Annotated in this window: 36 protein-coding genes (1 of these 36 only partly in view); 19 read left to right on the top strand and 17 right to left on the bottom strand. The window is 67.1% G+C overall.

Going from position 1 to position 57,671, the window contains the following annotated elements; all coding sequences use genetic code 11:
• Positions 1 to 21 precede the first annotated feature (21 nt).
• The 3 genes from A7W11_RS18130 to A7W11_RS18120 all read left to right on the top strand — a co-directional run bounded on the left by A7W11_RS18130 (position 22) and on the right by A7W11_RS18120 (position 14,197).
• Positions 22 to 12,642 carry a filamentous haemagglutinin family protein gene (locus A7W11_RS18130; protein WP_066416562.1) on the top strand — a complete coding sequence of 4,207 codons (12,621 nt, stop codon included), beginning with the start codon at positions 22 to 24 and terminating at the stop codon, positions 12,640 to 12,642.
• A 143-nt stretch (positions 12,643 to 12,785) separates the two neighbouring features.
• Complete coding sequence (locus A7W11_RS18125) at positions 12,786 to 13,439, top strand: RNA polymerase sigma factor (RefSeq protein ID WP_066416559.1); 654 nt, start codon at positions 12,786 to 12,788, stop codon at positions 13,437 to 13,439.
• A gap of 134 nt (positions 13,440 to 13,573) precedes the next feature.
• Complete coding sequence (locus A7W11_RS18120; RefSeq protein ID WP_066416556.1) at positions 13,574 to 14,197, top strand: transposase; 624 nt, start codon at positions 13,574 to 13,576, stop codon at positions 14,195 to 14,197.
• A 53-nt stretch (positions 14,198 to 14,250) separates the two neighbouring features.
• On the opposite strand, the gene A7W11_RS29005 is transcribed toward A7W11_RS18120, so the two are convergent.
• Complete coding sequence (locus A7W11_RS29005; RefSeq protein WP_268874737.1) at positions 14,251 to 14,376, bottom strand: hypothetical protein; 126 nt, start codon at positions 14,374 to 14,376, stop codon at positions 14,251 to 14,253.
• Positions 14,377 to 14,621: 245 nt separating this feature from the next.
• Between A7W11_RS29005 and A7W11_RS18115 the strand changes: the two genes are divergently transcribed.
• The 7 genes from A7W11_RS18115 to A7W11_RS18085 all read left to right on the top strand — a co-directional run bounded on the left by A7W11_RS18115 (position 14,622) and on the right by A7W11_RS18085 (position 33,134).
• The gene (locus tag A7W11_RS18115) at positions 14,622 to 15,644 is read left to right on the top strand and encodes a hypothetical protein (protein WP_066416551.1); all 1,023 of its coding nucleotides are present in this window, start codon (positions 14,622 to 14,624) and stop codon (positions 15,642 to 15,644) included.
• Complete coding sequence (locus tag A7W11_RS18110) at positions 15,641 to 16,768, top strand: glycosyltransferase family 4 protein (RefSeq protein ID WP_066416548.1); 1,128 nt, start codon at positions 15,641 to 15,643, stop codon at positions 16,766 to 16,768. The genes A7W11_RS18115 and A7W11_RS18110 overlap by 4 nt, the downstream gene beginning before the upstream one ends.
• A 211-nt stretch (positions 16,769 to 16,979) precedes the next feature.
• On the top strand, positions 16,980 to 17,729 hold the full coding sequence (locus tag A7W11_RS18105; protein WP_082887334.1) for a TonB C-terminal domain-containing protein: 750 nt from the start codon (positions 16,980 to 16,982) through the stop codon (positions 17,727 to 17,729).
• Positions 17,726 to 18,232, top strand: coding sequence for an RNA polymerase sigma factor (locus A7W11_RS18100; protein ID WP_066419163.1), 507 nt, complete (start codon positions 17,726 to 17,728; stop codon positions 18,230 to 18,232). Before A7W11_RS18105 ends, A7W11_RS18100 begins: the two co-directional genes overlap by 4 nt.
• 85 nt (positions 18,233 to 18,317) lie before the next feature.
• Complete coding sequence (locus A7W11_RS18095; protein WP_066416540.1) at positions 18,318 to 19,301, top strand: FecR family protein; 984 nt, start codon at positions 18,318 to 18,320, stop codon at positions 19,299 to 19,301.
• 283 nt (positions 19,302 to 19,584) lie between these two features.
• Positions 19,585 to 32,427 (top strand): filamentous haemagglutinin family protein, encoded by a 12,843-nt coding sequence (locus A7W11_RS18090; RefSeq protein WP_082887331.1) that lies wholly within the window; start codon positions 19,585 to 19,587, stop codon positions 32,425 to 32,427.
• A gap of 104 nt (positions 32,428 to 32,531) precedes the next feature.
• Positions 32,532 to 33,134: an RNA polymerase sigma factor gene (locus A7W11_RS18085; protein WP_066416535.1), complete on the top strand. Its 603-nt coding sequence runs from the start codon at positions 32,532 to 32,534 to the stop codon at positions 33,132 to 33,134.
• Positions 33,135 to 33,176: 42 nt separating this feature from the next.
• Here the strand turns inward: A7W11_RS18085 and A7W11_RS18080 are convergent, their stop codons facing one another.
• Entirely contained in the window at positions 33,177 to 34,208 is a 1,032-nt protein-coding gene (locus A7W11_RS18080) for an endonuclease/exonuclease/phosphatase family protein (RefSeq protein ID WP_066416532.1), read from the bottom strand.
• 216 nt (positions 34,209 to 34,424) lie between these two features.
• Here A7W11_RS18080 and A7W11_RS18075 point away from each other — a divergent pair, with 216 nt between their 5' ends.
• Both A7W11_RS18075 and A7W11_RS18070 read left to right on the top strand, forming a co-directional pair.
• Positions 34,425 to 35,465: a uroporphyrinogen decarboxylase family protein gene (locus A7W11_RS18075; protein WP_066416529.1), complete on the top strand. Its 1,041-nt coding sequence runs from the start codon at positions 34,425 to 34,427 to the stop codon at positions 35,463 to 35,465.
• A 2-nt stretch (positions 35,466 to 35,467) separates the two neighbouring features.
• A complete protein-coding gene (locus A7W11_RS18070) occupies positions 35,468 to 36,424 on the top strand; it encodes a Bug family tripartite tricarboxylate transporter substrate binding protein (RefSeq protein WP_066416527.1) in 957 nt (318 codons plus the stop codon).
• Positions 36,425 to 36,690: 266 nt separating this feature from the next.
• On the opposite strand, the gene A7W11_RS18065 is transcribed toward A7W11_RS18070, so the two are convergent.
• The 9 genes from A7W11_RS18065 to A7W11_RS18025 all read right to left on the bottom strand — a co-directional run bounded on the left by A7W11_RS18065 (position 36,691) and on the right by A7W11_RS18025 (position 46,237).
• Positions 36,691 to 37,764 carry a protein-glutamate methylesterase/protein-glutamine glutaminase gene (locus tag A7W11_RS18065; protein WP_156523139.1) on the bottom strand — a complete coding sequence of 358 codons (1,074 nt, stop codon included), beginning with the start codon at positions 37,762 to 37,764 and terminating at the stop codon, positions 36,691 to 36,693.
• Positions 37,761 to 38,570 carry a CheR family methyltransferase gene (locus A7W11_RS18060; RefSeq protein ID WP_066416522.1) on the bottom strand — a complete coding sequence of 270 codons (810 nt, stop codon included), beginning with the start codon at positions 38,568 to 38,570 and terminating at the stop codon, positions 37,761 to 37,763. The genes A7W11_RS18065 and A7W11_RS18060 overlap by 4 nt, the downstream gene beginning before the upstream one ends.
• 15 nt (positions 38,571 to 38,585) lie before the next feature.
• Positions 38,586 to 39,848, bottom strand: a complete 1,263-nt coding sequence (locus A7W11_RS18055) for an EAL domain-containing response regulator (RefSeq protein WP_066416519.1) — start codon at positions 39,846 to 39,848, stop codon at positions 38,586 to 38,588.
• A gap of 16 nt (positions 39,849 to 39,864) precedes the next feature.
• A complete protein-coding gene (locus A7W11_RS18050; protein WP_066416514.1) occupies positions 39,865 to 40,401 on the bottom strand; it encodes a chemotaxis protein CheW in 537 nt (178 codons plus the stop codon).
• Between the two features lie 14 nt (positions 40,402 to 40,415).
• Positions 40,416 to 42,062 carry a methyl-accepting chemotaxis protein gene (locus tag A7W11_RS18045; RefSeq protein WP_066416510.1) on the bottom strand — a complete coding sequence of 549 codons (1,647 nt, stop codon included), beginning with the start codon at positions 42,060 to 42,062 and terminating at the stop codon, positions 40,416 to 40,418.
• Between the two features lie 65 nt (positions 42,063 to 42,127).
• On the bottom strand, positions 42,128 to 44,296 hold the full coding sequence (locus A7W11_RS18040) for a chemotaxis protein CheA (protein WP_066416508.1): 2,169 nt from the start codon (positions 44,294 to 44,296) through the stop codon (positions 42,128 to 42,130).
• 23 nt (positions 44,297 to 44,319) lie between these two features.
• Complete coding sequence (locus tag A7W11_RS18035) at positions 44,320 to 44,661, bottom strand: STAS domain-containing protein (RefSeq protein ID WP_066416506.1); 342 nt, start codon at positions 44,659 to 44,661, stop codon at positions 44,320 to 44,322.
• A 55-nt stretch (positions 44,662 to 44,716) separates the two neighbouring features.
• Positions 44,717 to 45,088, bottom strand: a complete 372-nt coding sequence (locus A7W11_RS18030) for a response regulator (protein ID WP_066416503.1) — start codon at positions 45,086 to 45,088, stop codon at positions 44,717 to 44,719.
• A gap of 9 nt (positions 45,089 to 45,097) precedes the next feature.
• The gene (locus tag A7W11_RS18025; protein ID WP_066416499.1) at positions 45,098 to 46,237 is read right to left on the bottom strand and encodes a methyl-accepting chemotaxis protein; all 1,140 of its coding nucleotides are present in this window, start codon (positions 46,235 to 46,237) and stop codon (positions 45,098 to 45,100) included.
• Positions 46,238 to 46,471: 234 nt separating this feature from the next.
• On the opposite strand from A7W11_RS18025, the gene A7W11_RS18020 reads away from it, so the two are divergent.
• Positions 46,472 to 47,611 carry an AraC family transcriptional regulator gene (locus tag A7W11_RS18020; RefSeq protein ID WP_066416495.1) on the top strand — a complete coding sequence of 380 codons (1,140 nt, stop codon included), beginning with the start codon at positions 46,472 to 46,474 and terminating at the stop codon, positions 47,609 to 47,611.
• On the opposite strand, the gene A7W11_RS18015 is transcribed toward A7W11_RS18020, so the two are convergent.
• Together A7W11_RS18015 and A7W11_RS18010 are read right to left on the bottom strand one after the other, a co-directional pair.
• Positions 47,585 to 48,205, bottom strand: a complete 621-nt coding sequence (locus tag A7W11_RS18015; RefSeq protein WP_066419160.1) for a flavin reductase family protein — start codon at positions 48,203 to 48,205, stop codon at positions 47,585 to 47,587. The two genes, A7W11_RS18020 and A7W11_RS18015, sit on opposite strands and share 27 nt — an antisense overlap.
• Before the next feature lie 136 nt (positions 48,206 to 48,341).
• Positions 48,342 to 48,578 (bottom strand): hypothetical protein, encoded by a 237-nt coding sequence (locus tag A7W11_RS18010; protein WP_235816912.1) that lies wholly within the window; start codon positions 48,576 to 48,578, stop codon positions 48,342 to 48,344.
• Positions 48,579 to 48,731: 153 nt separating this feature from the next.
• Here A7W11_RS18010 and A7W11_RS18005 point away from each other — a divergent pair, with 153 nt between their 5' ends.
• The 3 genes from A7W11_RS18005 to A7W11_RS17995 all read left to right on the top strand — a co-directional run bounded on the left by A7W11_RS18005 (position 48,732) and on the right by A7W11_RS17995 (position 51,758).
• Positions 48,732 to 49,691, top strand: coding sequence for an NUDIX hydrolase (locus tag A7W11_RS18005; RefSeq protein WP_066416492.1), 960 nt, complete (start codon positions 48,732 to 48,734; stop codon positions 49,689 to 49,691).
• 130 nt (positions 49,692 to 49,821) lie between these two features.
• Positions 49,822 to 50,700: a carboxylating nicotinate-nucleotide diphosphorylase gene (gene nadC, locus A7W11_RS18000; protein WP_066416488.1), complete on the top strand. Its 879-nt coding sequence runs from the start codon at positions 49,822 to 49,824 to the stop codon at positions 50,698 to 50,700.
• Positions 50,701 to 50,768: 68 nt separating this feature from the next.
• A complete protein-coding gene (locus A7W11_RS17995; RefSeq protein WP_066416485.1) occupies positions 50,769 to 51,758 on the top strand; it encodes a tripartite tricarboxylate transporter substrate binding protein in 990 nt (329 codons plus the stop codon).
• A 3-nt stretch (positions 51,759 to 51,761) separates the two neighbouring features.
• Here the strand turns inward: A7W11_RS17995 and A7W11_RS17990 are convergent, their stop codons facing one another.
• Positions 51,762 to 52,562, bottom strand: coding sequence for a tellurite resistance TerB family protein (locus A7W11_RS17990; protein ID WP_066416482.1), 801 nt, complete (start codon positions 52,560 to 52,562; stop codon positions 51,762 to 51,764).
• A gap of 147 nt (positions 52,563 to 52,709) precedes the next feature.
• On the opposite strand from A7W11_RS17990, the gene A7W11_RS17985 reads away from it, so the two are divergent.
• Positions 52,710 to 53,105: an OsmC family protein gene (locus A7W11_RS17985; protein WP_066416476.1), complete on the top strand. Its 396-nt coding sequence runs from the start codon at positions 52,710 to 52,712 to the stop codon at positions 53,103 to 53,105.
• Between the two features lie 117 nt (positions 53,106 to 53,222).
• On the opposite strand, the gene fabI is transcribed toward A7W11_RS17985, so the two are convergent.
• The 3 genes from fabI to gloB all read right to left on the bottom strand — a co-directional run bounded on the left by fabI (position 53,223) and on the right by gloB (position 56,416).
• Positions 53,223 to 54,005 (bottom strand): enoyl-ACP reductase FabI, encoded by a 783-nt coding sequence (fabI, locus tag A7W11_RS17980; protein WP_066416473.1) that lies wholly within the window; start codon positions 54,003 to 54,005, stop codon positions 53,223 to 53,225.
• 172 nt (positions 54,006 to 54,177) lie between these two features.
• Positions 54,178 to 55,593, bottom strand: a complete 1,416-nt coding sequence (locus A7W11_RS17975; RefSeq protein ID WP_066416470.1) for a LysM peptidoglycan-binding domain-containing protein — start codon at positions 55,591 to 55,593, stop codon at positions 54,178 to 54,180.
• Positions 55,594 to 55,597: 4 nt separating this feature from the next.
• Entirely contained in the window at positions 55,598 to 56,416 is an 819-nt protein-coding gene (gene gloB / locus A7W11_RS17970) for a hydroxyacylglutathione hydrolase (protein WP_066419142.1), read from the bottom strand.
• Positions 56,417 to 56,439: 23 nt separating this feature from the next.
• Here gloB and A7W11_RS17965 point away from each other — a divergent pair, with 23 nt between their 5' ends.
• Positions 56,440 to 57,210, top strand: a complete 771-nt coding sequence (locus A7W11_RS17965) for a class I SAM-dependent methyltransferase (protein WP_066416467.1) — start codon at positions 56,440 to 56,442, stop codon at positions 57,208 to 57,210.
• Between the two features lie 103 nt (positions 57,211 to 57,313).
• Positions 57,314 to 57,671 carry the 5' portion of a ribonuclease HI gene (gene rnhA, locus A7W11_RS17960; protein WP_066416463.1) on the top strand. 104 nt of this gene lie beyond the right edge of the window, so only the first 358 of its 462 coding nucleotides appear in the window; the start codon lies at positions 57,314 to 57,316; the stop codon falls past the right edge of the window.

Here is a 57,671-nt window from a genome sequence, read left to right as displayed (position 1 = left end):
CAAGTTCTGTGGGAACGGCACATGATCACGCGCGTGAACAGCGGCAAGCAAAACCAATTCAAGATCCTGACGGATGAACGTATTTTCCGGCCGGCGCCGTTGTCGGCGGCCATCGCGTTGGCCCTGGCAATAGGTGGCCTGGGCTTGCATGCGCCAGCCGATGCGGCCAATGGAGCTTGGTTCGCCCGTTCCGGAGCGGGCAAGGAAGGCGCCAGCAACGGCGCATTCCGTCCCGTCACAGGCATTCCTGGCCGCAGCACGCAACAGCAACAGCAGCAGTCGCGTCAGCAGCTACAGCGTTCGCTGGACACGCTTGGCCGCACGGCGTCGGCCATTGCCGCCCAACAGGCGGCCCAGCAGGCCGCGCGCGCCGCCGCCCAGGGCGAGTCCTCTGCACCCGATGGCTATGTGCCCGGCGGATTGTGGGACAAGGATGCCGCGGGGAATGCCCTGGCTTGGTCTGGCGCCGATCGGCCCCAGGAGATCCGGGAGGCCGGCAAAACGACGGTCGCAATCAACCAGACGTCTGACAAGGCCATCCTGAATTGGGACACCTTCAACGTTGGACGCGACACCACGGTGCAGTTCCAGCAGCAGGCGGACTGGTCCGTGTTGAACCGTGTGACCGATCCTCAACAACGTCCCAGCCAGATCCAGGGTCAGGTCCGCGGCGATGGCACCGTCATGGTGGTCAACCGCAATGGCATCGTGTTCAGCGGTTCCAGCCAAGTAAACGTGCGCAATCTGGTGGCGGCCGCGGTCGACATGACGGATGCGCAGTTCGGCAAAGGCATCTACAGCGACGCATCAGGCAGTTCGGGCTCGCGCACTTTCACGCCCAGCTTCGGCAACGACCTGACATCCGCAGGGCGAGCCAGCAACGCCACGGGCGACGTCACTGTGGCATCGGGAGCGCAGATATCCACCAACATGGCCGATACCAGCACCCGAGGTGGCGGGTACGTGCTGATGCTTGGCCGCGAGGTCCGCAACGCCGGACAGATCGAGACGCCCAATGGCCAGGCGTTGCTGGCGGCGGGTGACAGTTTCATCATCCGCCGCGGCTATGGCAGCGAGGAAAACCAGTTGTCCACGACGCGAGGCAACGAGGTCGCGGGCCGTGTCAACACAGGCAGCTTGGCAGGCGCCGTGTCCAACTCGGGCCTGATGCTCGCCCGCACCGGCGACATCACGCTCACCGGCCGCACCATCACGCAGCAGGGCGTGGCCGTCGCCACCACCGACGTCAACGCCCGGGGCACTGTTCATCTGCTCAACTCCATCAGCGACACGGCCGGCAGCGTCACGGTGTCGCAAGGCAGCACGACGGCGGTCCTGGCGGACGAGAATGCCGCGACGGCACTCGATGCGCAATGGCGTGCGCTGTCTTCCAGTACTGCCGATGCCGACCGTCCCGAGAGCGCGTCGGGCCGCGCTTTCGACAATCTGGGCCGGCTGGGTGATCAGTCCAATCTGTCGCGCGTGGAGATCGTCTCGGGCGGCACGGTGGATTTCGAGGGGGGGTCGCTCACGCTTGCCACGGGTGGCCAGATCGCGGTGCATGCCGCACGGCGGTCATTGGTACGCGACGGCGCCGACCTGGACGTGTCCGGCGCGGTGGGTGTGCGCGTGGCCATGGAAGCCAACAACCTGCTGGTCAACGTGCAGGGCAACGAGCAGCGCGATGCGCCGGTCAACCGCGAAAGCGGTGCGCTGAACAGCAGCGATGTCTGGGTCGACCGCCGCTTTCTGGTCACAGTCAAGGCGGATTACGACGAGAAGACCAACCCGCTGGGCTACAAGACCGACCGGCTGTATACCGTCGGCGGCCTGCTCGAGGTGAGCGGCTATGCCGAGACCGTGGGCCACAGCGTCGGAGAGTGGTTGGCGCAAGGCGGAAGCGTCAACTTCGCCGGTAGCGAACTGGTCACGCAAAGCGGTTCGCGCATCAACCTGTCGGGCGGCACGCTGGACGTGCAAAGCGGCTACATCAACATGACGTGGCTGCGCGGCGCCGATGGCCGCCTCTACGAAGTGTCCCGCGCTCCTGGCGACCTGCTTTATTCCGGGTTGTACCAGGGATACGAAGACACGCACGCACGCTGGGGCGAGTCTGCCACGCGCTATTACCGCAACCCCTTGATCGCCCCGCAACGCCGCTTCGAAAGCGGTTATACCGTCGGGCGCGACGCAGGCCGCCTGCTGGTGGGCACCACCACCGCGGTGCTCGAAGGCCAGCTTATCAACGAAACTTTCCAGGGCGACCGCCAGATCGACGCGCCGCAGGCTGGCGTTGACGGCTATGGACAATCACAGACAGCGCTGGCGCGGCATGCGCAACTCATCCTGGGGCGGTATAACCCCGGGCGAGTCCCCGGGGCAACGCTGGGTGCGGATTTCGTGCCCACCGCGAACCACGTCGTCATCGGAGACCTGGTCCAGGACATCGCCAGCGGGCTGGATCTTGCCGCGGAGTTGCCCGAAGAGCGCCGCAACGCGCTTTACCTGAACAGCAACGCGCTTAACGGGGTTGCCTTGGGCAGCCTGCTGGTGGCGGCGAAAGAGACGGTTCGGATCGACGGCGCCCTGGAAGTCACGCCGGGGGGCGAGATCGCCGTGCGAGCGCCGCAGATCGACGTCAATGCCTCGTTGACCGCGCGTAGCGGTTCCATCCAGTTGGGCAATCTCTTGCCTGGTTCGCTGGCCGAGGGTGTGACCCCGGTCGATCCGGCCACGGTGGTCCGCGTCTCCCTGGCGCCGGGCGTCATGCTGGACGCGCGGGGCCTGTGGACCAATCTGTTTCAAGATCCCCTGGATCGCCATCTTCTGCCCTTCATCGATGGCGGAACGGTTTCGCTGCGCACCAGCGGCACCGTCTCTCTGGGCGAGGGCAGCCGCATCGACGTGTCCTCGGGCGCCGCGATGCTGGCGGACAAGACCCTGCAAGGCGGAGCGGGCGGCAGTGTCACGCTGGCTGGCATGGGCGATCTGCTGCTGGCAGGAGATATCCAGGGATATGGAGTCTCCGGAGCGGGTCGCTTGTCCATCGAGTCCGGCAGGGCGGTCGGTATTGGCGGCGAAATTCTCGATCAGGCTGGCATTTTGCAGGCGGGTGAGGTGGCGCCGGTGGACCTGACGGCGCTGGAAGGATTTACTGTACGGGCGGGCGAGATATTGCCTGGGGATTATTCCTACAGCAGAAGTCGAGCGCTGCCGGGCGAGGCTCTGGGCGGCCCTCCGCTCATCAACAATACGAATCGCATCGTGTTGGCGGCGGAATGGATTTTGCCTATTTCGACGTCCACCTCGCGTACCTACTCGCTCGCGTATCTGGACCCCATAACGGGGAGGCAGGTTACTCGCACTAGCATCGGTCCTAATTCGACGATTGCTCAGAGAACAATCCCTGCCAATGCCACCATTGTTGTGATGAGCAATGCCCAGAACTTCCCGACGAACTATGTCGTCGAAGGCAATGTCTTCCCGACCGGCTTCCCCATCTCGCCCACCACCGTAACCCTCAAGGCCGGGCAAGTGGCGCCTGTGGACGTCGATTTCGCGGCGGGCACGGTCATATCGGCGGGCGCGGTCTTTTCTCAGGCCGTGGCCGTCACGCCTATCCAGATTCTGGATACCCGTCTCTTCCAGGCGGGCTTCGCTTCGTACTCGGTGAAGAGCTACAAGGGGATTGTGGTCAAGGGCGATTCCACGCTGGATATTGTCAAGCCTGTGTTGCGTGCCGGCCAAAACGCTGCCAACGTCCTGACCGATGACGATCCTGCTGCCGCGCTGGAGAAGTGGACGCCGCCGGTGTTCCTGGACGTCCCGGCCAAGGGCGTGCTGTCGCAGCGTTCGGGCAGCAGCCTGACCCTGGTGGCAGAGGGGGGCACACTGTCGGTCGGCAGTGGCGCCAAGGTGCAGGTCGATCCGGGTCAATCCATTTCCTTGCAGGCGGACAGGCAGGTCGATCTGTACGGAACGGTAGTGGCGCCAGGTGGCCGCATCGAGGTCGCTCCGGCGCTGACCCCCCGGCAGGACCCCGTTATCCAACCCTACAACGTGACATCCGCGCATTCCATCCGAGTGCATGCCGGTGCGGTACTCGATGTCGCAGGTAGCGCGGTGACGGCGCAGGACACATTGGGGCGCGTCTACGGTACGCAGCGCGATGGCGGCAGCATCACGCTGGATGCTGCGCCGGGTGGGTTCGTCGTTATCGAGCCCGGCGCCACGCTGGATGCCTCGGGCAGCGCCATGGCCGTTTCCGCGCTGGACGCGGGCATCGGCTCGGCCGCACGCCTGATCGAGGTGGCCGGCAACGGCGGCACGATCAGTCTCCTTTCAAACGCCGGTATCTATCTGAACGGAACGGTGCGTGCCGCGGCTGGCGGCGCGGGCGCCGCGGGTGGCACCTTGGCGCTGAGCCTGGAGACGCCGCTGTACGACACGAGCCAGGTCGTGCCGGACGCGCTGCGCAAGCCATCGGAGCTGCTGATCGTGCAGCAGGCGTTGTCGCCCGACACCATGGCGGTGCCGGCCGATCGTGAGTTGAGCTACGGCTATGCCAGATTGGGCGTGGATCAGGTGGCCGCAGGCGGATTCGGCGGCGTGTCCCTGTTCGCCCGTGACCTGATCACCTTCGATGGCGATGTCGACCTGCGCATGGCGCAAAGCATCAAGCTGTATCAGGGGAGCATCGGCAACATCACCGCTGGCGCGCAGGTCGCGCTCAGCGCACCCTATGTGTTGCTCAGTGGCCGTACGAATCTGGCGGCGACGACATTGAACGGATCGACCAACGCTACCCTGAACACCTGGGCGCCCTCGACGCAGGATGCCGCCGCGGCATTCACGGTGAATAGCGACCTGCTGGACATCCAGAACGTCGTGCGTTTCGGTATGGCGGGAACCGTTATGCTGAATACGGGCTCGACGGTGATCGACCGGCGAGGATACGCGCAAGTCTCGCTCAACAGCCGTGGCGATATCCGGTTCCTGTCGCCGGATGCGCAGGCCTCCTCCAGCGCCTACGTCGTTCCCGACATCCAGGCTGCCAGTGCGTTGATTTCCCAATACGATCTGACACTCGGGGCATCGCGCGTTTATCCGACCACGGGTGCGAATGCGTTGGTGATAGCTGGCCTGCTGGGTCGTACAAGCCTGGATCCGACACGCGTGGTGCGCTTCACGCGTACGGGGACGACCGATCAGGCACCCATGTCGGTGTTCGGTCGTCTGGATGTCCGCGCGGGCACCATCGAGCAGGGCGGTACGCTGCACGCGCCTCTGGGACGCATTGTGCTGGGGCAGGTCGATACCACTCAGAGCGTGCATTTCCTGCCAGGCAGCCTGACATCCGTCAGTGCAAATGGACTGGTCATTCCGTACGGCGGCACGACGGATGATCTGAGCTACCTGTACAACGGCTCGGCTATTTCCGTGGCGGGTGTCGGGGGCTTGAATGGGGGCTTGAGCACTGGCGTCGCACAGGGGATCGCCGTCGAATCGAAATCGGTCGTGGTCGATCAAAGCTCCGTGCTGGACCTGTCTGGCGGCGGCGAGCTCACGGGAGCCGCCTTCGTCAGCGGCCGGGGCGGATCCACGGATCCCCTGTTGAATGCGCTGGTGCGCTACGACAGGAACAGCGGCGCCTTTTCCTTGCCCTCGTTGTCCAGCAATCCAGTCTACGCCATCGTGCCCGGCTATCAGGACGCCTATGCGCCGGTCACGCCTGTGGACCAGTCCGATAGCTATACAGGATCGTTGCCGCAACTGGGGCAGCAGATCAGCATCGGCGCTGGCGTGCCGGGGCTTGCGGCGGGAACTTATACCTTGCTGCCCTCTTTCTACGCCTTGTTGCCCGGTGCCTACCGAGTTGAGTTGGGCTCCAATGTGGCGTCTGCCACCCCGGTCACGGCGTTGCGCAATGGCTCCTGGCTGGTTTCGGGCAACACCAGTACTGCGAATACGGAGGTTCAGGCAGCCCTGCCGCGCCAGATCACCCTCACGTCCGGGGACGTGTTGCGCCAGTATGGCCAATACAACGAGACCAGCTACCGCAATTTCATCATTGCCGAAATGGCGCGTACCGGTACGCCGCGCCCCATCCTGCCCGAAGACGCCAAGGCCCTGGCCTTGACGTTCCCGGCCGGAGCCGGTCAACAGACATCCGCATTGATCGTCAATGGAGATGTTCGTTTCACGCCCGCCGAGAACGGCTACGCTGGTCAGGCCATTGTCTTGACGCAAGGACCTGGCGTAGGCCTGGAAATCGTCGGACAGGCCGCCACAGAGGCCTTCGGCGGGGCCTCGGTTCGGGCGGGCGACTTGAACGCGCTGGGTGCCGCGCGTCTCTCGATAGGCGGTTGGATCAGTGGTTACAGCTTCAATATGGGCGTGCTCGACAACCGACTGAGTGCTGGGTCGAACAGTGGCGCGGTGACGGTGCGCGGCGACGCGACGTTGCGGGCCGCCGAGGTCGCATTGATCAATGGCGACATCACGGTCGAGCAGGGGGCCCGTATCGATACCATCGATCAGGGTGCCGCGCCCTACGATTCGTCCCAGGGCTACATTTACCGCTCCACACCCAGCATGCTCATGGTGTCCAACGGTTGGCTGGATCTGCCTACCGGCGGGGGGGGCGGCACGATCAGGGTCGGCGTCTGTGGGACGGCCGATTGCTCGGGCCTGGCGCAGTTGTATTCCGAAGGCTCCATCGTCTTCTCGTCCGATAATGCCGCTATCGGTGATATGGCGCGTTTTGGCACACGTAACCTGACCCTGGCCGTAACCGGCCTGAACATCGGCACCGAGGTTGCGCTGGCTGCGGCTCGCGCCAATGGCACGCTGCCGGCTGGCATGCAGTTGTCGCAGTCAACGCTGACCCGATTGTTGGCAGGCGATCCAGAGCAACGTGCTCCCGCCCTGGAGCGCCTGATTTTCTCGGCCAAGGACTCGGTCAACCTGTTCGGTACGGTCGACCTCAGCACGCTCGATCCCGCCACGGGGAAGTCCAGCCTGGGCCAATTGGTGTTCAATACTCCGGCCATCTATGGGCAAGGCGCCGTAGGTGACGTGGCGAAGATTGCCACCGATACGTTGGTGTGGAACGGTGTTGCCGATCCCGAGCAGGCGGCGGTGCGTGCAGGAGGGCCGGGAACGGGCGCGGGGACGCTGAGCCTGGAGGCCGGCCGGATTCTGTTCGGATACGCCGACGGCGTGACCCCCTCCGGACGCGAGGACCGGGAGCGCCTGGTCCTGGGCTTTGGCACCGTGAATCTGACCGCCACGGATCGCATTACCGCCAACGGCCAGGGCCGTGTGTCGGTGCATCAGGCGTTGGGCGCCGTGGTAGGCGGCGTGCAACAGTACAGCGGCGGCAATCTCAACCTGATCACCCCGTTGCTGACGGGTGAGGCAGGCTCCATCAATCACCTCGTCGCCGGTAACGCGCTGGTGCTGACCACCCCTGCTGATGCGGCCGTCTCTGACAACGCCGCCCTGGGCGCCACGCTGACGCTGCAAGGCGGCACCGTGACGCTGGGCGGCAAGATCGGCCTGGCCAGCGGCAAGCTGGACGTGCAGGCCGACGGCGACATCCTGCTGGGCGACCAGGCGAGGCTGGACGTGGCGGGCCGGGAAGTGCTTCTGGTCGATCAAGCCAAGTACAGCTGGGGCGGGGACGTTCATCTGGAAAGCACGCACGGCAATGTCGCGCAGGCGGCCGGGTCGACGATCGACCTGTCGGCCCGCTTCAATCAGGCCGGCACGTTGACGGTGTCCGCCCAGGATGCGGCGGCCGGGCGCATCGCCCTGGCCGGTACGGTCCTGGGTACCGCCACGGGCGACTACGATGCGGGTGGCACGATGGTGCCCTACGCTGCCGGCGGCATTGCCTTGACCGGGCAGCACATCGATGATTTCTCCGGGCTCAACCAGCGCCTGACGGCCGGCGGAGTGACAGGCTCGCGGTCGTTCCGCACGATGCAGGGCGACCTCGTCATCGGAAACGAAATCAAGGCCCGCGAGGTGATCGTGTCGGCCGACGGCGGCAGCCTGACCGTCAATGGCAAGATCGACGCCAGCGGCCGGCAGGTGGGCGTCATTCGCCTGGCCGCGCGAGACAACCTGACCTTGGCCGGCACCGCCGTGCTCGATGTGCATGGTACGGACCTGCGCGTGGACAGCTACGGCAAGATCATCGACGCGGCCAATCGCGCCATCGTCGACCTGACGTCCGGCACGGATGGCACGGGCACGTTGACCGTGCTGCCGCAGGCGACGATCGACCTGCGCGCCGGCACCGATGTGGCGGTGGGCAGCGGCGTGGGCCAGAACGATGGCGCCAGCCGCGGTACGGTGGTGCTGAATGTGCCGAGGCTGGGCAGCACCACCGCCAGCCAGACGGGCGCGGGCGCGCCTGCCAACGCGACGGGCGGCGATCTCGACATCGCCGTCGCCAGCCCCTTCACGATCCTGGGCGCGGACAGCATCGCGGTCTATGGCTATGCCAACTACACGAACGCACCCACGGGGCAAGGCGGACAGGTCGTCAATCAGGACTATCTTGACAAGATCGATGCGGACAGCAAGGCGTTCATCAAGGTTGCCTATGGCAACAATGTGGCTGCCGGCGTGCTTTCGGCCGGGTTGCAAGCCAAGCTGGCCGGTTTGACATCCTACGGGCAAGCCTTTCATCTGCGACCCGGCGTGGAGATACGCAGCGCCACGGCCAACGGCAATCTCACGGTCGACCGGGACCTGGACCTGTCCGGCTACCGCTACGGCCCCAACGCCGTCACGTCCCGGCGCGGGTCCGGCGAGCCCGGCGCGCTGTCGTTGCGTGCGGGCGGTGACCTGGCCATCCGTGGCAGCATCAACGACGGGTTCGCGCCGCCGCCGGTCACGCCCGACGATGGCAGCTTCGCTGTGGTCGACAGCCAGGGCAACCAGACCGGCCTGCGCAGCGGAAAGGTCTGGGCTGTCGCCCCCATGCTGGCGGCGGGTTCGTTGTCGTGGGACATTCGGCTGGGCGCCGGCGCCGATCTGGCGTCGGCAGACCGGCGTGCCTTGCAAACCGCGACGCAATTGGGCGGCAAGGGCAACCTGACGTTGTCCGACCTGCATTACATGGTCGGCACCCAGAAGCCGATCTTCAGCGTGGTCCGCACCGGCACCGGCGACCTGGACCTGCTGGCCGGTGGTTCGTTCAGCCAGAACTCGCTATATGGCATCTACACCGCCGGTACTCAGGCGTCGCCCATTCTGGGTGACGATGGCACGGCCTTGAAAGACGCCTGGGGTCGGGACGCCTTCAATCAGGCGCGGGGGTACAACGGCAGCATCAGCACGAATTCGATCTTGCCGGACTCTCGCTATGAGTATCTGGTGAAGGGTACGAACTACGCTGCCTGGTATCCCGAACAGGGTGGCAACGTGTCGATGGTCGTGCAGGGCGACTTGACCGGCAGTATCTTCCTGGGGCAGGTGTTAGGAACCTCTGTTCCGACCTATGCGTCCAGCAACTATGTGGGCAGCTGGCTGTGGCGGCAAGGCGGCAATGAGGTAGGCCTGGCGACCGCGTGGTGGATCAATTTCGGTACCTACGTGCCGTATCAGACTGGAACCGCTGCCTCGGCCAAGGGGGTGAACGTCGAAGGATTCACCGGTATTGGCGCGCTAGGAGGTGGGAACCTCGACTTGCGGGTCGGTGGTGACGCAGGTGTTCTGCGGTCGACTGGTCTGAGTGACCGCTCCAGTCAAGGTCTGAACGTCGCCGTCGGCAGCACGGGTCGAGTCGTCAATGGCGACCTGGTCATGACTGGCGGCGGAGACCTGCGCTTGGATGTAGGCGGTGCGCTCAATCCCGGTGTCTTCGCCAGCGCCGGCGGAAATCCGCTGATCCTCGGCAGTATTGCCAGCGACCTGAGCGGCACGGTAACCAATCTGCGTGGTCATCTGGACGTGCGAGCAGGCAGCATCGGCTATGTCGATCCTTTGTACGGCGTGGTGGATTCAGCTGACTCGCGTGCCGTTGATCCGCTGAAGCCCAGCATCGCCATCTCGGCCGGCGGCCTTGAAGTGGTGGTGGGCGATGCGGTCGCCTCGCTCGCCACCCGTGGAGATCTGGTGCTCGATGGGGTGGGGGACCCGGGCCGCTATGATCAGCGAAACTATCTGCGCTACCAGACCCGGATGGGCGGAGGCGTCAGCTGGTACTCGCTGTGGACAGGAAACACCCAGGTGCAGTTGTTTGCCTCGGGCGGTGATTTGACGCCGTTCACGATGCAACACTATTCCTCTCAAACGAACCAGTTTCCGCTCAGCAACACCTCGCGGGCCAATCAAAGCTATCCGGCTCAGTTCTCGGCCGTTTCGGCTCAGGGCAGCATCTATTACATGGCTAATGCCGGCCTGGCTGGCGCGGGGCAGAACGAGGTGTACTTCGCGCCCAGCCTGACGGGACAAAGTACGCTCGAGTTGCTCGCCGGCGATTCAGTGTATGGAGGAAAATTCAGGTTGCTGCCGTCCGGTGCGGATCCGGCCAGCATTCCCACGCCATTCCATCCTGCATTCACTGCCTATTCGACTGCTGTCGCGAATACGGTGCTCTCAACCAACACCGTGGGCGGTAACCCCTACATCCTGCACGCTTTCGGCCTCAACACCATCGCAGGCAGCGCGTATGTGAACGACCCCGATCCCATCAGGATCTATGCCGTCACGGGCGATCTGGTCAATGTGTCCGTCGGCACGACGGTGACGGGCAGCCAGACCGCGTACATTGCCAGCAAGTCCGTGCGCATGCAGGCAGGCCGGGACATCGTGAATCCCAATGGCCTGTTCTTCAACAACAACGCCACGGATATTTCCACGCTGTCGGCCGGCCGCGACATCCTCAATCCCGTGGTCGACATCGCCGGGCCCGGGTTGCTGGAGGCGGGCGCCGGACGCAACCTGTACCTGGGCAATACGGGCCGGCTGACCAGCCTGGGCTTGCTGAATGGGTCGAGCGACCGCAGCGGCGGCGCCAGCATCGTGGCCAGTGCGGGGACCGGGGTCGATTCGGTGGATTACACGGGCTTCGCGCTGCACTATATCAACCCCGCCAACCTGGTCGACCCCAGCCAAACGCTGGCCAGCCAACCGGGCAAGGTCGTGCAGACCTATGGCGATGAGCTGACCCTGGCGGCCTGGCTGCGCGCCAACCACGGCTATACGGGAGCGGATGATGATCCCGACGCCGCGCAGGCCTTCCTGCAGGCTGCCCAGGCGAGCCTGGACGCCGCCAATGCCGCCGACGCCAGCGCGCCGCGCCGCAACCTGCAGCGCGATTACCAGCAGGCCAGCCAACTGCATCTGGTCAATTGGCTGAGCCAGCGGTTTTCCAATGCCGCGACGCCCTTGCGCTTCGCGGACAATGGCCAGCCCATCGTCTTCGATGCGGCCACCATGGACGCCAGTGCGTTCTATCAGCGCCTGCCCGCTGAACAGCAACGTGTCTATGCGCGCAATCTCTACTACGCCGAGTTGCGCGCGGGGGGCCGCGAGTACAACGATATCGACAGTCCGCGGTTCCGCAGCTACCTGCGTGGCCGTACGGCCATCGCCATGTTGTTCCCGACCTACGACACCGGCGACGATATGGCCGCCCGCATCCAGTCGGGCCTTGATCCGGCCGGCGTGGACGGCAACGGCACATCCTATGCCAGCCAGTACGGCGCCATCGCACGCTCGGGCGACCTGACCCTGTTCCAGGGCACGGCAAGCAATGGCTCTATCCGCACGATTGGTGGCGGCGATATCCAACTGCTGGTGCCGGCGGGCCGGACCACGATCGGCGCGGAGGGCATCGTTCCCGTGACGGGCACGAACGTCGCGCCGGCAGGTCTGGTGACCCAGGGTTCGGGCAATATCCAGCTCTATTCGTCGGGCAGCATCCTGCTGGGCCTGTCGCGCATCATGACGACCTACGGAGGTGACATCACCGCCTGGTCGGCGCAGGGCGACATCAACGCGGGTCGAGGCGCCAAGACCACGGTCGTCTATACGCCCTTGCTGCGTACCTATGACGCGTCAGGCAACGTGGCGCTATCTCCCAATGTGCCTGCCACGGGCGCGGGGGTGTCCGTACAAGCCCCGGTTCCAGACGTGCCGGCCGGCGACGTCGACTTGATTGCACCTGAAGGCACCATCGATGCGGGCGAGGCCGGCATCCGTGCGTCGGGCAACGTCAACGTCGCGGCGCTGCAGGTCGTCAATGCCGCCAACATCCAGGCCCAGGGCGACACGGCAGGCGTTCCGGTCGTCGCGGCAATCAATGTCGGTGCCTTGACCGCCGCCAGCTCGGCAGCCACGAGCGCAGCCTCCGCGGCACAGGATGCCGTGCGGGCGAGCCAGGGAGCGGCTCGCCAGTCGCTGCCGTCGATCATTTCGGTGCAGGTGCTGGGTTTTGGTCCGGACGGATCCGATTCCGGCTCCGGCAACAGGCCAGCCGTCACGCCCGCGCCCGGACCACAGACACGTGCGCGACCGCAGTACGACGCGTCCTTGCCTATGAGGGTTGTCGGCCTGGGCGCCAATGTCGATGCAAGCACCCTTACCGCGGAGGAACAGCGCCTGCTGAAGCAGGACCGGTGAGTGCGAGCGTCGTCTCGGACGAACCCCTTTCGCGTCGCGTGCCGATGCGAAAGGGCACTCAGCCCGAGGTCGTCCTCGCTGTGGAACGCACTCGCGGCGCTTGTTCACCGCGTGCAGCAGCCGAACCTGGAGAATGATTCCTCATGGACATCAACGTCCTGACTTGCAGCGAATCCATCGATATTTTCGATTCCGTCGACGGAAGTCCGTTCGAGGCGGACGACCAAGCCCATGCACTACGCGCATGCCTGGTTCATGAGTACGAGCCGCTGCGGCGTAGCCTGGCCAGTCGGCTGGGCTGCGAGGATCTGGCGACGGAGTGCCTGCATGAAACCTGGATCCGACTGGGGACCACGTCGCCGCTGCAGCCCGTGCGGGATCCCCCCGCCTATGTCTTCCGAGTGGCCTATCACCTTGCTGTCGACCGTATGCGGGGCGATCGGCAAGATCGCCATGCCGTTGACGCCGAAGGCGAGCTGCAGGCCATGGTGGATCCGGCACCTGGTCCGGACGCCATCGTGCAGGCGCGTGCGGATGCTCGCGATCTGGAGCAGGCCTTGCAGCAGTTGCCCTACCGGCACGGCTGTGTGCTGTTTGCACTGCGGGTTGATGAGAAAACCCGCCAGGAGGTGGCCGATTGGCTGAGCGTCTCGGTGCGTAACGTCGACACCATGTTGCGTCAAACCTACGAGACCCTGGGAAGCTGGCGGGAACGGCGCACCGAGCGAGGAATGTTGGCATGTCTGGCCCGCGAGGCGGGCAAGGAGAAGGCCTGGCGCAGAGCGCAGAGGCGTTGAAAGCCGGCGTGCCGGCTTTCAGGGCAGTAGTGGCAATTCAGGCGCCCCGCACATCCGCGGCCGCCATATCGCTAAGGCGAGGTGATCGACAGGATCGCCGTGCGCCAAGAGAGGTCACGATGAAAGAACCAAGCATGAACGCCATCAGCATGGTTGATCTGGATCGCACCTTGTCAATGAGTGTAGCCCGCGCAAGGCATAGGCCTTTGCTGGTGAAGAACCGCCACAAGCCATGGGTCTGGCTTGTCTCTCACGAGACGTGGTGGCGGGAGCGCCAGTACCTGGAATACATATCGGATACCCATCCCTTGATGATCTTGCGCGGCAGGCTGGACCGTCTGCTGCAGGACAGCCATCGGGCCGACACGCTGACGCAACTGGCTGCGCAGTTAAACCTGAAAATCGATCCACAGGTGTTGTGCCGCGCCTTGTGCCTGCAGGCTGCTCACGCGATCCAATCAATCCAGATGCTGTACGAGAACATCGGCTACAACATGGCGTATCGCCATTTCGTGGGGGTGGATACCTGCGTGGCCTTGTGGGCTTACGCCGAGTTCGAACATGAAGTTCGGCAGATTGCTGGTTGCCACCTGGTCGCCGATCTCATAGATTTCGCCGTTGCGCAAAGCACGGCGATGCCAAGGGCCGAGGGCGAGTTCCGCAGTCCGGGCGGCTACGATCACACGGTGCAGGCTGGCGTCTCCATCTCTGAGGACTGCGATTGTGGCCTGAAATGCCTGCCCCCGCGGGTTCGCTGATCCGGCCGCGCCGACACGCCATGCTGGCGCAGCGACCTTGCTGGTCCAGGCTGTCAGCGTTGGTTGTAGTAGCGGTAATGGTCATGGTGGTGATGATGGCGATGCCCCGGCACGACGATGCAGCCGTGCAGGGTCAGCGCCAGGGCGGCCAGGATCATGGTCAGTTTCAGCTTGCGCATGTTGAGCTCCTTGTCTCGCTGTGAAGCCCTGGGACGGTGGCCTTCCCGTGATGCCGCCGTTTCCGGGCTCCTCGCATTCATGAGACTCCAATCCCGCTTTGCCGTGGGGCGTTTGCAACGCGCTGCAATGGTTGGCCGCCGCCGTGCTGTATGCCGATGTAACGCCGCCTGAAGGCGCGCTCGGAAAACGTGCCAAAACGTGAGCAAGCTATACTTGCCGGCACCTTTTCGCCGCATTCGGAGCCATGCTGAATCGACTTCTGGCCTCACGCCCGGTGACCCGGCTGTTGCGGTATGCCTATCGCTACACCCACCCGCGCGCCATGCGCCATAACCAGGCATTCTGGCCGCTGGTGGCTGTCCGCCGCGACGAGCGCGCGCGCCTGATCGAATGCCGGATCCGTGGCACGCCCTATTCGCCAGCGCTGATCGACCTGGATGAGGTGCCGCGCCATCCCGGCCAATCGTGCCATCTGATCCTCAGCGGACCCTCCGTCGCCCAGATCGACTATTCGTTGCTCGACCTGGGCAACGTCATGGGGGTCAACGGATCGATTGCGCTGCAGGCGCGTTTTCCCGACCTGAAATTCAATTACTACGCCATGCTGGACACCGGGTTCATGAGCCGGCGCCGCCACATGGTCGAGCAGATTCTCAGTCAGGATCTGCTGCTGTTCACCACCCCCGAGGCCGTGAAGTGGATTGCGCTGAACGTGCCGGCCCGGCGCATCGCCTGCCGCCTGGCCGTGTTCGAGGAAGTGCACCAGCGCACGATGCAGCCGCGGCCCACACCCGAGCAACTCACCGAACAACTGCGCGGCGATCCTGATCTCATCCTGTTCGACGCCTACCGGCCCGTGCATGCGCACGGCTTCAGCCTGGACGTGCGGCGCGGGCTGTTCGGCGCGGGCACCGTGGCCTACAGCGCCTTGCAGTTCCTGGTCTGGCTGGGATTCGGGCGCATCTACATACACGGGCTGGACATGAAGAACGCCGCCAGCCAGCCGCGTTTCTACGAAACCGAGAAAGACCGGCTGGGCACGGCCCTGGATCGCCAGTTCGCCGGCCATATCGAACCGGCTTTCCGCGATGCCAGCGTGCTGCTGCGCAACCGTGGCGTGCAGGTCTACAACCTGTCCATGGATAGCGCTCTGGGCGACGACGTCTTTCCGAAGATCGATTGGCGGACGTTGATTGCGTCCCGCCATTTCCAGGCGGGCGGCGTCCCGCATTCGGATTCCCCGGCGGTAGACGCAGTCCGTCCATGAAGATTCTGTACACCAATTTTCATGGCGGCGACGGCGGGGGGCACACGACCTATGTCATGACCCTGGCCAATGCCCTGTCCGCGCGGCACGAGGTCACGGTGGCCGCGCCGGCGTCCAGCCGCCTGTTCGCCCGCGCCAGTGAGTCCGCCGCGTTGCGGGCCGTCGCCGTGCCGTTCTCGTCGCGGGTCAGCCGCATGTGGCGGGAATGCCTGAGGTTTCGCCGCCTGCTGCGACGCGAACATTTCGACGTGGTGCACGTCAACGGCTCGTCGGACCACCGGCTGGTGATGCTGGCCATCCTGGGCATGGGCCGCCGCCGGCCGGGGGTGGTCTATACCAAGCACAACGATCTGTGGGCCGGCAGTGCCGGCAACCTGATCCGCGCCCGCCTGGCCACGGATCGCGTGGTGTGCGTGTGCGAGTACACCCGCCGCGCGCTGTCCGCGTCGCCCTATGGCAATTCCGGCCTGCGCGTGGTGCACAACGGCGTGGACACCGATCACTACCGTCCGGCCGATGCCGGCGTCGTGCAAGCCGCCCGGCGCAAGCTCGTGCCGCAGGCGGACGAGGACGCGCTGCTGGTGGGCAGCAATGCCGGCACGCCCGACTACAAGGGCTGGATCGACATGGTCGAAGCCGTGGCCGAGCTGCCGGAAGAGAAACGCCGCAAGGTGTTCGTGCTGCTGGCGGGCCAGCCGCCCACCGCTGCGCAACACGAGCGGGTCCGCGCGCTGGGCATGGCCGACAACGTCATCTTCGTCGGGCTGCTGCAGGATGTGCGCCCCTTCATTGCGGCGTTGGACATGGGCTTCGTGCTGTCGCATCAAGAGACCATCTCGTTCGCCTGTCGCGAAATGATGGCGATGGGCAAGCCCGTCATCGTCAGCCGCGTGGGCGGTTTGCCCGAGAATGTGACGGAAGGCCGCGACGGCTGGATCGTGCCGTCGCGTACGCCGAAGGCGGTGACCCAGGCGTTGTCCGACGTCCTGGACGATCGGCAGATGCTGGCCCGCATGGGAACGGAAGCGCGCCAGCGCAGCCTGCGCGAGTTCTCGCTGGGCATGTTCGTGCAGGGCACCGAGGCGGTGTACGAGGAGTTGCGCCAGGAGCGCGCGCGGGCCTGATCCCCGCGAAATCTGTCTGGATACCCGCTGTAGTCACCGCATGTAACCTGCATGTCACTTTTCCCGGCGACCATGCACGCTTTCGTGGGTATCTCTACAGGTTCCGTGCAGCGGGCCGCCATCCGTGTCCAGCCTGTCCAATGCTTCTGTCGCCCTGTCCGGGGTCCGTCTCGCCCTCCGCCAAGCTGCGGCCTGGGCGCGAGGGCTGTGCATGCATGGCGCGGCAACCGGCACGCCCGGGGCCACGCGGGTGGCCCGAAGCGCTGGCCTGATACTGGGCTGGGCCTGTCTGATGGCTGCCGCGCCGCTGGATTCCGTACTGGCGGCCACGGAGCCGGGCGCTTCCCCGCCTGACGTCCTGGTCGATTTCGACATTCCCGCCCAACCGCTGGAAGCGGCGCTGAACGAATACGGCGCGGTAACCCGTCTGCCTGCCCTGTATCCGAGCGATCTGCCCATGGGACTGTACTCGGCCTCCGTGCAGGGACGCTATTCGCCGCACGATGCCTTGCGGCAGCTGCTGCAAGGCACGGGCGTCGTCGTGGAAAAACTCGGGGACGCCGACGGCGGCGTGTACCGTTTGCGGCGCGCCACGCCATCGCCTTCGACCGCGGGCACCGGCCTGTCCGTGTCAGCGGGGTCTGCCCGCGTAACGGGATATCTGTCCCGGCTGCACGCCAGCGTCATGCAGGCGCTGTGCCGCGACGCCCGTACCGCGCCCGGTGATTACGAAGCCATGTTCCGCGTGGCCGTCGATGCCCGGGGTAGGGCGGCACAGGCCTCGCTGGTCGGTTCCTCCGGCGATGCGCAGCGCGATGCCGTACTGCTGGCTACGCTGCGCCAGGTACGCACCTCCTCGCCGCCGCCCGCCTCGGCCAATGTGCCGTACCTGTTCACCTTGCGGCCAGCCGCGCCCGGCACGCCATTGCCATGCGGCGCGCCGGTCCTGGGCGCGCCATGAGCGCGCCAAGCCTGCTCGATTACTTCACGCGGCGCTACGCCAGCCTGAAGTCGAGCCTGACCCGCCGCCTGGGCAATGCCGACATGGCAAGCGACGCGCTGCACGACACCTGGGTGCGCCTGCAGGGCATGGAGACATTGCCCGAGCGCGAACGCCCCGGCGCTTATCTGATGCGGGTCGCCCTGAACATCGCCGTGGATGGCCAGCGCCGGGAAACGCTATACGCCACAGGAGAGGAAGTCGAGTCCGCGCTGAACCAGCACATGGATGCTGCGCCGGGGCCCGCCCGTACGGCCCAGGCCAGGCTGGACCTGGGCATTCTGCTCAGGCAGGTCGAACACATGCCGGAACGGCGCCGCGTGATTCTGGTGATGGCGCACTGGGAAGACCTGACGCGCGAGGAAATCGCCCGCCGGTTGAAGATCTCCGTGCGCACGGTGGATACCGAACTGAAGCGCGCCCACGAACGGTTGGCCGAATTCTTCGGCGAGACCCAAAAATAATCTGCAGGTTTTGCTTCGCCCACTCGTGTATAGATATGGAAGTCCGTTTTTTCGCGCGTGGCGCGATCTCATGAAACCCAGCGCCATGTCCTCTGATCTCTCCGCGGCCACGCCCGACGCATTGCGGCGCGAGGCTTTGGCCTGGCTGCGCCGCCTGTCGCTGGGCCGGGTGACGCGGGATGAGGTGCGTGCCTTCGAGGCCTGGCGCGCCACCAGTCCCGAGCATCAGGCGGCCTGCGAACAGGCCAGGCAACTGTGGGAAGCCCTGGGCTCCACGGCCGGCATGCTGGCCGGCGGCAAGCCGGGCATGGTGGCTGCGTACGAGCGGGCTCAGGTCCGGCGTGTCTATACTCGGCGTGCCTTTCTGGGCGCGGCCGGCGCAACGTTTGCCGCGACCGGCGTGGCCGTCGCGCATCCGCCGCTAGGCCTGTGGCGTCCGGCCGCTGAGTGGGGCGCCGACTATGCCACCGCCGCCGGCGAGCAGCGCACGCTGGCGTTGGGGGCGGGGGTCGATGTCACCTTCAACACCCGCACCAGTGCCAGCCGCGCCATGCAGGGCGGACGGCTGGTCGGGCTGGACCTGCTGGCGGGCGAAACGGCCGTCGATCTGCAAGGAGGGCATCCCTTTGCCGTGACGGCGGGCGTCGGACAAAGCGTGGCCGATGCCTCGCGGTTCGAAGTGCGCTACCTGAACGGCAAGGTCTTCGTGACCTGCCTGGACGGGACGGTGCAAGTGCGGCATCCGGCCGCCACCCGGCCGCTGCAGGCCGGCCAACAGACCGTCTACGACGATCGAGCCATCGGCGGCATCGCGCCTGTCGACGCCGAGGCGGCCTCGGCATGGCGGCGTGGCCTGCTGGTATTTCACCGTACCCGCTTGTCGGCGGTCATCGACGAGATCAACCGCTATCGGCCGGGCCGCGTACTGCTGGCCAACAGCTCGATGCGCGACAAGCCCGTCAGCGGCAATTTCCAGATTGCCGACCCGGACAAGGCGATTGCCCAGCTGCAATACATGTTCGATCTGCAGCCCCGGCTGTCGCTGGGCGGCGTACTGATCCTGAGTTGAGCGCGCGGCTGCGTTCGTCCTTGCGGACGCTCAGGACATGCCTGGTCATCAACGCTTCTTTCCCTTGCCGTCGGGCGCGGTGTTGCATGCGGCCTGCGCAATGGAAAGCACACGCCATGCGCGAGACCGGCGCAGAAAAACTGCAGGTTCCGATCCGCCCGCTCGTGTAGAGATAAAGGGAGCCAGGCTTGCGCAGTTCATGCGGGGGTGTGCGACGGGCTCTTTGTCTCCATAGGCCAGGCGTTCTGCGTCGGCCGCGAAGCAAGCATCGACAGGGATCGACATGGTTATCAGCACTGCGGGCACGCAACGGGTTTCGCCGCGTGGCAAACGGCATTTCATGTTGGCGCCCACCGCGCGGGCCGTGGCGTTGGCACTGGCGGCCGGTGGCGTCATCTCGACCGCGCATGCACAGCAGGCCGGCGGCGCCTGGTTTGCCACCGGGGCCAAGGACTCGGTCCGCGCGAGCCAGCGTTCCGCCGCGCCCAATGCGGCGTCCCTGCCGTCCGCGGCGCGCCAGCAGGCGCAGTCGCGTGAACAGCTGTCCCGGTCGCTGGCCAACCTGAACCGCACCGCCAACGTGATCGCCGCGCAGCAGGCGGCGCAGAGCGCGGGCCGCGCCAATGCGAACAACGAAGCCTGGGTGCGTGACGGCGTGGGCGTGGATGGCCTGAACCCATTGGCCGATGGCCGCTGGGATGCCAGTGCGATCAGTGCGCCGGGCATGGGGGCCAATGGCCGCCACGCCGTCGCCATCACGCAGAACAAGCCGCGCGCCATCCTGGAGTGGCAAAGCTTCAACGTGGGCCGCAATACCGACCTGACCTTCAATCAGGCCGCTACCGATGCGGTGTTGAACGTGGTCAAGGGCGATACGCGGCCCAGCCAGATCCAGGGTTCCATCCAGGCGGCTGGCACGGTCATGGTGGTCAACCAGAACGGCGTGGTGTTCAGCGGCACCAGCCAGGTCAATGTGCGCAATCTGGTGGCGGCGGCGGCCAGGACCGACGATGCGTTGCAGGCGCAGTTCCTGGACCGCGGCCTGTACAGCCTGAACAGCACGACGCCGACCTTCAGCGCCGTGGGCGACCAGGCCCGCGTGCTGGTGCAGGCGGGCGCACGGATCAGCACCGCGGCGCCATCGTCCAGCACGGAGGGCGGCGGCTATGTGCTGCTGGCGGGACGCCAGGTCGAGAATGCCGGACACATCTACACGCCGGGCGGGCAGACCACGCTGGCGGCGGGCGACAGCTTCGTCATCAGCCGCGGACAGAGTTCGACGGCGAACGCCGCCTCGACCACGCGTGGCAATGAGGTCGCGGCGAGCGTGCTGGCGGGCAGCAGCGCGGGGACCGTCATCAACCGCGGCCTGATCGTCTCGCCCACCGGCGACATCACGCTGACCGGCAGCGACGTGACGCAGGCGGGCGCGGCGCTGTCCAGCACCACGGTGAACACGCGCGGCACGATCCACCTGAACGCGGTGAGCCCCGCGGGCCAGACCGATGCCGGCCGTGTCACGCTGGCGGACGGCAGCGCCAGCGCCATCCTGGTCGATGGCGCCAACGCCAGCGCGCTGGACGGCCAGCGCGATTCGCTGCTCGGTCCGGCCACGTCTTCCTCGGCGGCGCTGCAGGCGGCGGGACTGGATCGCCGCGATCTGTCGCGCGTGGAGATCCAGAGCGCCGGAACGGTCGATTTCCAGGGCGGTTCGCTGACGCTGGCCACCGGTGGCCAGGTGGCGGTGAAAGCCAATGCACGCACGCTGGTGCGAGACGGCGCCATCATCGACGTGGCGGGCGCCATCGGCGTGGCCGTGGCGATGGAGTCCAACGCCATCAAGGTCAACATCCAGGGCAACGAGCAACGCGACGCCTCGGTCAACCGGGATTCGGGCAATCTCAACAGTACGGACGTGTGGGTCGACGTGCGCGACCTGGTGTACGTGCCCGCGGGCACCAATGGCTATGCCAATGATCGCTGGTATACCGCTGGCGGCCTGCTGGAAGTAGGCGGCTACCTGGGCACGCAGGCGCATGCCACTGGTGAGTGGCTGTCGTCGGGCGGCATCGTGCGCTTCGAGGGCGCGGAGGTCGTCACGCAGGCGGGATCCCAGATCAACCTGTCGGGCGGCACCCTGGACGTGCAGGCTGGCTATCTGCCGATGAGCTGGCTGCGCGGCGCCAACGGCGGCCTCTACGAGGTGTCGCGCGCGCCGGGCGACATGCTGTACGACGGCCTGTACCAGGGCTATGAAAGCACCAGCGAACGCTGGGGCGTGACGACGAGCTACTACAGCCCGCTGATTGCGCCCAGCCGCCGCTGGGAGGCCGGCTACACCGTGGGCCGCGATGCCGGCACGCTGGTGATCGGCACGTCGCGAGCGGTTCTCGAGGGCGATCTCGTCTCCGATACGTATCAGGGCGCACGCCAGTCGCGGGCAGCGCAGGCCGGCCTGGACGGCTATCAGCAAGGCACCCAGGCCGTTGCGCGCCGCGCGCAGCTGATCGTGGGGTCGTACACGCCTTACTACTACAAGGAGGAGGGCCGCCTGGGCTATGCGCTGGACGCGTCGGCGGCCACCGTCGGCAACATCGTTGTCGGCGCGGTGGATCAGCGCGTGGCCGATGGGCTGGATCTGGACGGCGTGTTGCCGGAATCGCGGCAGGGAACGCTGTACCTGGACAGCACACAGCTCAACAGCTTCGGCCTGGGCTCGGTGCGGTTGGCGACCCGTGGCTCGATCATCGTGAACCGGACATTGCAAATGGCCGACGGCGGCGACATCGTGCTGTTCGGGCCGCAGGTCGACGTGCGGGCCGATCTGGTGGCGCGCAGCGGCAGCATCCAGCTGGGCAACGTGCTGAATCAGGTGGACAGCGGCAACACCGTCGTTGGGGACACGGTCATCAATGGCGACGCGGCGCAGGGGACGCCGTGGGTGAAGGTCGCGCAGGGCGTGACGTTGGATGCCAGTGGCCTGCGCGAGACGCCTCAGGGCAGCGAACGCCGCGGCATGGTCTCGGCGAACGCCGATGGCGGCAGCGTGTCGGTGCGGGGCAGCGGCGATGTGACGCTGGCCGAAGGCAGCGTGGTCGACGTGTCGGCGGGTGCGGCGTGGTTGCCGAAGAGCAAGCTGCAGGGCGGCCGTGGCGGCGATGTGACGCTGGCGGCCAATGCCTTCCAGGGCACCGGCCAGAGTGCCCTGGTGCTGGGCGCGGAACTGCGCGGACACGGGATGACGGGCGCGGGCACGCTGCGGCTGGAGTCGGGCCGGATCCAGGTCGGTGGCGCGGCGCCAGCGGACGCCGCCGGGCTGCTGCATCTCGATCCCGCCATCTTCCAGCAAGGCTTTGCCGCATACACGCTGCTGGGCCACTCGGGCCTGTCCGTCGCCGATGGCACGCGCATCGACGTGGCGCGGCCGGTGTTGCGCAATGCGGTGGACAGCGGCGCGGAACAGGCGCTGTCGGTGTGGACGCCGCCGTTGTCGATGCCGGACGCGAAGACCGCTGACCTCAACGGGCGCGCTGGCGCCGACATCCGTCTGCAGGCGGGTTCCGAATTGAGCACCGATGCCCAGCGGGCCACGACGAGCCTGCGTATCGGCGATGGCGCGCAGGTGCATGTCGATCCGGGCCACGACATCACGCTGGCTGGTGTCGGTGAGATGTATGTAGGCGGCGTCTTGCAAGCGCAGGGCGGCAGCATTTCGATTCGGCAGATGTGGCCGGTCGACGCCCAGGGTGATCCCGTGCCGTTGACGGAAACCGCGCATGCGCGCGCGATCCGCCTGGCTGGCGGCGCCATGCTGGACGTATCGGGCTACGCCAACATCGAGCGGGACCTGCAGGGCCGCCGTTACGGCGAGATCGTGCAGGGCGGCAGCATCGTGGTGGGCGGCAGGCTCGATACCGAGACCGGCACGTCCGATTCCGCCAACCTGTTCGTGGTGATCGAACGTGGCGCGCAACTGCTGGCCGATGGCGCCAGCGGCGTGATCGACGTGTCCGGCCAGGGGGCGGTCAACGTGACCAGCGCGGGCGGCAGCATTTCGCTGGGCAGCAACAACGGCCTGGTGATGGAAGGCACCCTGCGGGCGGCGGCAGGCGGCGCGGGCGCGGCGGGCGGCACGCTGTCGGTGGCGCTGGATGCGCCGCAACTGCTGCGTTCGGCGGCCAGCACGGCCAGCGACGCCATGCTGGTGCCGCGTGAACTGGTGCTGGCTCATGGCGCGGGCGAGCCTGCCGAGGCGGCCTACGGCCAGGCGCGGCTGGACATGGATGCCGTGCAGTCCGGCGGCTTCGGTGCCCTGAATCTGCTGAGCAACGGCATCATCGCCTTCGATGGCGACGTGTCGCTGGCCATGGGCCAGGGCCTGGGCCTGTACACCAGCACCCTGGCGCTGACGGAGACCTCCGCGCCGGATGCACGGGTGACGTTGGCCGCGCCTTATGTGCGCCTGGCTGGCGCCGTGAAATACAACCAGTCGGACATCACGTTCCGTCCGGTTGTGCGCGGCACGGCCTCCAGCCGGGAAAGCGAGGCCACGCTGCGCGTGCAGGCCGGCCTGATCGACCTGCGCGACGAGGTGCAATTGGGGGTCAGCGGCCAGATATCGCTGTCGAACTTCGGGACGCGCGCCGTGGACCGCCGCGGCTTCGCGTTCGCCGACCTGGACAGCAGCGGCGACATCCGGCTGCTGACGAGTTCGCCGGAGGGCCGCCAGGCCGCGGCCCTGTCCCAGGACTCGACCACTGTGTTCTGGACGCCCGGCGACCTGCGCCTGGCCGCCGCGCAGATCTATCCCACGCTGAACGCCCAGGGCACGGTGCGCGCCGGCACGCAAAGTACGCTGCGCATCGACCGCAACGGCGACACGCTGCCGGCCATGCCGGCCTCGGCCTTCGGCCGCATTGCCTTCGAGGGCGGCACGATCGAGCAGGCGGGGGTGGTGCGCGCACCCATGGGCAATATCGACCTCGGCGGCAGCGCTACCTCCGCCAGGATCGTGCTGTTGCCGGGCAGCGTGACCAGCGCCAGCGGCGCGGGCGTGCTCATGCCTTATGGCGGCACGACGGACGGCCTGTCCTACCAGTACGAAGGCGCCAACGTGCGGCTGTATGGCATGGGCGGAGAAGGCGTGTTCGCCGGCCTGCGGATCGGTGCGAACAGCATCGACGTGCGGGACGGTGCGGTGATCGATCTGTCCGGCGGCGGCGAACTGCGTGGCGCGGGCTTCATCACCGGTCGTGGCGGTTCCAGCGACGCGCGTTATCACCCGCTGATCCAGAACACGGCCAATGGCCTGGTTCTACCGGGGCTGGACAGCAATCCGGTCTACGCCATCGTGCCGGGCGTGCAAGCGGCCGTGGCGCCCGTGCTGGGCGAACGCGGCGCCGTCGATCCCGCTATCGGCCAGCAGGTCACGATCGGCGCCGGTGTGCCGGGCCTGCCCGCGGGCACGTACACGCTGATGCCGTCCACCTATGCGCTGATGCCGGGCGCGTTCCGCGTCGAACTCAATGGCGCGGCGCAAGGCCTGGGCCGCGTGATCCAGATGCGCAACGGCTCCTGGGCGACGTCGGGCAGCCTGTCGGTGCGGGGCACCGGCATCGGCGACGCCATCGCGCGTTCGCTGATCGTGACGCCGGCCGACACGGTGCGGCGCTACTCGCAGTACAACGAGACGTCGTACGCCGATTTCGTGCATGCCGATGCCGCACTCAAGGGCGTACCGCGCGCGATGCTGGAGGCGGACGCGCGCTCCCTGGTGCTGTCGGTGGGCTCGGGCCTGTCGCCCGAAGAAACGTTCCGCTTCGACGGTATCGCCGACTTCACGCCGGGCAAGAATGGCCTGGGCGGCACGGTATCGATCCTGGCCGATACGCGCCAGCTTGAAATCCTGCCCGAAGGGCGGATGCGCACGGACGGGTTCATCGGCGCATCGCTGAGCGTGGCGGATCTCAATGCCCTGCATGCGCCGCGCCTGTTGGTCGGCAGGATGCCGGTAGTCACGTACGGCCAGGGCGGCAATCTGGTCCAGTTCAATAGCTCTGCCTACCAGAACATCGTGTTGCGTGAAGGGGCGACCTTGCGCGCGGCCGAGGTGATGATGAATGCCAGCGGCCTGACCAATGGCAGCATCGTCATCGAGCAGGGCGCCAGCATCAACACGCTGGGACAGGGCCTTGCGCCCTACGACTCGTCCAGCGGCTTCATCTATGACCCCGTGCGCAACGCCATGCTGGCGGTGTCCAACGGCTGGCTGGAGATCCTGCCGCCCACGCCCGGACTGCCAGGCGCGCTGGATGCACCCGCCAAGATCCTGATCGGCGGCTGCGCCGGCCAGGATTGCACGGGCCAGACCGAGCTGTATGCCGAAGGCACGCTGGCGCTGGCCACCGATAACACTTTCGAGCTGGGCGACAGCGTGCGTTTCGGCGCGCGCAAGCTGGGGCTGGCCGTGGGCACGATCAACGTGGGCACGCAGGCCGCATTGGCCGACGCGGCATTGCGCAATGCGCTGCCCGGCGGCCTGACGCTGAACCAGCAGGTCATCGAGCGCCTGTTGCGCGGCGATGCCGCCAGCGGCGCGCCGGCCCTGGAAGAATTGTCGCTATCGGCCAGCCAGTCCATCGGCTTCTATGGCGACGTCGAGCTGAACACCCTCGACGCGGCGACGGGTCGTTCGACCCTGGACCGCCTGGTGCTGGGAGCGCCGGCGTTCTACGGCGCGGGCGCCGCCGACGAGCGGGCCGTGATTCGCACGGGTTCGCTGGTCTGGACCAACCTGACGGGCACGCCTGGCGCCATCGTCGCGGGCGGCGCGGGCACGGGCCTGGGCAAGCTGGACGTGTACGCCGACACCATCGTGTTCGGCCCTGGCCCGAATACCACGACCGACAAGCTCGACGACCAGCAGCGCATGACGCTGGGTTTCACCGACGTGACGCTGACCGCAGCCGAACGCATCACGGGCGACCTGAAGGGCGGGATGTCGGTCTACCAGTCGCGCGGCGCCTATGTGGAAGGCAGCGGCTTCTCTTACAGCGGCGGCAACCTGAACGTGGTGGCGCCGCTATGGACGGGCGAAGCCGGTTCGGTGCAGAACATCACGGCCGGGGGCACGCTGCGCTACACGGGCCAGCCCGCCGTGAGCGGCAATGCCGACGGCAACCTGGACCTGGGCGCCGAACTGGTATTGGCCGGCCAACAGGTGGTCCTGGACGGCACGATGCGCCTGCCCAGCGGCAAGCTGACCGTGCGCGCCGAACAGGACCTGACGCTGGGCGCCAATGCCATGCTGGACCTGGCGGGCCGCACGCTGGCGCTGCACGACGTGACGCAATACAGCTGGGGCGGCGACCTGATCCTGGAAAGCCGCACGGGCAACATCGCGCAGGAAGCCGCGTCGCGCATCGACCTGAGCGCACAGCATCACCGCGCGGGCACGCTGCAGGCGCTTGCCCTGGGCGCAGGCGCGGGCCGCATCGACCTGCAGGGCGCCATCCTGGGTTCGGCCAGCGGCCGCTATGACGCGGGCGGCACCTGGGTGCCGTACAGCGGCGCCGAGATCACGGTGCGCGCGCAGACCATCGCCGACTTCAGCGCGTTGAACGAACGCCTGACGCGCGATGCCGTCTTCGGCGCCCGCAGCTTCCAGATCAAGCAGGGCGACCTCGTCATCGGCGATGAGCTGCGCGCCGGCAGGATCGACGTGTCGGTGGACAACGGCAGCCTGACCGTTGCAGGCCGCATCGACGCCAGCGGCGAGCGCGTGGGCAGCATCCGCCTGGCGGCGGGACACAACCTGACCATCGCCGGTACGGCACTGCTGGATGCGCACAGCACGGTGCTGCGCGTGGACAGCTACGGCAAGATCATCGACAGTCCCAACCGCGCCACCGTCGAACTGGCCACGCGCCAGGGCACGCTGACACTGGCTGATGGTGCGCGTATCGACCTGCGCCATGGCACGGACGATGTCTCGGGCCTGGCCGACGGCCGCGCGCGCGGCACGCTGACGCTGAACGCGCCACGGCTGGACCAGACCCAGCCGCGCCTGGGCGACATCGCCATCGACGCGCGCGGCGCGTTGGACATCCAGGGCGCGCGCGACATCATCGTGCTGGGCACGCAGCGCTATACCGATGCGTATGCGGGGTCGGGTCTCAATGCCGACGGCAATCCGTACCAGTACATCGACCAGGGCTACCTGGACGCCAAGCATCTGGACAGCGTGGCGTTCATCGACGCCGCGCTGGGCAATGCTTCGCTCATGCAGGGCAAGCTTGCCGGACTGAACGACGACCGGTACCGGGAGGCCTTCCACCTGCGCCCGGGCGTGGAGATCGTGACTCAGGGCGACCTGATGGTGCGCGGCGACGTGGACCTGTCGGGCTACCGCTACACCAGTGTCAATCCGCGCACGCCGCTGACCACCGTGTACGGCTCTGGCGAATCGGGCAACCTGGTGCTGCGTGCCGGTGGCAACCTGGACGTGATGGGCAGCATCACCGACGGCTTCATGCCGCCCGACCTGGCCACGACCGAGACGCGTACGGATGGCAAGGGCTGGTTGCTGATTCCGGGCGTGCAGCCCTTCGGCAACGAGGTGGTCATTCCGATCGACGGCGTGACGCTGGCCGAGGGCACGTTCTATCCGGCGGGCCGTACGCTGAATTTCGCGCTGCCGTTCGCGGATTTCACGCTGGCGGCTGGCCTGGAGATGCCGACGACGCTGACGCTGTCCGCGGGCATCAGCCTGGGCGCGGGTACTCTGCTGCAGGCCGATATCCATGGCCCGGATGGCGCGCTACTGTATGCCGCAGGCACGCTGCTGACCGATGCGGCGAACTTGCCGGCGGGATCTCGATTGGGGGCGGGCACCCGCCTGAGCATGGACGTGCCGGTGCTGGGCGGCATCTGGCCCGAGGGCGTGGCGCTGCCCACGTTCGGCCTGACGCAGCGCGGCGAGCTGGCGCTGGCCGTGGGCTCGCGGCTGCCGGCCGATACGGACGTGAAGCTGCCGCAAGGCGTGGACGTGGTGAACCTGCGGCCCGAGGACGCCAACGGCCAGCAGGGCCGCAACTGGGCCATCGCCACGCTGCTGCCGCAAGGCACGCAGTCCTGGTCCATCCGCCTGGTGGCGGGCGCGGATACCGGGGCGGCGGACAATCGCCTGACCCGGCCCGATGCCACGAACGCGTCGTTGCGCTTCTCGGATCCGCATTTCATTGGGTCGCGCGAGACGGTGGGTGGAGGGGGCCCCGAGGCGCCTTATTACGTGTGGGCCAGTGGCGAGGTGCAGGGGATTGGCGAGCCGGGTACGCGCGTCGATGACGTGGATCTCGAGTTCTGCGTGGCCCTGGGCTGGTGCGAACTGTTCGATCCGAACCCCAAGCAGTACGTGTGGGCCAGCGGAGAAGTGCAGGGGATCGGCGAGCCGGGCACGGCCGTCACAGAGGCGGATCTCGCATTCTGCATTGAGCTGGGCTGGTGTATCGAAGCGCCTGCCCAGCCTCAGGTCAAGTACGTGTGGGCCAGCGGCGAGGTTCAGGGTATCGGCGAACCCGGCACGGACGTCACGGAAGCGGATCTCGCTTTTTGCATCGAACTGGGTTGGTGCCTGCCGGTTGCTCTTGAGCCCGAGCCCGCCCGCTTGGTCGTCACGCCCGATACGCAACTGTTCAGTGTGATGCGCACGGGCGCCGGCGACCTGGACCTGATCGCCGGCGGCGACGTTCGTGTCGACTCGCTCTACGGCATCTACACCGCGGGCGCGCAATCGGCCTCGCTGGCCGCGCCGGGCGCCTCGGATGCGTATCAATTGACGCGCGGGGGCTTCGACGGCGCACTGGTCTCGCCGTGGACCCTGTCATCGAAGCTGGGCCCCAACGGCACGGACTACGAGCACCTGGCGCAGCAGATCGCGCAAGGCGGCCTCTATGCTGCCTGGTATCCCGAGCAAGGCGGCAACGTGCTGGTCTCGGCCGGCGGCGATCTGCTGGGCAACAGCCTGACCACGAAGGGCAATGCCGGTGTCGGGTATCGCGCACAGATGCCGTCGAACGCCGTGGGAAATTGGCTGTGGCGCCAGGGCACCGGCACGCGCACCGATGGCGGCGAGGAACTGCCGACCGCGTGGTGGATCAACTTCGGCGCGTTCACGAAGGATCGCGGCGGTAACGACGACGCGCCTTTCGTGACGGGCTTCACCGGTATCGGCACGATGGGCGGTGGCAACCTGGACCTGCGCGTACAGGGCGATGCCGGCATCGTGACCGGCTACGGCCAACTGGGCGACGGCACGACGCAACAGAACCGTGCGCTGAATCTGGCCATCGGCAGCACGGGCCGCGTGGCCCCCGACGGCTCGCTGGTGCTGACCGGCGGCGGCGACATCGACGTGCGCGTGGGCGGCGGCCTGAATCCCTTGCAGTCGGGCAATAACGTCGTATCGTCGTTGAGCGACTTGTCCGGCGTGCTGGTCAACCTGCGCGGCAACCTGAACGCGCAGGCCGGCTCCATCGGCACGCTGGCGCTGACCTTCGGCAGCTACGCCGCCAGCCACAACGGCAAGGAATCCCGCGCCTACCAGGCCTTCACGTCCACGACGGCCACCGCCCAGGGCGGCGTGACCCTGATGCCGGGCGATGCCACTGTCAGCCTGCAGACGCGTGGCGATCTGGTGGTGCAAGGCACGGGTGACGCGGGCCGGGTGCGGATGCGCAACACTACGCCGTTCGACGATGGCAAGGGCAACCTGTACGCGGGCGGCGGCACCAGCACGTTCTCGCTGTGGACCGACGCCACGGCGATCGACCTGATGAGCGCGGGCGGCAACATGACGCCGTTTCTGACCGTCGCCAACAGCGTCAACACACCCGTGTCGGGCGCGCGTTTCTACGTTCCCGCCATCCTGCGCGCGACCGCACCGGCGGGCAGCCTGTACTACGGTGGCGCCGCGCTGGGCCGCAGCGGTGACAGCAGTACCTCCATGGTGACCGCGCCGTCGGTGAATGGCCAGTTGCAGTTGATTGCGGGGGATTCCATCTATGCCGCGGGACATGCGATCACGCAATCAGGTGGCAACCCGGATGACGTGGCCAACCCGCTGCGTCCGGCCTTTGCCGGTTTCAAGGGATCATTCTCCAATCCTGAGTACGACAACTACGCCAGCGACGTCCCCGCCAGCGACACCTCGCGACTGTTCACTTTCGGTGTGGACCAGTACAGCCTGCAACCGGGCGACGTGCGCCAACCCGTGCGCTTCTATGCCATGCAGGGCGACATCATCGGCCTGCGCACCGGCGAGATCCTGACGTTCGCGCAGGACAACAATCTGACGGTCTACCAGGGCAGTGGCCCGTTGCGCGTGATCGCGGGCCGGGACATCGTCAATGCCGGCATGCCGCTGGGCACTGGCACGACGGAGGCCCAGGGCGGCGTGATAGACACGCGCAGCCCCGGTACTTCACGCGGCAACCTCATCGTGCACAGCCGCGAGGACGACGTCTCGCTGGTGTCGGCGGGCCGCGACATCCTGCTCAGCACCTTCGAGGTGGCGGGCCCCGGCCAACTGGAAGTCGTGGCGGGCCGCAACGTCTATGCAGCGGGTCCGGGCGTCGGCGACGTCTACCAGGAAAGCGCGTTCACCAGCCTGGGCAGCATCGATGCCAGCGCGCCGCCGATGCGGGGCGCGTCGATCGCCGTCGTTGCCGGTGCGGGGGCGCAAGGTCCGGACTACGGCAGCTTGCTGGCGCGCTATCTGGATCCGGCGCGCCAGGCCGAAGCCGGCCGTCCGCTGGCAGATCAGCCGGGCAGTGCGGTGCGCACCTATGCGGGCCAGTTGACGCTGGCGCAGTGGCTGCAGGAGCAGTACGGCTACACCGGTGACGAGGCGGGCGCCGAGGCCTATCTGGCCGACCAGCAGGCCAAGCGCGACGCCGACACCTCGCAGCCGCGCCGCATCCTGGCCAACGACTACCGCGACGCCAGCCAGCTGCATCTGGTGAACTGGCTGCAGACGCGCTTCGGCTACGCGGACAGCGAGGAGGGCGCGCGCGCCTACTTCGACGCACTGCCCGCCGAACAACAGCGCATCTACGCACGCCAGTTGTACTTCGCCGAGATCAAGGCGGGCGGCCGCGAGTACAACGACGAGGAGGGTCCGCGCTTCGGCAGCTATCTGCGCAGCCGCGAGGCCATCGACACGCTGTTCCCCGCCAGCGCCACGTATTCGGGCAGCGTCACCATGTACGGCGGCGCGGGCATCCGCACGCTGGGCGGCGGCGGCATCCAGGTGCTGACGCCGGGCGGCCAGCAGCTGTACGGCATCGAAGGCACGGCGCCACCGTCCACGGCGGGCGTCATCACCCAGGGCGAAGGCGACATCGAACTGTTCTCACGCGACAGCATCCTGCTGGGCCAGAGCCGCATCATGACCACCTTCGGCGGCAATATCATGGCCTGGTCTGCCACGGGCGACATCAACGCGGGCCGGGGCAGCAAGACCACCGTGGTCTACACGCCGCCGCGCCGCACCTACGACGCCTTCGGCAACGTGACGGTTTCGCCGGTCGTGCCCAGCACGGGCGCGGGTATCGCCTCGCTGGCGCCGATTCCCGAAGTGCCGGGCGGCGACATCGACCTGATCGCGCCCCTGGGCACCATCGACGCCGGCGAGGCGGGCGTGCGCGCCTCGGGCAACATCAACATCGCCGCGCTGACGGTGGTGAACGCCGCCAACATCCAGGTGCAGGGCGACGCCACGGGCATCCCGGTGGCGGCGGTGGTCAACACCGGCGCGCTGACCAATGCCAGCGCGGCGTCCACGGCGGCGGCCGAGGCGGCGCAGGATTCGGTGGCGCGCAGCCGCGCGGCGGCCCGCCAGTCGCTGCCGTCCATCATCAGCGTGCAGGTGCTGGGCTTCGGCAACGACCCCGTGCGCCCCGAAGGCGCGCCGCGGCAGGCACCGTCGTCGCCGGAGGCATCGGTCAACGCCCGGGCCTACCACGCCGCCAGCCTGTTGCAGGTCGTGGGCGAAGGGGACCAGGTCTACCCCGAGCAGCAGCAGTACGTCAGCGCCCGGCAGCAGCGTCAGTTGCAGCAAGGCCAGTAGCCAATCGTCCTTTTATCCAAGCTCTCCCTCCTGTCCCGCGTGGACAGGCAGGGGCGGGGTTTGCCGATGAAGCGGCAAGGTCTGTACACACGAGGATGCCACGCATGGACATGCGCGTTCCTTTCTTTGCTGAATTCGCCGAAGAGGCGGGCTATGTCTCGGCCGAAGCCGGCGCCGGCCTGGATGCGGCCGGGCTGCGTTGCCATCTGGAAGCGCATTACCGCACCCTGCACCGTCGGCTGGCGCACGACCTGGGCTGTACGGACCGCGCCAGCGACAGCCTGCACGATGCCTGGCTGAAGCTGGGCGATATGGCGCCCACGCTGCGGGTGCGCAATGCCGATGCCTATGTCTACCGGGTGGCGCGCAATCTGGCGCTGGACCAGTTGCGCACCGAACGCCGCATCGTGTCGTGGGAAGACCTGGAGGACGAGGCTGCCTTGCCCGATCCCCAGCCGGGGCCGGCGCAAACGGCCGAGGCGCGCTCGGTGCTCGCCCGGCTGGAGCGCGCCCTGGTGGACTTGCCATACCGCCACCAGTGCGTGCTGTTTGACGTGCGTGTGGCCGAGCGTACGCGCGCCGAAGTGGCCGAAACCTATGGCCTGTCCACGCGCAACGTCGACACGCTGGTGCGGCAGGCATTGGACCACTGCGCGGCCAGGCTGCGGGGTACCTGTGCGGACGGGGAGTCTCTGCGCGCGGCCTGACGGACGCGGATCGCTCCGTTGGCCGCGCGTCGGCTGTCCTTGCTACTTCGCCGGCCGGTACTTGAACGACGCGCGGATGATGCCGTGGTCGTTGGTGCCGCTGGTCTTGTGGTTGTCGAAGTTCAGGTGGTCGTTGTTGACCAGCATGCCGTCGAACATCCAGATGCGCTTGCGGCTGTGGTCGTAGAACTCCTGGCTGACCAGGATCTGGTCCAGTGATTCGCGCTGATCCTGGAAAACGTGGGTGTAGTAGACGTCCCGCGTGTCCCGATACTCTTGCAGGGTCTGCGCGGTGTACAGCGCCACGTCGCCGCCGCCCTGCGCATCGCCCATCAGATAGCGCGGCTGCTCGGTCAGGATGTTGGCCGTGTTGCTGTGCTGGTCGTCGTTGATGTCGCCCAGCACCACTACCGGCACGTCGGTGTTCTTCAATTGCTCGGTCAGCAGGTAGCGCAGCGCGGCCGCCTCGGCGGTACGGCGAATGGTGGATAGTGCACTGCCCAAGGCGTTGCCGTGCTTGGAGTAATGCGTCTTGTCGGCCTTGTACCAGTCTTCGTTGTAGACCTCGGTGGGCCGTTTCGACTTCAAGTGGCAGACGTAGAAATGCACGTCGGGGCTTTTCTCGTGCGGCCGCGCCACGAAATGCAGCACCGGCCGCGAGAACCCCGAAATGTTCACCTCGATCAGCGGGGTCTGCGGATCGTCGCCCTGCGATTGCAGGATGAAGTCGTCGGGAAAGTCTTCGATCCAGTCCGGTTCGCCCACCAGCAGGCCGCGGCGCACGATGGCCGCGCAGACGATCTTGCCGCCATCCGCATCGGGCGGCGTCAGCACGTCGTACTGGTCGGTGGCCTCGATGCGTTCGAGGGCATCCGTCAGTGCCTGGGCATGCCAGAGTTCCTGGAACCCGAACACGTCGGCCTGCATCAGGCCGATCTGGTGCGCCGTCCAGGCGATCTTCATGTCGTACTGCTCCTGCGACCAGCCATCCTTGTCCGTGTCGTAGATCGGCAGGCCGGGCAGGTTCAGGTTGTACAGATTGAAGGTGGCGATGTGGAACGTCGAGAGATTCATGGCGGGCTCCGGGGTGGACCGCGTACGAATCTAGTGCCGGCGTATGACAGCAGGAATGCGTGAAATAGTGGCAAAAACAATTGGAAATAAGTGACGTTGCCAGAAGATGAGTATCAGCTGTCATTATGCGAATTCCGCTCAAGTTAACGGCAAACCCAATTCACGCTGTTTTTCATATAAAGCGCGGTTGTCCTCTTTCCTTTGCCCGGAGTTGCCATGTCCCCGTTGTTGCCCACCACGCTGGTCGGTTCGTATGCCCAGCCGGATTGGCTGATCGATCGCAAGCGCTTAGGCGACCGCTTTCCGCCGCGCGTGCGCGCGCAGGAGCTGTGGCGCGTGGCTCCCGAACTGCTGGAAGAAGCGCAGGACGACGCCACGCTGCTGGCGATCCGCGCACAGGAAGAGGCCGGCCTGGACATCGTGACCGACGGCGAAGTGCGCCGCGAGAGCTACTCCAACCGCTTCGCCACCGCCCTGGAAGGCGTGGACATCGACAACCCCGGCTCGGCGCTGGACCGCAGCGGCCATCCCAACCCGGTGCCGCGCGTGGTCGGCAAGATCCGCCGCAAGCATGCCGTGCAGGTGCGTGACGTGCAGTTCCTGCGCGCTCATACCGACCGCCAGATCAAGATCACGGTGCCCGGCCCGTTCACCATGGCCCAGCAGGCGCAGAACGACTTCTACGCCTCGGAAGCCGAAATGGCCATGGATTACGCCGAGGCCGTCAACGCCGAGATCCGCGACATGTTCGCCGCCGGCGCCGACGTGGTGCAGATCGACGAGCCCTACATGCAGGCGCGTCCCGAGAAGGCCCGCGAATACGGCGTGGAAGTGCTGAACCGCGCGCTGGAAGGCATTACCGGCCGCACCGCCGTGCACATCTGCTTCGGCTATGCCGCCGTCATCCACGCCCGTCCCAACGGCTACTCGTTCCTGCCCGAGCTGTGCGGCTGCAAGGCGCACCAGATCTCCATCGAGACGGCCCAGTCCAACCTGGACTGCTCGGTGCTGGAATCACTGTCCAACAAGGAAATCATGCTGGGCGTGCTGGACCTGTCGACCAACGAGATCGAGCAGCCCGAGGCGGTGGCCGCGCGCATCCGCCGCGCGCTGCCGTACGTGGCGCCCGAGCGCCTGATCATCGCGCCCGACTGCGGCCTGAAATACCTGCCGCGCGACGTGGCCTTCGGCAAGATGAAGGCGATGGTCGAGGGCGCGAAGATCGTGCGCGCCGAGCTGGCCGAGCGCCGCGCCTGATCATGATCCGCAAGCTTCTCGCCCTGTCTTTTTCCCTGCTGCCGGCGCTGGCCGCCGCGCAGGATTTCCCTACGCATCCGGTCACCATCGTGGTGCCCGTGCCGCCCGGCGGCATCGTCGACCTGGCCGCGCGCCTGGCCAGCGAGCCGCTGTCCACCAACCTGGGCCAGCCGGTCGTCATCGACAACCGCGCGGGCGCCAGCGGCAACATCGCCTATGCCATGGTGGCGGGCGCGCAGCCCGACGGCTACACGCTGCTGGCGTCGTACTCGATGTACCACGTGGGCAATCCCTCGATGTTCTCCAACCTGCGCTGGACGCCCGAGTCGTTCAAGCCGGTGGGCATGGTGGCGGTGTCGCCGCACGTGGTCACGGTGCATCCGTCGCTGCCGGTGCACAACCTGAAAGAACTGGTGGCCTACGCGAAGGCGCATCCTGGCGAGGTCAACTACGCCTCGCAGGGCAGCGGCTCGGTGCCGCACGTGGGCACGGAACTGCTGAAGCAGATGACGGGCACGGACATGGTGCACGTGCCGTACAAGGGTTCGGGCCCCGCGATCCAGGACGTGCTGTCCGGCCGTGTCCAGCTGTTCGTGACGACGCCGCCGTCGGTGATCGGCCATATCCAGATGGGCAAGCTGCGCGCCATCGCGGTCGCGGGCAGCGAACGGCATCCGATGATTCCGGACGTGCCCACGGCTGCCGAACAAGGCTATCCCGGCTTCGAACTCGACGCCTGGGTCTCGCTGTTCGCACCGGCCGGCACGCCCGACGCCGTGGTCAGCAAGATCAGCGCGGCGCTTGAGACGGGCCTGAAGAAGCCGGGGATCATCAAGACGGCGGAAGAAGCGGGTATCCGTGTCAACTACGAGAACCCGGCTCAGTTGGGCGAGACCGTTGCCAAGGACACGGCGCATTGGTCGCAAGTGATCAAGTCGGCGAACATCACGGTGAATTGAGCGGCTTTGCTGGCGTCTGATATTGGTGTTCTTCAGACGCTTATGGCATAACTGCGAGCGCCACAGGCTCGCCGCGCCTAACGGCGGTCGCCAAACACACTGCCGCTACGCCAATCGCGTATCTTGCGACCGGTCAATTCTAGACACCTTGAGCCTGCGGCAGGGCGGAGGAGTTGCGCCCGGAGCGTGAAAGCGCGAGGACGTAACTACGCAGCCCTGGCGCTGGCGCTCAAGAACCCAGCACTTCCGCCAGCAAAACCCGCCCTTCACCGCAACGCCTGAATCTCCCGGGCAATCCCCGCCAACGGCACGGACCGCTCCACGGCCCCGCGCTTGACCGCCTCCCGCGGCATTCCATACACCACGCAGCTTTCTTCGTCCTGGGCCAGCGTGCGGGCCCCCGCCGTGCGCATCTCCAGCAGCCCGGCCGCGCCATCATCGCCCATGCCGGTCATGATGATGCCCAGCGCGTTCGCGCCCGCATGCCGTGCCACCGAACGGAACAGCACGTCCACCGAGGGGCGGTGCCGGTTCACCAGCGGGCCGTCCAGGACGTCCACCAGGTATTGCGCACCACTGCGCCGCATCGTCATGTGCTTGCCGCCCGGCGAGATCAGCGCGCGTCCCGGCAGCACGCGGTCGCCGCTGCGCGCCTCGCGCACCTCGATCCGGCTGAGGCTGTCCAGCCGCGCCGCGAAGGCCGCCGTGAACTTCTCCGGCATGTGCTGCACGATGACGATGCCGGGGCATACGCGCGGCAGGCTGCTCAGCACTTCTTCCAGCGCCTGCGTGCCGCCGGTGGAGGCACCCAGCGCCACGACGCGCTCCGTGGTCTGCAAGGGCGCATGCACTTCCGCCGGGGGCAGCACCGCATCCGCGCTGTAGCGCGGCGTCGGGGCGGGCACGGGCAGGGCGCGGCGCACGTTGGCGCGCGCCGCACCACGTATCGTGTGGATCAGGTCGGCGGCCGACTCGGCCAGGAACTGGCGCAGGCCCAGCTTGGGTTTTTCCACCACCGCCACGGCGCCGGCGGCCAGCGCGTCCAGCGTGACGCGGGCGCCTTTCTCGGTCAGCGTCGAGCAGATCACCACCGGGGTGGGGCGCTGCTGCATCAGCAGGCGCAGGAAGGTCAGGCCGTCCATGCGCGGCATCTCGATGTCCAGCACGATGACGTCCGGCCAGGCCTGCTGCATGCGGGCCATCGCCAGCACCGGGTCGGCCACGGCGTGCAGCACGTGCATGCCGGGCGCCTCTTCCAGTACGCCGGCCAGCACCTGCCGCACCACCGCCGAGTCGTCGACGATCATCACCCCGATGGGGGGGGAACGCGTATCGCTCATCGTTTCCGGTACACCGACGGCATCACCTGCTGCACGGGCAGCGCCAGGCCATGCAGGCTTTCCGAATGGCCGATGTACAGCCAGCCGCCGGGCTTGATGCGCGACAGCACGCGCTCGACCACCTGTCGCTTGGTCTCTCCGTTGAAGTAGATCAGCACGTTGCGCAGGAAGGCGACGTCGAACGGGCCCAGGTCGGGCAGCGCGGCATTCAGGTTGGCATGCGTGAAGCGTACGTGCTCGCGCACGCCGCGATCCACCAGCAGCGTGCCCGCCTGTTCGCCGCGCCCCTTCAGGCAGTAGCGTTTCAGGTATTCCTGGGGAATCTGGCGGGTGCGCTGCTCGGGATAGTGGCCCGTACGGGCGCGCTGCAGCATGCGGGTGCTGATGTCCGTGCCGATCACTTCGAAGGCGCCGCCTCGCAGGCAGTCCTTCAGCACCATGGCGATCGAATAGGCCTCCTCTCCGCTCGAGCTGGCGGCGCTCCAGGCGCGTACGGGCTGCGGCCCGCGACGTTGGGCGTTCTCGCCGCCGAAGGTGCTGGCCAGCAGTTCGAAGTGGCGCGGCTCGCGGAAGAAGTACGTTTCGTTGGTGGTCAGCAGATCGATGGCGGTCTGCACTTCATCCGCGTGGCCGCCGCTTTCGAGCAAGGCGAAGTAGGCGCCGTAGGTCTGCGCGCCGCAGGCGTGCAGGCGCTTGGACAGCCGGCCGGTGACCAGCGCCTTCTTGGCCGGCGACAGGCTGATGCCCGCCGCCTCGAAGATGAAGCGCTGGAACTGGCCGAATTCCTGGTCGCTGATGGCATGCATGGTGAATCCTCGGGTTCAGTCCGCGATGGGGGTATGCGCGGGCGGCTCGCGCAGTTCGCCGATGCGCTCGGCATGCTGGCGCATCCAGCGGGGCACCTCCGCGCCCGGCATGGGCTTGCCGATGAAGAAGCCCTGCCCGACGTGGCAGCCCAACTGCTGCAGCAGCCGCCATTCCTCCATCGTCTCGATGCCTTCGGCGACCGACACCACGCCCAGTTGCCTGGCCATGTCGATGGCCGACTTCAGGATGACGCGCAGGCTCTTGCGTTCGTTGGAATGGCGCACGAAGGCCCGGTCGATCTTCAGTTCGGTGAACGGAATGCGCGTGAGCTGCTGCATCGAAGAGAACCCCGTGCCGTAATCGTCGATCGACAGGCCGAAGCCGCGCAGCCGCAGGCGCGCCAGCAGGCCGCGCGCCTCGCTGTGTGAGTCCACCACCGAGCTCTCGGTGATCTCGAAGCAGATCTGCTCGGGCGTGGCTTCGAAATGCTGCACCAGCCTGACCAGGTCCTGTGTCAGGCCGGGCCAGTCCAGCAGGCGCGGCGACAGGTTGACGGCGATGGACAGGCGCAGGCCGCGGCTGTTCCATATGCACAGCTGGCGCAGCGATTGCTCAAGCACGCGGAAGGTCAGCGGCTGGATCAGCCCGCATTCCTCTGCGGACGGAATGAATTGGCCGGGCGAGATGGGGCCCAGTTCGGGATGCACCCAGCGGGCCAGCGCCTCCATGCCGCGCACCAGCCCGGTATGCATGTCCGCCTTGGGCTGGAAGTGCACCGTGATCTGGTCGTCGCGCAGGGCCGCCTCCAGCATGGCCGGCGTCATGGGCATGGCATCCGTGCGGCCCGAGGCCGGACAGAAGCGGCGATGGCGCGTGGCGCGCCGCGACAGTGCGTCGGACAGCGCATTCAGCGTCAGCGGCTTCTCCAGGCCGGCCAGCACCGAGACGCCCAGATCGTTGCCGATGGCCAGCACCGAGTCGATCAGAGCGCTCTCGCGGCCGGAGGCGATGATGATGTCCGTCTCGGTGCTGCGAATGCGCAGCGCCTCGATCAGTTCGATGCCGTCCATCTGGGGCATCTCGATGTCGACGATCATCAGGTCCGGGGGCGCAGGCAGGGTGGCGATCAGACCCAGGGCCTGTATGCCGTCACCGGCCTCGTGCACCCGCAGCGCGCCCAACTGACGGCACAGCGCCGCGGCATGGCGGCGCTGCACGGCGCTGTCGTCGACGACCAGCACCGAACCGAGCGTGGGCAGGGAGTCCTTGGGCGACATGGGACCGCCGGCCGGGTTATGCGACGTGCGCGAGCACGGGCGGCGGCTCGCCTTGTTCACGCAGCTGTTCGTGGAACTGCTCCAGCACGCTGACCGACAATGCGCGGTCGACCGACAGCAGGATCACGAAGCGGCCGCGCACCTTGCCCACGCCAGACAGGAAGTCGGGGCGGATGCCGGCGCCGAAAGCCGGCGCCGGCTCGATGTCGGCCGGCGCGATGTCGATCACCTCGTTGACGGCATCGACGATCACGCCCAGCACTTGCCGGCCGGCGTCGGCGTCGTCGATCTCCACGATGACGATGCAGGTGCGCTTGGTGACGGGTGAGGCCGTACGGCCAAAGCGCACCTGCAGGTCCATGACGGGCACCACGGCGCCGCGCAGGTTGATGACCCCGCGGACCGATGGCGGCATCAGAGGAACCACTGTCAACGCTTCGTACTCGATGATTTCCTTGATCGACAGGATGCCGATGGCATAGGTCTCGCCGCCCAGCATGAACGTCAGGTATTGCGAGGCCTCGGCGCCGTGTACGGAGGGTGCGGCGTGCATGGTGGATCTCCTGCTCAGTAGCGGCCGAACTGCGATTCGTCGGGGGCGTCCACGCCCGCCAGCGCCAGCCGGCCGGCGGGTTCGGCGGCATGCAGTTCGGGCGCGCGGCGAGCCGCGGGCCTGGGCTTGTAGGCCGCGCGCGCCGGGGCGCTGCCACCGGCCAGCTTGAAGTACGACATGGCCTGCTGCAGCTGTTCTGCCTGCGAGCTCATTTCCTCGGCCGTGGCGGCCAGTTCTTCCGAGCTGGAGGCGTTCTGCTGCGTGGTCTGGCTCAACTGGCCGACCGCGGCGTTGATCTGGCCCACGCCCGAGGACTGCTCCTCGGAGGCCGCCGTGATTTCCTGCACCAGATCGGAGGTCTTGCGGATGTTGGGCACCATCTGCTGCAGCAGCTTGCCGGCGCATTCGGCCAGGTCCACGCTGGAACTGGCGACGTCGCTGATTTCCTGGGCGGCCACCTGGCTGCGCTCGGCCAGCTTGCGCACTTCGGCGGCCACCACGGCGAAGCCCTTGCCGTGCTCGCCGGCGCGCGCGGCCTCGATGGCGGCGTTCAGGGCCAGCAGGTTGGTCTGGTAGGCGATGTCGTCGATGATGCTGATCTTCTGCGCGATCTGCTTCATGGCGGCCACGGTGGACACCACGGCCTCGCCGCCCTCGGCGGCTTCGCTGGCGGCCTTGGTCGCCATGCTGTCGGTCACCTTGGCGTTTTCGGTGTTCTGCGCGATGGAGGCGGTCATCTCCTCGATCGAGGCGCTGGTCTCTTCCACGCCGGCCGCCTGCTCGCTCGAGGCCTGGCTGAGCGACTGGGCGGTGGCGCTGACTTCCTCGGACGCGCTGGCCAGCGCTTCGGCGCTGCTGTTCACCTCCGACACCACCTGAGACAGCTTGCCGCTCATGTTCTTCAGCGCGGCCATCATGCTGGTGGTGTCGTTCTTGCGCGTGTCCACGTCGACTGTCAGGTCGCCGCTGGCAATGCGCTGCAGCACTGAGGCTGCGTACGACGGCTCGCCGCCCAGCACCTTGATCAGGCCACGAGTGATGAACAGCGCCACCAAGGCGGCCAGCACGACGGAGGCGGCCGCCAGCGTCATCACCAGCGTGCGCGTCTCGGCGTAGACCACGTCGCCTCGGGCATTGGCCTCATCCATCATGTTGCCTTGGTGCGTGGCGAGATCGCGCAACGCTACCTCGACGGCGCGGCTGGCCGGGGTCAGTTCGGTGACCAGGAAGCGTTCGGCCTGATCCCGGTCGGTCTGCAGCAGCGTGTTGAAGATCTGCACCTTGGTAGCCAACGTGGCGCGCTGGGTGGTGATCGCCTTCAGCAACGCCTTGCCCTTCTCGGTGTTGGCGTTGCGTTCCAGGTCTGCCAGGTTCTTGCTGCGCACGGCCTCGTTGTCGGCCAGCCGCTGCCGGCGGGCCTCGATGTCTGCGGGGTCGTTGGCCAGCAGGATGCCCATGTACTGCTGGCCATCGTCGATGGATCGCTGCAGGTTCTGGTTGGCCATCACGATCTTGGGATAGCGGTCCTGCGTGACATCGGTCAGCGCGTCGTTGACGTCGTTCAGGCGCGTCAGGCTGACGATTGAAATGCCCAGCAACAGCAGAATGACGATGCCGAATCCAAGCGCCAGCCGGGTGGCGACTTTCATATTCCCGAACATGTAAAGCTCCTTGCCTTGATGACTTGCCTGTTGTGGTTTCGATGTGCCTTCCGATGGACGGCCGATCACGCGGTGAGCCGGGAATGCTCGGCCGCGGTTGGGGTTCTTGCCTGTTCCATGAGGGCGGGCACATCCAGGATCAGCGCGACGTCGCCGCTGCCCAGGATGCTCGACCCGCTGATGCCTCGGACCTGCGCGAAGATGCGCGACAGCGGTTTGATGACGGCCTGTGTCTCGCCCAGCAGCGTGTCGACCACCAGGCCGACGCGTTCGATGCCATGCCGGACCACGACGATGTTCTGGCGCGCGCCGGGCTCGCCGCCAAGGCCGAACATGTCGCGCAGGCGGATGAAGGGCAGCACGCGGCCACGCAGGTCGGTGTAACTGCGGCCGGGCACGTCGTCGAAGGCCACGCATTCGTCGACCATGTCCAGCGGCAGCACGAAGCGCGAGGCGCCCACGCCGATCAGGAAGCCGTCGATGATGGCCAGCGTCAAGGGCAGGCGCACCATCACGGTGGTGCCCTGGCCAGGGCGGCTGGCGATCTCGACGCTGCCGCGCAGCGCCTCGATGTTGCGCCGGACCACGTCCATGCCCACGCCCCGCCCCGACAGGTCGGTGACCTGCTCGGCGGTGGAGAAGCCGGGTTCGAAGACCAGTTTGAAGACGTCCGTGTCGCTCAGTTCGCGGCCGGCTTCGACCAGGCCGCGCTGCACGGCCTTGGCCAGGATGCGGTTGCGGTCCAGGCCGCCGCCGTCGTCGCCGACCTCGATCACGATGTGGCCGGATTCGTGGCGCGCGTCCAGGGTGATCGTGCCTTGCACGGGCTTGCCTTGCGCGGCGCGCTGCTCGGCGGTCTCGATGCCGTGGTCCATGGCGTTGCGCACCAGGTGCGTCAGCGGATCGCTGATGCGTTCGACCACGGTCTTGTCCAGCTCGGTGTCCTCGCCGCGCACCACCAGCGTGATGTCCTTGCCCAGCGCGCGCGACACGTCGTGCACCACGCGGCGGAAACGGTTGAAGGTGCCGCCGATCTTGACCATGCGCAGTTGCAGGGCGTGATCGCGCACGGATTCCACCAGGTCCGCGACCTGCGCATTGCATTCCTGCAGTTCGACGTTGCCCAACCTGCGCGCGGCCAGGTTGGCGCCGGCCGACGCAGTGATCAGCTCGCCCACGAGGTTGATCAGGCGGTCGAGCTTGTCGGCATCGACGCGGATCGAATGCGCGTGTTCCGAGGGTTTGGCGTCGCCCTGGGCGTTGCCGTTGGCGGCCTTTTCCGGCGCTGACGGCGCAGGCATTGCCGCGGCCTTGGCCAAGACGGGAGCGGCGTCGGCGCATGGGGGCACGGATGCGTCATCGGCCTCGCTGGCGTCGCAGCCTGCCGTGGGCAGGATGACCGCGCGTTGCGTGGCCGTCAGCGTGCCGCAACGCACCAGCATGTCGGCTACCAGGCCAGGCTCGCCGCGCGCCTCGCACAGCTGCGCATAAGCCTCCTGCGATGTGTCCGGCGACAGGATGTGCACCGAGCAGTCGTCCACGATGAACTCGAACGTGCTTTCTATGGTGTGGCGGTCCGCGTCGGTGTCCAGGCCGATCTCGAAGCCCAGGTAGCAGGCTTCGGGATCGAGTCCGTTCAGCGATGGCAGGTTGCGCTGATCGCAGGCCACGCCGGTCAGGCGGCCCATGCGTTGCAGGTAACGCAGGAACGACAGCGGATCCATGCCGTTGCGCAGCACGCCTTCGTCCAGCCGCAGCGAAATGTGCCAGTGCCCGGCTTCCGTGCGAGGCGTGCTGGCCGCGAGGCCGGCGGCGCCGGAGGTTTCCGTGATGACGTCGGCTGCGATCAGGTGGGCCGCTACCTGCCCGGCCAGTTCCGCGGCTTGCGGCGGTGCGCCCAGGCCGGCGGGATCGGGTATGCGCGCGGCTTCTTCAATCATCTGGCCGATGCAATCGCGGCACGACAGCAAGAGGCCGATCAGGTCGCCGTCCAGCGTCATGTGGCCTTCGCGCACCTGGTCCAGCAGGCTCTCCACGCCATGCGTGAACGCCACGATGGCGCCGATGCCGAACAGGCCGGCCGAGCCCTTGATGGTGTGTGCCGCGCGAAAGATCGCATTGATCTCGCCGGCTGGGTCGACGGTGTCGGACACGTTCAACAGTGCCGCTTCCATCTCGGTCAGCAGCTCGCGGCTTTCGCTGATGAAGGTCTGCAGTGCCTGATCCAGGTTCATGGCGTTCTCGTCAAAAGTCGGCGCTAGGCCGCCGCGTCTTCGGCGTGCATGGCGGCCGTGCTGCCCTGCGGGGTGTTCGACAGGTAGCCATCCAGGCCGAGCAGCGTCATGGCTTCGATCACCGCCACGCTGTGCCGCACCAGCCGCGTATCCATGCCTTGCGACTGCGCGTAGCGCATGGTTGCCAGCAGGAGTTGCACGCCGGACGTGTCGATCTCGCTGACGCCGGACAGGTCGATGTCCAGCGCCTGCGGCTCGGGTTGGCTGGCCAGGCCAGCCACCGTCTCCAGCAGTTGCTGGCGGGTATCCTGGGCGCGATAGATGTTCAGTTCGCCATCCAGGCGCAGCGTGTGAAAACGGACCATCGGGACTCCTGATACGGCAAATCGTGAAAGAGCGGATCGGAAGCGCGCGTGGCGCTCAGGGCGGCAGCAGCCTTTCGACGGCGCCCAGCAACTGCGTGGGCTGGAACGGCTTCACCATCCAGGCCTTGGCGCCGGCCAGTTGGCCTTCCTTCTTCTTGGCCTCCTGGTTCTCGGTGGTCAGCATCAGCACCGGCGTGAAGCGGTAGGCGGGCAACTGCTTGACTGCCTTGAGGAACGTGATGCCGTCCATGTTGGGCATGTTCACGTCGCTGATGATCAGATGCACCTTCTGGCCGCCGAGCTTGCCCAGCGCGTCCTGGCCGTCGCGGCCCTCGATCACGTCGTAGCCGGCGCCGCGCAGCGAGATGCCCACGACCTGCCGCACCGAGGCGGAGTCGTCGACGATGAGAATGGTCTTGTTCGGCATTGGGGGTCCTCAGAAGAAAGTGATGTCCGCGGCGGCCTGTTGCGCAACAGGCGCTTGTTGCCGGTGCACAGCGCGCTCGTCGGCCATGGCGTAGGTCTGCTCGAGCTCGCGCAGCAGCGGCTCGGCCGTGATGGGGGGCAGTTCGTCGTCGTCGGCGCAGGCAGTGCCGTAGTCGCGCATGACTGCCGGCAGGCGGTCGATGTTGGTCTGCACATGGCTCATGATCTGGCTGACGCGGTCCTGGAACTGCAGTTGCACCAGCGCCTCGTTGACCTCGTCCTTGATGCCCTGGCTTTCCTGGCGCAGCAGTTCGGTCGTGCCCGACAGGTGCTCGGCGAAGTCATGGAAGCCCGACAGCACTTGCCGGATGGTGTCTTCCGACGCCTCGATGGCCTGTTGCTCGCTGCGCGAGGATGCTTCGGCGGCGGCGCAGGTGGCCACGATGGCCGTGCCGATCACGCGGATTTTCTCGGCGATGCGGCTGCCGGTCTCCTCGGACTGGCGTGATAGCGCTCTCACTTCCTGCGCCACCGTGGCGAAGCCGCGGCCCAGGTTGCCGGCATGCGCGGCCTCGATGGCGGCGTTGACGGCCAGCAGATTGGTCTGCTGTGTAATCTGTGCGATGGCGCGAACCATTTCCTGCAGTTCGTCGACAAATCCTTGCAGGGTCTGCACCTTGTGCAGCATGTCCGCCTTGGTCTGAAGGCTTTCGCGCAGCGACGCCACGACGCCGTCGAGCTGCTGCCGGCTGCGCGCCGAGATCGCTGCGGCGTCGTCGCCGCTGCCGCCCTGGTTCACCGACAGGTGCAGCGTCTGGTCCAGCCGCATGGAGATTTCGCCGAAACGCATCGAAAGCGCTTCGATGGCGGACGCCATCTGTTGGCGGGACGATTCGATCTGGCCCGACCACACCGGCGCCAGGTCGGCGCTGAAAGTTTCCAGGCCCTGAATGTGTTGATGCCGTTGGTCGGCGCGCTGTCTTTGCCGGCGGCGCGCCAGCAGGCTGCTGCTCAGTCCTGCGAGAACCAGGACGGCGGCGGCGGCCTGGCCCGGGGCTTGCCAGGCATCGAACGCCGCGCAACCGATGCCGCCGGCGGCGCCCAGCAGCGGCGGCACGGTCCGCTCAGGGTCGAAGCGGGTCAGGAACATGGACGATTCCCTTCATGGGTATTTGTCACAGCTGGGTTAGAAATTTGACGTTTGGTAACTATTACGGCTCGGTTCGTCGAGCGAGAACGGTTATGTCGGCCAAGTTCCGGCACTTCATCGGCCACTTGGCCGTTTTTGTGCAAGAAAGGGCCTGTTCAGGCCAGAGAATGCCGGCACAGACCGGAGACAGCTATGGGCAGTAAGCCAGGCCGCGCACGTGGACGCGGATACGCCATGATCGGAGTGCCGGATGCGACGGCGCCCGCTGATGTCCTGCCCGTCACGTTGCGTCAGGTGGTGTGCGAGGCGATGCGGCATGGCGTGACGCCCGAGGCCTTGTGCGAGGGATTGGGTTTCGCCCCGGAAGACCTGGAGGCCGATGGCTTCATGGTGTCCGAGCCGCAGTGCGCCGCGCTGATCCGCCGCGCCATGCGCCTGCTGCAGCGGCCCACGCTGGGCCTGGAACTGGGCGTGCGGGTGAACCTGGTGTCCTGGGGGCCGGTGGGCCTGGGCTTCATGGCAAGCGGTTCATCGCGCGAATTGCTGGAATTCGCCATCACGTTCCAGCGCGCCGCCGGACGCCTGCCGGAACTGCGGGGCGAGACCCTGAAGAACAGTTATTGCCTGGGCGCCCGCACGCACGATTACGGACGCGAGGTGGCCACCTTCCTGGTCGACGAGACCTTCGCCGCGCTGGGCCAGATCTGCCGCCAGGTGATCGGCACGCATTTCAATCCGCGCCAGATCGATCTGGTGATGGACCGGCCGCCCTATGGCGCCATCTACGAAGAGGTGTTCCGCTGCTCCGTGCGCTTCGGACAGGCGGAGAACCGCATGTATTTTCCGCTGGAGCCCTATGCGATCCGTTCGGCGGATGCGCGGGTGCTGCGCCAGGTGGTGAAGTGGCTGGCGCCGCAGGACGAGGCCGCTTTCGAGGCGGGCAGCGCCCTGGAGGCCACGGTGACGCAGGCGATCCGCCGCAATCTGGCCGATCCGCCGCCCTTGAAAGAAGTGGCGGCGCTGCTGCACACCAGCGAGCGGACCTTGCGTCGCCGGCTGGCGCAGGCGGGGCACAGCTATGCCGGACTGCTGGCCGAGGAGCGCCGCGCCCGCGCGCTGTCGCTCATTTCGCATTCGTCGCGCGCCATGCGCGAGGTCGCCCGCGAGTGCGGATTCACCGACGTGCGTACGCTGCAGCGCGCGGTCAAGCGTTGGACGGGGTCGTCGCCCACGGCGTTGCGCCGCGATTGCCAGGATCCGGCGCTGGGGGCCGGCAGGCCGCGCCGGTGCGGCGGCTGCGGACTGGACGCCGCGTGCGCGGCGTCAGGCGCGCGGACCGGGCTGGTTTCAACCCGGCCGGTTCATCTTGAATAGCGATTCCTGCGTGATGGTGAAGTAGTCGGCCGGGCCGCCGCCGCGCATGACCGGGCGCGCCGCGGCCGTGTCGAAGATGCCGTTCTTCAGCAGGTCCTGGCGGATGTGCACGCCCACCACCTCGCCCAGCACCAGCCAGCTGTCGGCGCGGGCGCCGGCGGCGTCCTGTAGCTGAATGACCTGGGTGGTGCGGCATTCGAACGAAACCGGGCTTTCGGCCACGTGCGGGACCGACACCACGCGCGAGGCGCGCGGCGTCAGGCCGGCCAGCGCGAACTCGTCGACGTCGGGCGGCACGGCGGCGCTGGTGGCGTTCATGGCCTCGGCCAGATCGAGCGAGACCAGGTTCCAGCAGAACTCGCGCGTGGCTTCGGCGTTGCGCACGCTGTCCTTGTAGGCCGTGCACGAGAAGCCGATGATGGGCGGCGTGTAGTTGAAGGCGTTGAAGAAGCTGAACGGCGCCAGATTGAGCACGCCATCGCTGGCCTGCGACGAGATCCAGCCGATCGGACGCGGGGCCACGATGGCGTTCAAGGGATTGTGGGGCAGGCCGTGGCCCCGGGCGGGTTCGTAGAAGTAGATCTCGTCGGACATGTCGGCTGAGGCGTGGATGAAAACAGGCATTGTGCGTGAAATCGCCTGCGCGGCGGGCGCGCGCGCGCGAGGTGTCCATCCCGCGCGCACTGATCCTGCCGGGGTTGCGGTGCGTACCGTTTCGGCGCGCCCAGGATCAATCTATCCGGCCTGGCGGTTTCATGCCGGAGGTATCCAGCACGTCGTCTTCTTCCGCGGGAACGCCGGGCTCGCCCGGCTCGGTCAGCACGCGGCCGTCGCGAGGCATGCCGGCGACCCTGCGGCCCACCTGCGGCATGGGCATTTTGCCGGAGCCCTGGACGGAAGGCTCCGCAGTCTTGTTGCCGGGTCCCGGCACGTGGGAGGGAAGGGGTTGCTTGGTGTCGTTGCTCATGGCGGACTCCGTCGTAATGCGGCTGGCGCCGCGTTCATGGTCGGGTCTGTTTCCTCCCATGCTAGGGGGCCTGGCAGGGCTTCGCAGTCTCCAACCGTGTCGTTTGCAAAAGGCTGTTGCGCGCAAGTCGCGCACCTATAATCGGGGCGGGCCATGCCGGCCTTTCGTTTTCCCGTCCTCGCGCACAGCCCCTTGACCGATTCCCTTCCTCGCTCCGTCGCCGCTGAACTGGTTGCCGTACTGGTCGCGGTCACCCACGGCGAGCCCCGCGTGCTGACCACCGAATCGGCCTGTGCGCTGCCTGCCGGCCCGTTCGAGGTCGAACACCGGTCACTGCAGTCCGGGCTGCGCGCCTGGGTCGAGACCCAGACACGCCAGCCGGTGGGCTACATGGAACAGCTCTACACCTTCGCCGACCGCGACCGGTCGGGCGAAGGGGCCGCGCGCGTCATCTCCGTCTGCTATCTGGGCCTGACGCGCGAATCCGGCGGACCGGGCGGCTGGCAGCCCTGGTACCGCTATTTCCCCTGGGAAGACTGGCGCGGCGGCAGGCCCGCCATGGTCGACACGCTGATCCTGCCCCGCCTGCGGGGATGGGCCGAGCAGGGTGCCGACAATGCCCGGCGCGACATGCGCCGCCAACGTGTCTCCATGACCTTCGGCCGCGATGGCGATGCCTGGAACGAAGACATGGTGCTGCAGCGCTACGAACTGCTGTTCGAGGCCGGGCTGGTGCCCGAGGCCGAACGCCATGGCCACGAGGCGGCGCAATGCGTGCCGGGACAGGCCATGCGGCATGACCACCGGCGCATCCTGGCCACTGGCATCGCGCGGCTGCGCGCCAAGATCAAGTACCGGCCGGTGGTATTCGAACTGATGCCCGCCGAGTTCACCTTGTTGCAATTGCAGGTGGCCGTCGAGGCGCTGGCCGGACGCGGCCTGCACAAGCAGAACTTCCGCCGCCTGATCGAGCAGCAGAATCTGGTCGAGGAAACGGGCGCCATGGCTGCCAGTTCGGCGGGCCGTCCGGCCAAGCTGTTCCGCTTCCGTGGCGACGTGCTGCTGGAACGCGCCATCTCGGGCAGCAAGCTGCCGCTGGCTCGCCAGGCCTGATTCCACGAACCGTTCTCGCACGGGCAGGGCGGCCCATTGCTGCGCTGCAGCTTGACGCGTTTTATGCTCAGAACTAGCATAAATTTCTCCGCGCACGCCGCGCCTTTTATTTGCTTCGGAAATACTCAAAATGAGCACAAATAGTCGTCCCAAGGCAGACCTTCGTTCCGTTGCACCGTTGCCCCCGCTGATGCTCGAGCCGCTGGTGCGCGCCGCGCTGCAGGAGGACCTGGGACGCGCCGGCGACATCACCACCGACGCCATCGTGCCGGCCGAGGCCCAGGCCGAGGTTCGCCTGCGCGCACGGCAAGACGGCGTGCTGGCCGGGTTGGACCTGGCGCGGCTGGCGTTTCGCTTGATGGATCCGGCCTCGGTGTTCGAGGCGAATCTGGCGGATGGCGCCCGCCTGGCGCCGGGCAGCGAGATCGCCGTCATCCGCGGCGCCGCGCGCGGCCTGCTGACGGCGGAGCGCACCGCATTGAACTTCCTGTGCCATCTGAGCGGCGTGGCCACGGCCACGGCTTCCATCGTCGATGCGATCCACGATACGCACTGCCGCGTGACGTGCACGCGCAAGACGATGCCGGGATTGCGCGCCGTGCAGAAGTACGCGGTGCGCGTCGGCGGCGGCAGCAATCACCGCTTCGGCCTGGACGACGCCGTGCTCATCAAGGACAACCACATCGCCATCGCGGGCGGTATCGCGCCCGCCGTCGAGCGCGCGCGAGCCGCCATCGGCCACCTGGTGAAGATCGAACTGGAGGTGGACACGCTGGCGCAGTTGGACGAAGCCCTGGCGCTGGGCGTGGACGTGGTGCTGCTGGACAACATGGATACGGACACCTTGCGCGAGGCCGTGCGTCGTGTGGATGGCCGTGCCGTGACCGAGGCCTCCGGCCGCATCACGCCCGAGACCGCGCCGGGGGTGGCGGCCACGGGCGTGGACCTGATGGCCATCGGCTGGCTGACGCACAGCGCGCGCGTCCTGGATATCGGGCTGGACGCGTAAGCGTCTGGCGTTTTTCCTTCCATCACATCGCGGTATTCCACGAGGAACGCCGCCGGGCATGCACTCTCATGAACGTTTTCTGCTCGCTGCGCCGCCTGGCGTCCGGCCTGGCCATCCTGGCGTGCCTTTGCGCCGGGAGCGCCCAGGCCGATCCGGTATCGCCCTATCCCTCGCGGCCCATTACCATCGTGGTGACCTTTCCGCCGGGCGGCGGTACCGACCTGCTGGCGCGCAAGCTGGGCGCCAGCCTGCAGCGCGAGCTGGGCCAGCCGGTGGTGGTGGAAAACCGGCCCGGCGCCAGCGGCAACATCGGTGCGCGCCTGGTGGCCCGGGCCGCGCCGGACGGCTACACCCTGCTGATGGTGAACAGTTCGTTCGCCATCAATCCGGCGGTCTATCGCGACCTGGACTTTTCGCCGCGCGACGACTTCGTGGCCGTGGCCAACGTGGCGTTCGTGCCGTCGGTGCTGGCGGTGCCGGCAGCATCGCCCATGCATACCCTGGCCGATGCCTTGCAACGGGCGGGCGCCGCGGACCGGCCCTTGCCCTACACCTCGTGCGGCAATGGCACGCCCCAGCACCTGGCCGGCGAAATGCTGCGCGAGGCCACGGGGGCGCATTTGCAGCACGTGCCGTACAAGGGATGCGGGCCGGCCTTGACGGACCTGTTGTCGGGCCAGGTGCCCATGGGTTTCATCACGGCCTCGAGCGCCACGCCGTACCTGCGCGCGGGCACGCTGCGAGCGCTGGCCGTGACCTCCGCCCGGCGTTCGCCGCTGCTGCCCGGCGTGCCGACGGTGGCGCAGCAGGGCGCGCCGGGTTATCAGTTGGATCAATGGCACGGCCTGCTGGCGCCGGCCGGAACGCCGCCCGCGGTGGTACGGCGCCTGCATCGCGCCGTGGCCGACCTGCTGGCGCAGGACGCCATGCGCCAGGAGCTGCTGCAACTGGGCTACACCCCGGCCTCGGGCACGCCCGAAGACTTCCAGGCGTTGATCCGCGAGGACATCGACCGTTTCGGGCAGCTTGGCCAGCGGATCGGTTTACGGATGGATTGAGGGTCAGGCCGCTTCCGACACCTGCAACTGGGCCGCCTGCGTCTCCAGTTGCTCCTTCAGGCCGGCGGGCAGCTTCAACTGGCGGGCCAGTTCGTCAAGGTAGGCGCGTTCCATGTAGCTTTCCTCATCGACGACCAGCAGGCTCGCCAGGTACATCTCGGCGGCCATCTCCGGGGTGCGCGCGGCGCGGGCCACGGCGGCCGGATCCAGCGGGCGGGCCAGTTCTGCTTCCAGCCAGGCGCGGTCGCCCGCATCGCCCGAGAGCTTGACCATGGCGTCTTCCAGCTGATGGCGCTCCTGGTCGCCCACGTGGCCATCGGCCTTGGCCGCGCCGATCATGGCCACCAGCACGGCATTGCTGTGCTGTTCGACCTGGTCGGGCAACACGCGGTCCATCGTCTGGGGTTCGGGCAGGGCCAGGGGCTGGCCTGCCGGGGCGGTGGCTGGCATGGCCGCAGCGCCGTCCGTGGCCGCCTGTTTGCGCTGCCAGTCGCCATAGGCGCGATAGGCCAGGGCGCCCAGCGCCGCCAGGCCGCCGTACATGGCGACATTGCCACCGATCTTGCGGGCCTTCTTGTTGCTCAGCAGCAGGCCCAGGGCGCCGCCGCCCAACGCGCCGCCGCCCAGGCCGCCCAGGAAGCTGCCGGCGCCGCCGCCACCTTGTGTCAGACTGCCCAGCTTGCCGAGCAGGCCGCCCGCGCCGCCTTGGGCTTGGGACGAAGCGCCTTGCAGGCGCGACGTGGCATCCTGGACCAGGCCCTGGCCGGATTGCAGCAAATGATCGAGAAGTTGACGGGCGCTCAAGGGAACCTCCGGAAAAACTAGGGGAATCCAATGAGACCGGCCTTGTCTTCAATAGTTCAGCTTTACGTCAGTTACAAAATACTGCCAGTGCTACAACGTAGGGCATGCGCCCCGTGGGGGCGCATCCTTCCATCACCGGAGTTTTCGATGACGATTCATATTCGTTCCACCGGCGGCGCCGACGCCATGCGTTTCCTGGCCAATGCCGAAGGCCACGACCTGCCGCTGGGCCTGCCCGCGCCTACGGGCGACGGCCCGGATCCGCACGATTATTTCGACACCGCGCTGGGCGGCTGCAAGGTGCTGACGCTGATGCTCTATGCCCAGCGCAAGCAGATGCCGTTGACGTCGGTGGAAGTGGACGTGGTGCGCGACGCCAGCGAGGAACGCAAGGGCGTGTATCGCCTGACGGTGCAGTTGAAGCTGCTGGGGGAGTTGACCGAGGCGCAGCGTGAAGAGCTGCTGTCGGTGGCGGACCGTTGCCCGGTCCACAAGCTGATGACGGCGACCGACGTGCAGATCTCGACCGTGCTGCAGGCTTGATCGAAGCAGACGCGCGTAGCAGACGCGCGTAGCAGACGCGTGTAGCAGACGCGCGTAGCAGGCCGCCCACCCGCGTCCCCCATGTCATGGCGGGCACGCGGGCGGCAGCCCGGGGCCTTATTCCATGCCCGGCACGATGGTCGAGAAACCGCTGTCGACGTGGGTGATCTCGCCGGTGATGCCGTTGGCCAGATCGGACAGCAGGAAGGCGGCGGTGTTGCCCACGTCTTCGATGGTGACGTTGCGGCGCAGCGGAGCGTGCTGTTCGACGAACTTCAGGATCGACGAGAAGTCCTTGATGCCGCTGGCGGCCAGGGTCTTGATGGGACCGGCCGAGATGCCGTTGGCGCGGATGCCGCGCGGGCCCAGCGTCGAGGCCAGGTAGCGCACCGAGGCTTCCAGCGCGGCCTTGGCCACGCCCATGGTGTTGTAGTTGGGCACCACGCGCTCGGCGCCCAGGTACGTCAGCGTCAGCAGCGCGCCCTTGCGGTTTTCCATCAGGGGCAGCGCGGCCTTGGCCAGCGCCGGGAAACTGTAGGCCGAGATATCGTGGGCGATGCGGAAGGCTTCGCGCGACAGGCCGTCCAGGAAGTCGCCGGCGATGGCTTCGCGCGGCGCGAAACCGATCGAGTGCACCAGGCCGTCCAGCCCGTCCCAGCGCTTGGCCAGTTCGGTGAACGTGCCTTCGATCTGCGCGTCTTCGGCGACGTCGCAGGGCAGCACGATGTCGCTGCCGAACTCGGCGGCGAATTCGCTCACGCGGTCCTTGAAGCGGTCGCCGACGTAGGTGAAGGCCAGTTCAGCGCCTTGCTGATGGCAGGCGCGCGCGATGCCGTAGGCGATGGAACGGTTGGAAAGCACCCCGGTGATCAGGATGCGCTTGCCGGCGAGAAAGCCCATGGTTCTTCCTTGTCTTGCCGCCGCGCGGATCGCGCCGCGCGCGGTCGTCTTGTTTGTGTACGGCGGAGTCGCGTACGGATGGAGGTGGCGTACGACGGGTATTGCGTACTGCGTGCGCCAGTATTTTAAGGAGTTTGGCGCGCCCGCGTGGCGGACGCGCCGATCCGACGCATCAGCCGCGGGTGTCGGTGCCCGGAATGCGCAACTGCGAGCCGATCTTCAGGTTGCTGCCCTTCAGGTTGTTCAGGGCGCGCAGCGTGTCGACGCTGGTGCCGTAGTTGCGGGCGATGGAGTACAGCGTGTCGCCCGAGCGTACCTTGTGCGTGCGCACGTTGGGCTGCGCGCCGCGGGTGCGGGCACGCGGCGAGACCACGGCCGGCGCGCTTTCCAGCGCGCTGGCGGGGGCGGGCGACAGCGAGGCCAGCTGGACGCCGCCCTCGGCGCCCGACACCGGGATCAGCAGGTTCTGGCCGGCCGCCAGTTTGGCGCGGCGCGGCAGCTCGTTGGCGGCGCGCAGGCGCGCTTGCGGGACGCCGACGCGCTTGGCCACCGAGGCCAGGGTCTCGCCACGGCGGACCTGGTAGACCGACCAGGCGCTCAGCTTGCCCTTGTAGCTGGCCAGGTTGGCGTTGAAGACATCGACGCGATCGGCCGGCAGCAGCAGCGTGGCCGCGTGTTCGCCACGGATCATGGGCTGCTTGAACGAGGGGTTCAGCGCCTTGAACTCGTCCAGCGGCATCTCGGCCAGCTTGGCGGCGACCTCGATGTCGATGTCGCGGTGCTTGCTGACCGCGGTGAAGTAAGGCGTGTTGCCCACGGGCGGCAGCACCACCGCGTACTTCTGCGGATTGGAGATGATGTTCTTGATCGCCTGCAGCTTGGGCACGTAGTTGCGCGTCTCGTCGGGCATGTCCAGCGACAGGTAGTCGGTGGGCCGGCCCGCGTTCTCGTTCTTGCCCATGGCGCGTTGCACCGAGCCTTCGCCCCAGTTGTACGAGGCCAGCGCCAGGTACCAGTCGCCCTGCATCTCGAACAGGTATTCGAGGTAGTCCAGCGCGGCGTTGGTCGAGGCGATGGGATCGCGGCGCTCGTCACGCCACCAGTCCTGCTTCAGGTTGTAGTGCGTGCCGGTCGCGGGCACGAACTGCCACAGGCCCGACGCCTGGGCGTGCGACAGCGCGGTGGGGTTGTAGGCGCTTTCGACGAAGGGCAGCAGCGCCAGTTCGGTGGGCAGGCCGCGCCGGTTGATCTCGTCGACGATGTAGTACAGGTACTTGCCCGCGCGCTGCGCCATGCGCTGGACCGCCTCGGGGTGCGAGGCGTAGTAGTCGGTCCATTGCTGCGACAGGTCGGTATTCAGGTTCGGGATCGCGAAACCGCGGCGGATGCGGTCCCAGGCGTCGCGCGGCGGGTGGGTCAGGTCGACCGTGCGCGAGGTGTCGCGGGCAAGATAGCGGTCGATGCGTTGCGCCTGTTGCTTGGCGGCGGCTTCGGTTGCAGCGGTCTGTTCCGGTTTGGTGGGGCTGGTGCCGGCGCATCCGGCCAGCATCGCCAGAAGCAGGGGGATAAAGAGTCGGGTTAGGCTCATCGGCTTATTTGAATTCGTTCTTCCATCGTCGCAAGGCAGCGAAGACTTCGACCGGCGACGATAACGGCTGGCCTGCCCAGGCTGCTGCGGCTTGGGCGATTTCGGGATGGCGAGTACGCAGAAAAGGGTTCGTCTGCAATTCCTGACCGATGCTCGAAGGCAGGGTGGGCAGATCTTTTTCGCGCAACAGCCTCGCCCGCTGGGTGACCTGATGCAGGTCGGTGTTCTCGGGCTCGACTGCCAATGCCCATTTCAGGTTCGCAAGAGTGTACTCGTGAGCACAGCAGACCTGGGTGGCGGGCGGCAGGGCCGCCAATTTTGCCAGAGATTCGGTCATTTGCGCAGGCGTGCCCTCGAACAGCCTGCCGCAGCCCGCCATGAACAGGGTATCCCCGCAGAAAAGCACAGGTGTGTCCCCCATTTTTCCGTGGAAGGCGATGTGGCCCGCGGTATGGCCGGGCACGTCCAGCACTCGCAGGTCCAGGTCGAGTTCGGGCAGGCTGACGCGGTCGCCTTCGGCCAGGCGCACGTCGCAATGCGGCAGTTGCTCGCTGGCGGGGCCATAGACCTTGGCGCCGGTGGCCTGCAGCAATTCCAGCACGCCGCCTACGTGGTCGCCGTGATGATGGGTGAGTAGAATGGCGCGCAGCGTGATGCCGCGCGCTTGCAGCAGCCGCAGGACAGGCTCGGCCTGGCCGGGATCGACCACGGCGGCCTGGCCGTCGCGGACCACGGCCCAGATATAGTTGTCGGTGAAAGCAGGCAAGGGCAGCAGCGCGGCGCCGGGGGCGCGGCTGTCTGCGGAAGCAGGCGGGACGGGCATCATAGACAAGGACCCATGCGAAAGTGGCAGAACAGACCCCGCCGATTGTAGAACTGGCCGATTGGTTCCAGACCCCGCCCGGGCAATATGCCCTGGCCTGGGAGCAGGAACAGATCGACGCGCTGGTCGCCGACGTGTTCGGTTTCCAGGCCTGGCAGGTGGGCCTGGCCGAGCACGACCTGCTGCGCGCCAACCGCATGCCGTTCAAGGCCTACGTCGGCACCGAGATGCCCGAACCCGAAGTGGCCGGGCAATGGCAGGGCTGCGTGGTGGCCGAGCCCGAGGCGCTGCCTTTCGAGTCGCAGACGGTCGATCTGCTGGTGCTGCCGCATGCGTTCGAATGCACCGAAGATCCCCACCTGGTGCTGCGCGAGGTCGAGCGCGTGCTGGTGCCCGAAGGGCGCGTCATCATCTCGGGGTTCAATCCGTTCAGCCTGTGGGGCGCGCGCAATGCCATGCCGGGCATGGAGGCGTGGCTGCCACAGCCCATTTCCGCGCAGGTGTCGCTGCCGCGCCTGAAAGACTGGCTGAAACTGATGTCTTTCGAGGCCGAGCCGGGCCGTTTCGGCTGCTATGTGCCGGCGTGCCGCACCGAGCACTGGCTGCGCCGCTGGCGCTTCATGGACCGCCACGGTGCGCGCTGGTGGTCGCTGGGCGGTTCGGTATACGTGGTGTCGGCCACCAAGCGCGTGGCCACGATGCGGCTCATCGGGCCGGGTTGGAAGAAAAAACTGAAGCGCGCGGCGCCCGCACCGGTGGCGGTCAGCCGGCAGGCGGATTCCGCGCCACGCTAGCGGGGCGGTCCGCGCGGGCATGTCCACGGCCGCGCATTGACGCGCCCGAACCCTCCATGATTCATCCGCCCGCCTTTCGGGGGCGAACAACGCGAAGGACAAGATGCAAGAAAACGAAAGCGGCGGCCAGGTCGTCGAAATGTGGACCGATGGCGCCTGCAAGGGCAATCCCGGACCGGGCGGGTGGGGCGTGCTGATGCGCGCCGGCGCGCACGAGAAGACCCTGCATGGCGGCGAGGCCAACACCACCAACAACCGCATGGAGCTGCTGGCCGTGATCGAGGGCCTGAATGCGCTCAAGCGCGCCTGCACCGTCGTCATCCATACCGATTCGCAGTACGTGATGAAGGGCATGACCGAGTGGCTGGCCAACTGGAAGCGGCGCGGCTGGATGACCGCCGACAAGAAGCCCGTGAAGAACGCCGAGCTGTGGCAGGCGCTGGACGAACAGGTGCGCCGCC

Source organism: Bordetella ansorpii, from assembly GCF_900078315.1.
Taxonomy (GTDB): Bacteria; Pseudomonadota; Gammaproteobacteria; order Burkholderiales; family Burkholderiaceae_B; genus Bordetella; species Bordetella ansorpii.
This window is presented reverse-complemented; position numbering and strand designations above follow the sequence as displayed.

Coding starts and splice junctions, on each gene's coding strand:
- A7W11_RS18130 (WP_066416562.1), top strand. CDS start 22: ATGATCACGCGCGTGAACAGCGGCAAGCAAAACCAATTCAAGATCCTG.
- A7W11_RS18125 (WP_066416559.1), top strand. CDS start 12,786: ATGGACATCAACGTCCTGACTTGCAGCGAATCCATCGATATTTTCGAT.
- A7W11_RS18120 (WP_066416556.1), top strand. CDS start 13,574: ATGAACGCCATCAGCATGGTTGATCTGGATCGCACCTTGTCAATGAGT.
- A7W11_RS29005 (WP_268874737.1), bottom strand. CDS start 14,376: ATGCGCAAGCTGAAACTGACCATGATCCTGGCCGCCCTGGCGCTGACC.
- A7W11_RS18115 (WP_066416551.1), top strand. CDS start 14,622: ATGCTGAATCGACTTCTGGCCTCACGCCCGGTGACCCGGCTGTTGCGG.
- A7W11_RS18110 (WP_066416548.1), top strand. CDS start 15,641: ATGAAGATTCTGTACACCAATTTTCATGGCGGCGACGGCGGGGGGCAC.
- A7W11_RS18105 (WP_082887334.1), top strand. CDS start 16,980: ATGCATGGCGCGGCAACCGGCACGCCCGGGGCCACGCGGGTGGCCCGA.
- A7W11_RS18100 (WP_066419163.1), top strand. CDS start 17,726: ATGAGCGCGCCAAGCCTGCTCGATTACTTCACGCGGCGCTACGCCAGC.
- A7W11_RS18095 (WP_066416540.1), top strand. CDS start 18,318: ATGTCCTCTGATCTCTCCGCGGCCACGCCCGACGCATTGCGGCGCGAG.
- A7W11_RS18090 (WP_082887331.1), top strand. CDS start 19,585: ATGGTTATCAGCACTGCGGGCACGCAACGGGTTTCGCCGCGTGGCAAA.
- A7W11_RS18085 (WP_066416535.1), top strand. CDS start 32,532: ATGGACATGCGCGTTCCTTTCTTTGCTGAATTCGCCGAAGAGGCGGGC.
- A7W11_RS18080 (WP_066416532.1), bottom strand. CDS start 34,208: ATGAATCTCTCGACGTTCCACATCGCCACCTTCAATCTGTACAACCTG.
- A7W11_RS18075 (WP_066416529.1), top strand. CDS start 34,425: ATGTCCCCGTTGTTGCCCACCACGCTGGTCGGTTCGTATGCCCAGCCG.
- A7W11_RS18070 (WP_066416527.1), top strand. CDS start 35,468: ATGATCCGCAAGCTTCTCGCCCTGTCTTTTTCCCTGCTGCCGGCGCTG.
- A7W11_RS18065 (WP_156523139.1), bottom strand. CDS start 37,764: ATGAGCGATACGCGTTCCCCCCCCATCGGGGTGATGATCGTCGACGAC.
- A7W11_RS18060 (WP_066416522.1), bottom strand. CDS start 38,570: ATGCATGCCATCAGCGACCAGGAATTCGGCCAGTTCCAGCGCTTCATC.
- A7W11_RS18055 (WP_066416519.1), bottom strand. CDS start 39,848: ATGTCGCCCAAGGACTCCCTGCCCACGCTCGGTTCGGTGCTGGTCGTC.
- A7W11_RS18050 (WP_066416514.1), bottom strand. CDS start 40,401: ATGCACGCCGCACCCTCCGTACACGGCGCCGAGGCCTCGCAATACCTG.
- A7W11_RS18045 (WP_066416510.1), bottom strand. CDS start 42,062: ATGTTCGGGAATATGAAAGTCGCCACCCGGCTGGCGCTTGGATTCGGC.
- A7W11_RS18040 (WP_066416508.1), bottom strand. CDS start 44,296: ATGAACCTGGATCAGGCACTGCAGACCTTCATCAGCGAAAGCCGCGAG.
- A7W11_RS18035 (WP_066416506.1), bottom strand. CDS start 44,661: ATGGTCCGTTTTCACACGCTGCGCCTGGATGGCGAACTGAACATCTAT.
- A7W11_RS18030 (WP_066416503.1), bottom strand. CDS start 45,088: ATGCCGAACAAGACCATTCTCATCGTCGACGACTCCGCCTCGGTGCGG.
- A7W11_RS18025 (WP_066416499.1), bottom strand. CDS start 46,237: ATGTTCCTGACCCGCTTCGACCCTGAGCGGACCGTGCCGCCGCTGCTG.
- A7W11_RS18020 (WP_066416495.1), top strand. CDS start 46,472: ATGATCGGAGTGCCGGATGCGACGGCGCCCGCTGATGTCCTGCCCGTC.
- A7W11_RS18015 (WP_066419160.1), bottom strand. CDS start 48,205: ATGTCCGACGAGATCTACTTCTACGAACCCGCCCGGGGCCACGGCCTG.
- A7W11_RS18010 (WP_235816912.1), bottom strand. CDS start 48,578: ATGAGCAACGACACCAAGCAACCCCTTCCCTCCCACGTGCCGGGACCC.
- A7W11_RS18005 (WP_066416492.1), top strand. CDS start 48,732: ATGCCGGCCTTTCGTTTTCCCGTCCTCGCGCACAGCCCCTTGACCGAT.
- nadC (WP_066416488.1), top strand. CDS start 49,822: ATGAGCACAAATAGTCGTCCCAAGGCAGACCTTCGTTCCGTTGCACCG.
- A7W11_RS17995 (WP_066416485.1), top strand. CDS start 50,769: ATGAACGTTTTCTGCTCGCTGCGCCGCCTGGCGTCCGGCCTGGCCATC.
- A7W11_RS17985 (WP_066416476.1), top strand. CDS start 52,710: ATGACGATTCATATTCGTTCCACCGGCGGCGCCGACGCCATGCGTTTC.
- fabI (WP_066416473.1), bottom strand. CDS start 54,005: ATGGGCTTTCTCGCCGGCAAGCGCATCCTGATCACCGGGGTGCTTTCC.
- A7W11_RS17975 (WP_066416470.1), bottom strand. CDS start 55,593: ATGAGCCTAACCCGACTCTTTATCCCCCTGCTTCTGGCGATGCTGGCC.
- gloB (WP_066419142.1), bottom strand. CDS start 56,416: ATGCCCGTCCCGCCTGCTTCCGCAGACAGCCGCGCCCCCGGCGCCGCG.